This is a genomic window from Brevundimonas sp. SL130 (genome assembly GCF_026625805.1).
Taxonomy (GTDB): domain Bacteria; phylum Pseudomonadota; class Alphaproteobacteria; order Caulobacterales; family Caulobacteraceae; genus Brevundimonas.
Window position 1 is genome coordinate 2,693,385 of record NZ_CP113064.1, and the last position, 55,180, is coordinate 2,748,564.

A 55,180-nucleotide genomic window follows, 5' to 3' on the forward strand; every position below is an offset into this window, starting at 1 on the left:
TCGAAACGGGGAATACGGCGCCCCTCTCCCCCATCCTGTTCGTCATCCTCGCCCTTGTGGCGAGGATCCATACGCCCGGTGTGTCCGCAGGATGCGCCTTCGTCGGACACCGGGAGTATGGATCCTAGGGACAAGCCCTAGGATGACGGGAGTGAGGGGAAAAGGGAGGAGATCGGCGGCCTATTGCGACACGCCGGTCGCGGGCGCGGCGTCGTCCAGACCATTGGCGATCTTGCGCTCCACGTCGGCCTTGCGTTCGGCGTCGGGGTCCAGGCTCAGGACGCGGTTCCACAGCCAGACCGCCTCGCGCCGACGACCGACGCGCCAATAGGCGTCGCCCAGGTGGTCGTTGATTTCGGCGTTGGCGGGCTCCTTGTCGGCCGCCTCTTCCAGGGTGACGACGGCGCTATCGAAATAGCCCTGTTTGAACTGGGCCCAGCCCAGGGAGTCCTGGATGTTCCCGTTCTCGGGATCGGCGGCGTGGGCCTGGGCCAGCAGGCCCGCGCCTTGATCGACGCGCAGCCCCCGGTCCACCCACAGATAACCGAGATAGTTCAGGGTGTCGGCGTTGTTCGGATCGGCCTGGTGCGCGGCCCATAGTTCGGCCTCGGCCTCGGGGATGCGGTTCAGCGATTCCAGCGCCACGCCGCGCAGGAAGTGGATCTGGGCGCCCTGGTTGGCCGTGTTCAGCAGCGGGCCGTTCAGCAGGTCGAGCGCCGCCTGGTGCTGTTCCAGCTGAAGCAGCTGGCCGGCCATCACCAGGGCGATGCGCGCGTCGTTCGGCTGGGCCGCAGCGGCGGCGCGCAGTTCGGTCAGGGCCGCGTCGAGCTGCTCGTCCTCGGCCAGACTGAGGGCCAGCTGGGCGCGGGCGTTGGCGTAGAGGACCGGATCCTGTGGCCCGACACGCGAAAGCGCGGTGCGAGCGGCGGCCTTCAGCCCGACCCGGTCCAGCACCTGGGCCAGTTGGATCTGGGTGGCGGCGTCCTCGCGCAGGTTCAGGGCGAGCCGCAGATAGACCACCGCGAACTCATTGCCGCGTTCGGCCACGGCCTGGGCGGCGGCCGTGGTCAGGGCCTGAGCCGCGCCCTGGCGGAAGTCGGGCGCGGCGGGGGGACGACCGCCGGAGCGGGCCCGCACCAGGGCGCGGGTGGTGGCCAGATCGACGACCTGCCCCTCGACGGCGGCTTGATAGACGGCCAAGGCCTCGTCCCGCTTGCCGCGTCGCTCCAGGAACTCGCCATAGGACCGGTGGAACAGGGCGCCGATGGTCGGCATGTCGGACAGGGCCTTCAGCTCGGATTCGGCCTCAGCGAATTTCCGGCGCTTCTCCAGCAGCAGGGCGCGGTTCTGGCGAGCGAAGGCCAGGGTCAGGGCGTCGCCCTGGGCCGGGGGCGCGGCCAAGGCGCGGGTCCAGTCGCCGGCGGCCGCCGCGATCCACGGCGCGACCATCAGGCCGGCGCGGCTGTGCGGAGCGGCGATGGGGCGGCCGGCCAGGGCGGCGTTGGCGGCGCGGGGGTCGCCATGGACAAAGTTTTGAATGGCCGAGATCAGTCGACCGCCCTCGGTGAAGGCGGGCGAGGCGTCGGCGGTGGGGGCCAGACGCGCCGCGACATCAAGATCGCCGCTGAGCAGGGCGGAGGTGAAGGCCTGTTCGCGTATGCGCGGCTGTTCCGGAGTCAGGGCGTTGGCCTGGGCCAGCCAGTCGGCGCCCTTTTCTCCCTCGCCCGTCATCAGGGCCAGTTTCCCGGCGAGATAGAGGCCATAGGCGCTGCGGCCCTCGGCGTCGGTCGGGATCGGCGACCAGATTTCAGGGATGGGCGGGGCGGCCGGCGGGTCGTTGATGACGACGTCGATGACCGGGTCGCCGTTGGGCGTATCGACTTGAGGCGCGCCGTCCTCCGGTTCGTCCTCGGCGGGCGCGGCGCCGGGCACGGCGTCCTCGTGCGTCTGATCAGGACGCAGGATGATGGCGGGCGGGGATGGCTCGAACTTGGGCTGGATCAAGGGGCCGGGCTGCCCCGCCGGCTCCGGATCGGTCTGGAAGGATCCGGCGGGCAAATCCTGCGCCGCTGCGCCCTGAGCCATGGCCAGAGCGAGGACGGTCAGGGAGGCGGCGAACAGGCGCGAACGGGAGGCGATCATGCCGCGACCCTTCACGCTTTCACCCGCCCCCGCAAGAGGGCGGATGGTTGACGAAGGCCGATAAGGGCGTACCGTAAGGAAAATCCTTACCGAGGCGATGATGATCACCAGCCGCCTGACGTCCAAGGCCCAGACGACCATTCCCCAGCCGGTGCGGGCCGCCCTGAAATTGCAGGACGGCGACGAGCTGATCTATGAGATCGAGGGGGACCGGGTGCTGTTGAAAAAAGCGCGCAAACCGGCGGCCGACGATCCCTTTGCGACCTTCGAGGAATGGGACAGCGAGGCGGACCGTAAGGCCTATGCCGGACTTTGAGCGCGGCGACGTCGTCCGCATCCCCTTTCCCTATACCGACCGAAACACCCGCCAGCATCGGCCGGGATTGGTGGTGTCCGCAGGCGGGATCGGCGATCAGGCCGGTTTGATCTGGGTGGTGATGATCACCAGCGCCGCCAACCGACGCTGGCCCGACGATCTGGATCTGGGCGACCGCTATGGGGAAGCCGGCCTGCCCGCGCCATCGGTCGTGCGCCCCTCGAAGATCGCCACCATAGAAGCCTCGGCGGCGGAACGGATCGGCGCGTTGGACGCAGCGCGGCTGGCTGTCGTCATGGAGACGATCCGGCGCTGGCTATGACCCCAGCGCCGGTCATGCCTCACATGTTCGGATAGTTCGGACCGCCGCCGCCCTCGGGCGTGGTCCAGACGATGTTCTGCGACGGGTCCTTGATGTCGCAGGTTTTGCAGTGGACGCAGTTCTGGGCGTTGATGACGAAGCGCGGATCGGTCTTGGCGACCTCGTCCGCATAGACGACCTCGTAGACGCCCGCCGGGCAATACAGCCGCGCCGGCTCGCCGTATTTCGGCAGGTTGACCTGAATCGGCTTGGACGGGTCCAGCAGCTTCAGGTGGGCCGGCTGGTCCTCGGCGTGGTTGGTGTTGGAGATAAAGACCGACGACAGCTTGTCGAACGACAGCTTGCCGTCCGGCTTGGGATAGACGATCGGCTTGTGCTTAACCGCCAGTTCGGTCGAGGCGGCGTCGGTCTTGTCGTGTTGCAGCGTCGGGATCGGCGACCAGCCGCCCAGCAGGGTGCGGCACCACATGTCGACCATGCCCAGCGCCCCGCCCAAGGTGGTGCCGAACCTGGACAGCAGGGGCTTGGCGTTCTTGACGACCGACAGCTCCTTGAAGACCCAGCTCTTTTCAAAGGCGGCCTGGTATTCGACCAGTTCGTCCCCGCCACGCCCGGCCTGAACCGCCTCATAGGCGGCGTCGGCGGCCAGCATGCCGGTCTTCATCGCATTATGGCTGCCCTTGATCCGGGGCACGTTCACGAAGCCGGCCGAGCAACCAATCAGGACGCCGCCAGGGAAGCTGAGCTTCGGAATCGACTGCAAGCCGCCCTCGGTGATGGCCCGCGCGCCGTAGGAGATGCGCGTGCCGCCTTCCAGATGCAGGGCGATGGACGGGTGGTGCTTGAAGCGCTGGAACTCGTCGAACGGCGACAGGAAGGGGTTCTTGTAGTTCAGGTGAACGACATAGCCGACGGCCACATAGCGGTCGCCGAAATGGTACAGGAAGCTGCCGCCGCCGGTGTGCTCGTCCAGTGGCCAGCCGGTGGTGTGCTGGGCCAGGCCCGGCTGGTGCTGTTCGGCGGGCACCTGCCACAGCTCCTTCAGGCCGATGCCATATTTCTGGGGCGACTTGCCGTCCTGAAGCCTGTGCTTGGCGATGATGGTCTTGGCCAGGGAGCCGCGCACGCCCTCGGCGATGAAGACATATTTGCCGTGCAGTTCGAGGCCCGGCTGGAAGTCGCCGGTGGGCTTGCCCTCGCGGTCGATGCCGAAGACGCCCGCGACGACGCCCTTGACCCGTCCCGTCTCTTCTTCCCAGACCACATGGCTGGCGGCCATGCCGGGATAGACCTCGACGCCCAGGGCCTCGGCCTGTTCGCCCAGCCAGCGCGAGACATTGCCGAGCGAGGCGATGTAGCAGCCATGGTTGTGCATGAAGGGCGGCAGCAGGGGCATGGGCAGGGCGGCCGAACCTTGCGGGCCCAGAAGCAGGAACCTGTCCTTGGTGACCGGGGTCTCCAGCGGCGCGCCGCGGTCCTTCCAGTCGGGGAAGAGTTCGTTCAGCGCCTTGGGATCGATCACCGCGCCCGACAGGATATGGCCGCCGACCTCGGCGCCCTTTTCCAGCACCGCGACGGTGATTTCCTTGCCGTCCTTTTCCGCCCGCTGCTTCAGGCGGATGGCGGCCGACAGGCCGGCCGGGCCGCCGCCGACGATGACGACGTCGTATTCCATCACCTCGCGCTCGACGCCGGCCAGGGCCTCCAGCGGCGGCAGATTGTCGATGATCGCTTCCTGGCGGGCGTTCTCTGCGCCGCCCTCGATGGCTTCTTCGGCCATGTTCTTCCCCTGAAATCCAGCTTGTTCGTGTGGTTATGACGCTTATCGGAAGGTGACGCGAGGGCGGTCAAGGCCTATCGGTAGTCTGACATATGAACGCGCAACACCATGACATCGCTGCGGTGGAAGCCCTGCTCGCCTTCTGGCGGGATGCGGGGGTGGACGCCTGCTATGGCGACGCGCCGGTGGATCACACCCATCTGGCCCCGCCCCCGGCCCTGAAGGCGGTGCAGAAGGCCACCGCTTCAGTGGTCACGCCCCTGGTCGGCGCAAACATTGAAGACGCCATGGCCGAGGCGCGACGCCTGGCCGCAGGCGCCTCGACCTTGCAGGACCTGGCCGCTGCGGTGGCGGCGTTCGAGGGATGTCCCCTGCGCGGCATGGGCGCGACCCAGTCGGTCTTCGGTCGGGGCGACCCCAACGCGGCCGTGATGGTGATCGGCGAAGGGCCGGGGCCGGACGAGGACCGGCTGGGCCAGCCCTTCGTGGGCCGGGCCGGCAAGCTGCTGGACAGGATGCTGGCGGCGGCGGACCTGACCGACAGGGTCTTCATCACCAACACCGTCTTCTGGCGCCCGCCCGGCAACCGCACCCCGACCCCGCAGGAACAGGCCGTCTGCGCCCCCTTCGTCGAGCGCGCCTTCGCCCTGCTTCAGCCCAAGGCCGTGCTGCTGCTGGGCGCGGCCTCGGCCAAGTCGGTGCTGCAGACCGAGGACGGGATCATGAAGATGCGCGGCCAGTGGCGGGAGTGGCGGCTGGCCGAGGGCGGACTGTCCGCCCCTGCCCTGCCGACCCTGCATCCCGCCTTTCTGCTGCGTCAGCCCCAGGCCAAGCGCCAGGTGTGGGCCGATCTGCTGACGCTTTCGGCGCGTCTGGACGGCGCAGGTTGAGGTTACCGCGTCTTTAAGGCATGCTGGTCGTTTGACGACCAACGCCACACGATCCCCGCCTGACGAGAACGGGCAGGGCGACGCCAACGGGGCCGCCGCGTATGAATATATTCCGCCGGGCAAGTCTCGCCTCGACGCTGTTTTTTGCGATGACCGCCGCAGGTTCGGCACTGGCGGAGACGCCTTTTGACGGAATGTCCGGCGCCGCTTCCGCTTCCGTCAGACCCACGGCCCTGAGTTCAGCGGACCGCCTGTCCTACACCACCGCCTTCGACGCGCTGAGACGCGGCGACATCGAGGCGGCCCGCGCCTCGGCCCGTCAGGCCCAGGACAGGGTCCTGTTGGGTCAGGTCGAGTTCGAAAGCCTGTTCCACCCCGAGCATGTCGCCACCTATGAGGAGCTGACGGCCTGGCTCGAAACCTATTCCGACCTGCCCTGCGCCGACCGGGTCTATAGCTTGGCCCTGCGCCGCCGCCCTGACGGCGCGCCCGAGCCGGTCAAGCCCGGCGGTCTGCTGGGCCGGACCTGGAACAGCGTCGTCTCCGCCGTCTCGGGCGGGGCGACGATCGATCCGATGAAGGCGGCGCGCGTCGCCTATAACAACGACGACCTGACCGGCGCCTCGGCCCTGGGTCGCGAAATCGGCGACTGGTGGACGGTCGGGCTGGCGGAATGGCGGCTAGGTCAATTCCACGAGTCCTTCGCCGCCTTCGAACGGGTTGCCAATGATCCGACCGAGGACCCCTGGGTTCGCGCCGGCGCCGCCTATTGGACCGCGCGCGCCGCGTCGCAGTCGGGCCGTCAGGACCGAGTCGAGGACTATCTGCGCCTGTCGGCCCAGTAGCCGGCCACCTTCTACGGCCAGATCGCCCTGCGTCAGCTGGGCGAGGAACCGACCATAGAGAATATGGGCCCCCGCCCCTATCAGGCCGAGCCCCGCCGGCGTCGCGCCGTCTATGTGCCGCAAAACGCGCAAGTCGAGGCCGGCGAGTTGAACGCCTTCGTCCAGAGCGACGCCCGCGCCAAGCGCACCGTCGCCTTCTATGAGGTCGGGCGGCGGGCCGAGGCGGAAAGCGAGCTGCGCTCGGGCGTGCGCACCGCCGCCGGCGATGCAGCCCGGATGTGGACGGCCCTGGCGCGGGTGATGATGCCCGGCGAAGGCGAAAGCGCCACGCGGATCGACGCGACCCGCTTCCCCATGCCGGTGCTCGAGCCGGAAGGCGGCTTCGTCATCGAGAAGGCCCTGGTCTACGCCCTGGCGCGCAAGGAGACCGACTTCAACCCGGACGCCCGATCCAGCGCCGGCGCCTATGGGCTGATGCAGGTGATGCCGACGACAGCGGCCGAAATGACCGGGGACCGGACCTTCGTCAGCGACCCGTCCAAACTTCTGGTTCCCGCCACCAACATGCGGCTGGGCCAGGCCTATATCAATCGGATGCTACAGCTGCCGGCCTTCCAGGGCGACCTGCTGCGGGCCGTGGCCTCGTACAACGCCGGGCCGGGGCCGATGCTGACGGCGGTGCGCAAACTGGGACCGGACGCCGATCCCCTGCTGCTGATCGAGACGATCGACGTGCCCCAGGCGCGCGACTATGTGGAAAAGGTCGTGGCCGGCTACTGGATCTATCAACGGATGCTGGGCGGCCCGCTGAACACGCTGGACGCCGTGGCCTCGGGCGCCAAACTTGTGCCCGTGTCGCTGGACTATGTGCCGCCCGCGCCCGTCGCCGAACCCATCCTGGTCGCTCAAGAACCCAGCCTGGCGGGCGGGCGTTAAGACTTAGAAGATTGCGGTAAGCAGCAGCGCCCAGAAGGCGGCGCTGACGACGGCGGCGAGGGCGTAGCCCGTGACCGGATTGATCAGTCGCGTTGCGACAACCTGAGCCCGGGCTTTTTCGCCCTGGGCGGTCTCGATGGCCGGAGCCCGCATTGGTCTTCCTCCCGGCGGAACAGTCGGTTCCGTGTGTGATCCACGAATAACGACGGCAGCTTAATACAGGGTGCGCGGGAGTGGTTTCCGGGCCGTTAAAACCAGAACTTCTACGCTTGGGCTTCGGCCTCCCAGAGACGAAAATCGGGCTGGGCCAGCAGGGTCGCGGCATAGGCTCCGGCAGTCCCGTCGTCGCCATGGTCGGCCAGATCGATCTGGAAATGCCGCAGCCGGGCGGCGACCGGGGTGTAGAAGGCGTCGGCGATCGACCATTCTCCGAACAGCCAGGGCCCCGCCCCGCCGAACCGGCGACGCATCTGGCCGAACAGTAGGACGAGCCGCGACAGATCACGATCCAGCCCCGGATCTGACGGCGTCTCCGAGCGCGCGTCGCCGACCATGGGCTGATCGGCGCTCATGCCGCAGATGTTTCGCAAGGCTGAAAATCCCGAATGCATCTCGGCCGTCGCCGATCGGGCCAGAGCCCGTGCGAGCGGATCAGCCGGCCACATCCGCGCCTGCGGATAGTGTTCCGCCGCCCACTCGGCGATGGCCAAGGTGTCCCAGATCAGCTCACCGTCCACCTTGAGGACCGGCACGAAGCCGGACGGCGACACCGCCCGCAGCGCCGCCTTCTGCGCCTCGGTCTCATACCGGGCGTCGATCACGGTGAAGTCCGCGCCGGTGCGCTTCATCACCAACCAGCCTCGCAACGACCAGGTCGAATAGGTCCGGGGTCCGATGATCAGTTCCATGGGCTCACCTTGAACAGGCGATCCGCGAGACCGCCCCGATTTTATCGGCTCCCGCTTAGGGAACCGGCATGTTAACTGCAAGGCGAACAATGTTGTTCTGGTGACTGGTTCGTAATTGATCGTTTTCCACGACCGCTAGGCTGTTCTTGTGCAGTGCGGTATAGGAAGGTGTCGCTCGCTTCCCGATCGGAACGACCGTTGAAATCCGGCTACGGCCGAGCCCTCATGATGGTGCGATGACTGACACGAACGATTACCCGCCTTCCGCCGGCGAAGCTGGCGGGGAGACCATCGACCTTCATCGCCTGATTGCGGTCTTCCGCCGTCGGTTGAAGCTGTTTGCGGCCGTTGCGGCCCTGGTCTTCTTGATCGTCGCGATGTTCACGCTGAGCGAGACGCCGAAATACACCGCGACCGCCAATCTCCAGATCAACACCCGGACGCAGGAGGTCGTGGATTCCAAGGCGGTCCTGTCCGGACTGACGCCGGAGACCAGCGTGGTCGACACCGAAGTCGAAGCGTTGAAGTCGCCGGAACTGGCGGCGGCTGTGGTCGATGAGCTGCGCCTGATCGAGGACCCGGAGTTCAACGGCCGGCTACAGACGCCTGGTCTGGTCGAAACCGTCAAGGGCTGGTTCGGCCTCGCCCCGGACCGCAGCGCGCCGACGACAGAGGCGGGCCGCGAGGCGGAACGTCAAAGGGTCATCAACGGCGTAGGCCAACGGCTCAGCGCCCGCCGCGTGGGCCTGACCTATTCGATGAATCTGTCGTTCACGTCCGAGAGCCCGGTCAAGGCGTCCCGGATCGCCAATCTGTTGGCTGACAAATATCTTGAATCCCAACTGAACCGGAAACTGGACGCCACCGGCCAGGCCAATACGTTCCTGGGTTCGCGCCTGAACGAATTGCGCCAGCAGATGCAGTTGGCGGACGCTGCGGTGTCCAACTACCGGATCGCCAACAACCTGCTCAGCTCCGAAGGCTTCACCCTGACCGAGCAGGAAATCTCTGCCTATAATCAGCAGCTGGCTTCGGTCCGGGCCCAAGAAGCCGAACAGGTCGCCCGCCTTCGCACCGCACGCGCCCAGCTGGCTTCGGGCTCCAACGGCGACGACGTCGGCGAAGCCCTAACCTCCCAGGTTGTCCAGAACTTGAGAGCCCAGCGCGCCGCCATCAGCGCCCGCGTCGCGGACATGAGCAGCCGTTACGGCCCGCTTCACCCCGACATGGTGCGTTCGCAACGCGAACTGGCCGACATCGACGCGCAGATCCAGGCCGAAATCCGCCGCATCATCTCGAACCTGGAGGCCCAGGTCCGAGTCGCCCAGGAACGCACCGGCTCGGTTCAATCCAGCCTGTCGGCGGCGCGCGGCGCCCTGGCCAGCAATAGCGGCGCCTCTGTCCAACTGCGTGAACTGGAAGGCAACGCCGAGGCCGCCCGCGCGGTCTATCAGAGCTTCCTGGACCGCTATCGTCAGACTAGCGCCCAGGTCGGGACTGAACAGGCCGACGCCACCCTGGTGTCGCGCGCCTCTATCCCGACGTCGCAAAGCGCGCCCAATGTGATGCTGAACCTGGCGCTCAGCCTGGTCCTCGGTCTCGGCGCCGGCCTCGCGGCTGTCGTGCTGCTGGAGATGATGGAGGCCGGCGTCGGCACGACCGACGAGATCGAGCGCAAGCTGGGCCTGCCCTCCATCGGCTCCATTCCGTTGGTCTCGTCGATCGCGGAATCGGCGGATCGCGGGATCAGCCCCATCGACTTCGCAGTCAAGAAGCCGTTGTCAGTCTTCGCCGAATCCTTCAGGTCGCTGCGGACCTCGATCAACTATGCTGCGGGCAGCCAGGCCAGCAAGCTTGTGGTTATCACCTCGGCCCTGCCCGGCGAGGGCAAGACGACGACGGCGGTCGGCCTGGCTCAGGTGTCCGCCATCGCCGGGAGCCGGGTTCTTCTGCTGGACTGCGACCTGCGTCGCCGCGCCGTCACCCGCGCCATGGGCTTGAACACCGACGCCGGTCTGGTCGAACTGCTTCAGGGAACCACCACGCTTGAGGCCGTGCTGAAACGGGACGAGGCGTCGGGCGCCTATATCCTGCCGCTGTCCAACGTGGTGGCGACCCAGGACGTCTTCGGCACTCAGGCCATGGATGATCTGTTGGCCAAGCTGCGCGGATCGTTTGATCTGATCCTGATGGACACGGCTCCGGTTCTGGCCTTGGCCGACACCCGGATCCTGGCCGCAAAAGCCGATATGACCATTCTGCTGGTGCGTTGGCGCAAGACCCCCGCCCGCGCCACCAACGCAGCCGTCAAGATGCTGCAGCAGTCCGGCGCCTATATCCTGGGCGCCGCAATGACCCAGGTCGACGTCAACGCTCAGGCCAAGCAGGGCTACGGCGACGCCGGCTACTACTACAGCGAATACAAGAAATACTACTCGGCCTGAGGCAGGCCAGGACGGACGAACCGGGCGACGTGTCGCGCTGGTTCGTCCGTGCCCGCGACGAGCCACAGGATCGGCGCACTGATTTTCGATGATGCGGTCCATCGCCTCGACGCGGGATTGGCGCTAGACGCCATCCCAATGGTCGAGAGGGATGTTCAATGCGCGTCGTAGTGATCGGTACAGTCAGGCGGGCAGGATGAAGACCCCGATCCTCGTCACCGGCGCGGCCGGCTTCATCGGTATGCACACGGCCGAACGGCTGCTGGGTCGCGGCGAGACCGTGATCGGGGTCGATAATTTCAACGACTACTACGACCCGGCCTTAAAGGAGGCCCGCGCCGCGCGGCTGGAAGTGCGCGACGGCTTCACCATGGTGCGGGCCGACATCGCCGACCACGAACAGATGCTGGCCCTGGTGCGCGACAAGGGCGTGGAGCGGATCGTCCATCTCGCCGCCCAGGCCGGGGTTCGCTACTCGATCGAGAACCCCTTCGCCTATGAGCGGTCCAATCTGGCGGGGCATCTGTCGATGCTGGAGGCCGCGCGGCACAACGGCGTGACCCATCTGGTCTACGCCTCGTCCAGCTCGGTCTATGGCGACCGGCCGCTGGAGGGGGCGGGCTTCCGCGAGGACGATCCGACGGTGGAGCCGGTGTCGCTGTACGCGGCGACCAAACGGTCCTGCGAACTGCTGAGCCAGAGCTACGCCAAACTGTACGGCTTCCCCCAGTCGGGCCTGCGCTTCTTCACCGTCTATGGTCCCTGGGGCCGGCCCGACATGGCCTATTTCAGCTTCACGCGAAAGATCGCGCGGGGTGAGGCGATCGAGGTCTATGGCGAAGGCAAGATGGCGCGCGACTTCACCTATATCGACGACATCGTCGACGGGATCGTGGGCGTGCTGGACCATCCGCCCGCGCAGAGCGGGCACGAGGTCTACAACATCGGCGACAGCTCGCCCGTCGGCCTGATGGAGATGATCACCACCCTGGAAGGCGCACTGGGCGCAGAGGCGGAGAAGGTCATGCGGCCCATGCAGCCCGGCGACGTCACCGCCACCTATGCCGACGTCTCCAAGCTGAACGCCCTGACGGGATACAAGCCCAAGGTGACTCTGGCCGAGGGCCTGCCGCGCTTCGTCAAATGGTGGCGGGGATACGAGAACGGGTGAGCCCCTTCCCCGCCCTCGATCAGATACTGAAATCCTCGGTCGAGAACCGGCCGTCCAGCCAGGCGACGATGCGTTCGGCGGCGTCTTCGGGCGACATGGTGGTGGTGTCGACGACGATCTCAGGCGTTTCGGGGGCTTCGTAGGGGCTGTCGATGCCGGTGAAATTCTTCAGTTCGCCGGCGCGGGCCTTTTTGTAGAGGCCTTTGACGTCGCGCTGCTCGGCGACGGCCAGGGGGGTGTCGACATAGACCTCGACGAACTCGCCGGGCCCCAGCAGCTCGCGCGCGAGGCGGCGTTCGGCGCGGAAGGGTGAGATGAAACTGACCAGGACGATCAGCCCGGCGTCCACCATCAGTTTCGACACCTCGGCGACGCGGCGGATGTTCTCCACCCGGTCCTCTTCGGTAAAGCCCAGGTCGCGGTTCAGGCCGTGGCGGACATTGTCGCCGTCCAGCAGATAGGTGTGGCGGCCGTCGGCGTAGAGGCGCTTTTCGACCAGATCGGCGATGGTGGATTTGCCGGCGCCGGACAGGCCGGTCAGCCAGACCACGCGCCCCCTCTGGTTCTTGATCGTGGCGCGCGCCGCCTTGTCCACCGACAGGGCCTGCCAGTGGATGTTGTGCGCGCGCCGCAGGGCGAAGTTCAGCAGGCCCGCCCCGACCGTGCGGTTCGAGATCCGGTCGATCAGGATGAAGCCGCCCAGGTCCTTGTTCTCGACATAGGGGGCGAAGGCGACGGGAGCGTCCAGCGACAGGTTGCAGACGCCGATTTCGTTCAGCTCCAGCCGCTTGGCCGGCTGCTGTTCCAGGGTGTTGACGTTCACCTTGTGCTTGGGCTCGGTGATGGTGGCGCCCACCAGCTTGGCGCCGATCTTCAGCAGATAGGGCCGGCCCGGCAGCAGGGGCTCGTCGTCCATCCAGACCACCGTGGCCTCGAACTGATCCGCCGCCTCGGGCGGGGCGTCGGCGCTGGCCAGGACATCGCCGCGCGAGACGTCGATCTCGTCGGCCAGGGTCAGGGTGATCGACTGGCCGGCGACGGCTTGGGCCAAATCGCCGTCGGCGGTGACGATGCGGGCGACAGTCGAGGTCTTGCCCGACGGCAGGACGCGGACGGGATCGCCGTGGCGCACGGTCCCGGCGGCGATCTGGCCGGAGAAGCCGCGGAAGTCGAGATTGGGCCGGTTGACCCATTGCACCGGCAGGCGGAACGGGTCGGCCTGAAGATCGTCACCGACCTCCAGCGTCTCCAGCAGGCTCATCAACGGGGGGCCAGCGTACCAGGGCGAATGGGCGCTGGTCTCGGTGATATTGTCGCCGCGCAGGGCCGACATGGGGATGGCGTCAAAAGCCTGAAGCCCGATCTGGCCGGCGAAGGCGCGGAAATCGGCGACGATGGTGTCGAAGACGTCCTGGGACCAGCCCATCAGGTCCATCTTGTTCACAGCCAGGATGACGTGGCGGATGCCCAGCAGACTGACCAGATAGGCGTGACGCCGCGTCTGGGTCAGGACGCCGCGCCGGGCGTCGATCAGGATGACGGCGGCGTCGGCGGTCGAGGCGCCGGTGACCATGTTGCGGGTATATTGTTCGTGGCCCGGCGTGTCGGCGACGATGAATTTGCGCTTTTCGGTCGAGAAGAAACGATAGGCCACGTCGATGGTGATGCCCTGTTCACGCTCGGCGGCCAGGCCGTCGACCAGAAGGGCGAAGTCGATGTCGCCGCCTTGGGTGCCGACGCGGCGGCTGTCCGCCTCCAGCGCCGCCATCTGATCCTCGAAGATCATCTTGGAGTCGTAGAGCAGCCGGCCGATCAGGGTGGACTTGCCGTCGTCCACGCTGCCGCAAGTGATGAAGCGCAGCAGGCTCTTGTGCTGGTGGGCGTCGAGATAGGCGCCGATATCAGCGGCGATGAGATCCGATTGGTGAGCCATCAGAAATAGCCCTCCTGCTTCTTCTTCTCCATCGAGGCGGACTGGTCGTGGTCGATCATTCGGCCCTGGCGTTCGGAGGTGGTGGTCAGCAGCATTTCCTGAATGACCTCGGGCAGGGTCGCGGCCGTGCTCTCGACCGCACCGGTCAGGGGGTAGCAGCCCAGGGTGCGGAACCGGACCGACTTCATCTGGGGCGTCTCGCCGGGGCGCAGCCGGAAGCGATCATCATCGACCATGATCAGGGCGCCGTCGCGTTCGACCACCGGCCGTTCCGCCGCGAGATAGAGCGGCACGATGGGGATCTGCTCCAGGTGGATATATTGCCAGACGTCCAGCTCGGTCCAGTTGGAGATGGGGAAGACGCGGATGCTTTCGCCCGGCCGTTTGCGAGTGTTGTAGAGCCGCCAGAGCTCGGGGCGCTGGTTCTTGGGATCCCAGCGGTGTTCAGCGGTGCGGAAGGAGAAGATTCGCTCCTTGGCCCGCGACTTCTCTTCGTCGCGCCGGGCGCCGCCGAAAGCCGCGTCGAAGCCATAGTGCGACAGGGCCTGTTTCAGCCCCTCGGTCTTCCAGAGGTCGGTGTGCAGGGCCGAACCGTGATCGAAGGGATTGATCCCGCGCGCCACGGCGTCCGGGTTCTGGTGGACCAGCAGTTCGACGCCCAGATCAGCCGCCGCCTGTTCGCGCATCGCGTACATGGCGCGGAACTTCCACGTCGTATCGACGTGCAGCAGGGGGAAAGGCGGCTTGGACGGATAGAAGGCTTTGCGGGCCAGGTGCAGCATCACCGCCGAATCCTTGCCGATCGAATACAGCATGACCGGGCGCTCGGCCTCGGCCGCCACCTCGCGCATGATGTGGATGCTCTCGGCCTCCAGCCGCTGAAGATGGGTCAGCCGTGCGGGATCGGGCGCGGTCAGGCTGGATTTATTCAGGGCTTCGGTCAGGATAGCGGCGTCCACTAGGTCAGGCCTCCATAGAGGGCCGACGTAAAACGATACTGTGCAATGGGTCGCAAGCGATTGATACTGGTGGTCGCTGTGAGATTTTGGAGACGGTCCCGATCCTGCCGCACCTCGGTGACGGAACCTTGACCGCGTGTTGCGCCTTGATGGCGAGAACAGAAAGCTGATGTCCCCGATGAAATCCATGACCGCCGCCCTGGCCCTTTCGGCCGGACTGCTGATCTGCCTATCGGGGTGCGTCACCGCGCCCTCCCCCTCCGAATATCGGGCGCCCCAGCCGACCAAGGCCATCGACCTGAACCGGCTGTGGTCCGGACGGTGGCACGAAGTCGCCCGCCTGCCCGACCGGTTGACGGACGGGTGCGTGGCCGGGGCGTCAATCTACACGCCTGTCGGCGGCGACCGCATCAATGTGCGCGACACCTGCCAGGTCGGTTCGCCCGAAGGCAAGGAGAAGGCCATCGAGGGCGGCGGGCGAATCCTGGATCCGGGCATGAACGCCAAGCTGCGGGTGCGCTACCTGCACGGGCTGGTGACCTGGGACTATTGGGTGCTGGACCGGGCCGACGACTACAGCTGGTTCATATCGGCGGACCCGACCTTCGAGCGACTGTTCATCTATACGCGGGAAGCGCCGACGGCGGCCGAGGTGCGGGCCCTGACCGATAGGGCGCGGACGCTGGGTTATGACGTCAGCCGGCTGGAGTTCCCGGAACAGCCGCCACGCTAGATCCATTCAAGGCAAGGTCGGATCTTTCCCGCGCCTGAAAACACCGAGCAAATGGGAAAATCCGCTGGCCCGCTCTGGATTTCCCCGACGTCACCGGAACAAATGAGACACGGCCCTTCGATGATCGCGATTGTTTCCAAGGCGTTTGTTCGCCGCGCGGTTGACCGGACGGGCCGCCTTCGTTCATCACGAGGGCGGGTGGAACACGCATAGACCGGAGAATCGGCGAGCATGGGTTTGGTAGCGAATATCGGTAGGGACGTGCGGTTTGCACGCGGCCTGTTCCGCCTGCTCAAGCGCATCAAGCCGATCGAGCTGGATAGCGATGTCCTGCTGTGTGATGACATCGAGGAAGCCGTCGACAAGTTCCCCGACAATGTGGCGCTCGAAGACGAGCGCCGCAGCCTGACCTATCGCGACCTGGACGCCATGGCGAATCGCTATGGCCACTGGGCCAAGGGACGTGGCCTGAACCGGGGCGACACCATCGCCCTGATGATGACCAACCGGGTCGAGTATCTGGCGGCCTGGATCGGCTTCTCCAAGGTCGGGATCGCCACGGCCCTGATCAACACCAACCTCAGCGGAACGGGCCTGGCCCACTGCCTGACCATCTCCAACGCCTTCCAGGTGGTGGCGGACGAGGACTGCTGGCGCCAGATCGAGGCGACCCGCCCCCTGGTCGGCCACAGCCTGATGCTGTGGGTCCTGGGCCTGGGCGACGAGGACGAGACCAGCGACCGGCGCGGGCTGGACAAGCCCGTGCGCGGCGCATCGTCCGTCCGCCCCGCCCGTTCGGTCCGCGAAGGCCTGACCAACCGCGACACGGCGCTGTACATCTATACCTCGGGCACCACAGGCCTGCCGAAGGCGGCCCGCATCCCCCATTCGCGCGCCCGGACCTATATGCGCGCCTTCGCCGGGGCCACGCGTTCAACGCCGAAGGACCGAATCTTCAACGTCCTGCCGCTGTATCATTCGACCGGCGGCCTGGTCGGGGTCGGGGCGGCCCTGTTGAACGGCGCGCGCCTGGTCATCCGCAAACGGTTCTCGGCCTCCAGCTTCTGGCCCGACGTGGTGGCGTCCGGGGCGACCATGTTCGTCTATATCGGCGAACTGTGCCGTTATCTGGTGAACTGCCCGCCCCAGGCCTATGAGCAGAAGCACAAGCTGCGGCTGGCCTTCGGCAACGGCCTGCGCGCCGACGTCTGGCCCGAGTTCCAGAGCCGGTTCGCCATTCCCGACGTGCTGGAATTCTATGGCTCGACCGAGGGCAATGTCTCCCTGTTCAACTTCGACGGCAAACAGGGCGCCATCGGTCGCGTGCCCAGCTATCTGAAGAAGCAGATCAATATCCGGCTGGTCCAGTTCGACGTGGACAGCGAACAGCCGATCCGCGGCCCGGACGGCCTGTGCCGACTGGCCAAGTTCGGCGAGGTCGGCGAGGCGATCGGCGAGATCGGCAACGATATCCGCCACGACTTCTCGGGCTATGCCGACAAGGCCGCCTCGCAGAAGAAGATCCTGACCGACGTCTTCAAGAAGGGCGACCGCTGGTTCCGCACCGGCGACCTGATGAAGCAGGACGCCGAGGGCTATTTCTACTTCGTCGACCGCCTGGGCGACACCTTCCGCTGGAAGGGCGAAAACGTCTCCACCTCCGAAGTCGAACAGGCCCTGATGGAGGCGCCGGGCGTGTCGGAGGCCATCGTCTATGGCGTGCCCGTGCACGGTCAGGACGGCAAGGCCGGCATGGCCGCCCTGGTGACCGACGCCAAGTTCGATCCCAAGGCCTTCGCCGCCCACGTCGAAGAGCGCCTGCCCGCCTATGCCCAACCCGTCTTCGTGCGACTGATCGCAGCGGCCGAGACGACCGGCACCTTCAAATATCGCAAGGCCGACCTGGTGGCGGATGGCTTCGATCCCGAAAAGACCGGCGCAGGCCTTTATGTACGCGGCGGCAAGACCGGCTATCAGAAGCTGTCGGCGGCGGCGCGGACGGCCATTCTGAACGGCGAAGGCCGCCTCTGAAACAGGATAAGACGGCGTTCGCGAAACGCCGTCTTAATCAATAACGCGCATCAGTTGACGCCTCTCGCGTCAGGATCCCGCGTCCCCATGTTTCAGATCATCGGCATCGTACTGCTGTTCGGCCTCGTGTTCGGCAGCTACGCCATCTCCGGCGGCAAATTCGAAGTCATTATCCACGCCGCGCCCCACGAGCTGATGGCGATCGGCGGCGCCGGCATCGCGGCCTTCCTGATCTCCAACTCCATGACCGTGATCAAGGGGTCGATGGCGGGCCTGGGCAAGACCTTCGCCGGCCCCAAGTGGAAGAAGCAGGACTACAAGGACCTGCTGTCCCTGCTGTTCCAGCTGACCAAGACCATGAAGTCCAAGGGCGTCGTGGCGCTGGAAAGCCATATCGAAAAGCCCAAGGAATCCACCATTTTCCAGAAGTACCCCAAGGTGCTGAAGGACCATTTCGCCGTCGACTTCATCTGCGACACCCTGCGGATGATGACGATGAACCTGGAAGACCCGCACCAGGTCGAGGATGCGATGGAGAAACAGCTCGAAAAGCACCACCACGAGCATCTCGACAATGCCCACGCCTTGCAGAACCTGGCCGACGGCCTGCCCGCCCTGGGCATCGTCGCGGCCGTGCTGGGCGTCATCAAGACCATGGGTTCGATCACAGAGCCGCCGGAAGTCCTGGGGACCATGATCGGCGGCGCCCTGGTGGGCACCTTCATGGGCGTGTTCCTGGCCTATGGCCTGGTGGGCCCGTTCGCCGCACGCCTGACCTCGATCATCAATGAGGAAGCGGCCTACTACAAAATGATCCAGTCGGTGCTGATCGCTCACCTGCACGGCAATGCGGCCCAGATCTCGGTCGAGATCGGCCGTGGCGACATTCCGTCCGCCTGCCAACCTTCGTTCGCGGAGATGGAAGAAGTGCTGAACAGTATCGGCAGCGACTGAGGCTGAACGGACGAACTTGGGATTCGCCGGAGAAATTCAATCGGCTTATCGTTTCAGGTGAGGCTTCGGACCTCGCGAACAATTTTCGGAGGATCTTTCCATGAAAATCAACGCTGTAATCGCCGCTTCATTCGCCATGCTCGTCATCGCCGGATGCCAGAAGGCGCCGGAAGCCGAACCGCATGAAGCGCCGAGCGACGCCGCAGAGGCGGCGGGCGCGGCCGCCGAAGAAGTCCTGACCGCCGACCAGGCCGCAGCGGAAGCCGCCGCCGCCGCAAACGCACCCGCCCCAGACGCCGACGCGGCCACCGCCGAGAACGCCGCCGCTCAAACAGAGGGGCACGCCGCACCGAACACGACCCACGCCGCCGCTGCGCCAGCCGCCGCCCCAACGCCCGCTCACGGGGCCGATCACGGGGCTGCTCACGGGGCCGATCACGGCGAGGCCCACAGCGCAGGGCACTGAAGCCGCCTTCATCGGCAGGCCGCCACCGAATGGAGGCGGCCTTTTTTCGTAATACGGCCGGAGGTGCTAGAGCCGCGCCATGACGCGCGACGACACCTCTCCTCACCTGACCTGGACCGATGAAGACGAGCCCCGCTCGGGACGGTTCGGCGACGTCTATTTCTCGCGCGACGACGGACTGGCCGAGACCCGGGCTGTCTTTCTGCAAGGCTGCGGACTGCCAGAAGCCTGGGCCGGGCGGCGCCGGTTCACCGTGGCGGAGCTGGGGTTCGGCACCGGTCTGAACATCGTCGCCCTGCTGGACCTGTGGCGACGGACCCGGCCGGAAGGCGGACGGCTGCACATCTTCTCCATCGAAGGCTTTCCCCTGGCCGCCGAAGAGGCTCGACGCGCGCTGTCGAACTGGCCGGAACTCGCGGACGCCGCCCAGGACCTGACTGAGGCCTGGCCCGACCGGACGCCGGGCTTTCACCGCGTAGACCTGCCCCAGTTTCACGCCGTCCTCGATCTGGCCGTCGGCGACGCGGCCTGGGCGCTGGACCAATGGTCCGGACAGGCCGACGCCTGGTTCCTGGACGGATTTTCGCCGGCCCTGAACCCCGGCATGTGGTCGCCCGAGGTGATGGACGGGATCGCGGCCCGCTCGGCGTCCGGCGCGCGTCTGGCCACCTTCACCGTAGCCGGGGCGGTTCGCCGGGGCCTGTCGGAACGGGGCTTCATCGTCGAGAAGAAGCCCGGCCATGGTCGCAAACGTGAACGGCTGGAGGCCCGGCGCGCGGAGGCCCCCGACGGCGCGGTCTCGCCCCCCTGCCCCAACCGCGTCGCCGTCGTCGGGGCCGGGATCGCCGGCGCCGCCGTCGTGCGCGCCTTGATCGACGCCGGGATCGATCCCGTGGTCATCGAAGGCGACCGTCCCGGCGCGGGCGGATCGGGCTTTCCGGCCGGTCTGGCGACGCCGCGACTGGACGCCGGCGATCAGGCCATCGCCGGCCTCTACGCCCAGGCGCTGGAACGGGCGCGACATCTGTATGAGGCCACGCCCGGCGCCGTGCTGGACCGGGGCGTCCTGCAATTGCCACAGGCGCCGCGCGACGCCGCCCGTTTCGCCAAGATCGCGGCCCAGCCGATCTGGCGTGAGGACGCCATGACGGTCATCGACGCCGAGACGGCGGGGGCGCGGTTGGGCGAACCGACGGCTGAAGGCGGGCTCCTGATGGCCGACGCCCGCGTCATCAAGCCCGCCGCCGCCTTGACCGCCTGGCTCGACGGCGCGGAGATCGTCGAAGGCTTCGCCGCTCGGATTACACAGGACGCCGACGGCTGGATCATTCATGACGCCGAGGGCGGGGTTCTGGCCCAGGCCGACGCCGTCGTCGTGACGGCCGGCTGGGGGTCGGCGGAGCTGTCGCCGATGAACGGCCTGACGCCCGTGCGAGGCCAGGCCGACTGGTGCGAGGGACCGTCCCTACCCGCTGCGGCCTGGGGCGGCTATGTCGCGCCGACGGGGACCGGCTTCCTGTTCGGGGCGAGCCATGGACGCGGCGACATCTCTCTCGAACCCCGGGACGCCGAGACCGCACAAAACCTGGACACCCTGCGGGCCCGCCTGCCCCGCCTGGCGGATCAGGTGGAGGCGGGCGAGCGCCATCGCCGCGTGGCCATTCGCGCCACCACGCGCGATCGTCTGCCGCTGGCCGGCCGCAGGGCCGACGGGGTCTATGTGCTGACCGGTCTGGGATCGCGCGGCCTCTGCGCCGCTCCCCTGCTGGGCGAGCATGTCGCGGCGTTGATTATAGGCGCCCCCTCGCCGCTTCCCGCAGCTCTGGCGGCGCGGGTCGATCCGGATCGCCCGTCGGCGGCCTGAGCGCGGTTCAGCCTGTGTTCATCTGGATTAGAGTTGGTTTGAACTGACGCCAGTTGCAGGGGATGTTCGATGCGGAATCTGTCTTTGACCTTGGTCGCCTCCACCGCCGTCAGCCTCTGGCTTTCGGCCTGCGCGCCCGGTGCGACCACTGTGGCCGCAGCGGAAGGCCAGACCTCGACGGCACGCTGTTTCCGCACCGACGCCATCCGCAACTTCCGCGTCGACGGACAGACAGACCTCTATATCCGCTCGCTGCGCGACGATGTCTTCCTGATCAACACCGCCGGCGGGTGTTTCGATCTCGATTCCGCCAGCTCGATCGCCGTGACCCCGACAATCGGCGGATCGGACAACATCTGCGTCGGCGATTCTGTACGCGTCATCGTGCCGGGCTCTTCGTTCGGGTCGGGCGCATGCCGCGCCTTCGTGACCAAGTCGTTGAACGCCGACGAGATCACCGCCCTGCCGAGTCGCGCTCGCCCCTGACCCTGGTCGCGGCGCCGGAACCCGTGGTTGGAACCGACTTGAAATCCCGCGATCACAGGTATCAAATCCCTCCCCTAACGGGAGGATCATCATGCGCGGAATCGCCAAACTGACAGTCTTAAGCCTCGGCATCCTGGCGGCGGCCTCGCCGGTCGCGGCTGAGACCTGGACCCGGTTTTCTGCCAGCGACAGCATCATCTACATCGTCGATCAGGACACGCTTACCGCCACGGACGGCGTCACAAACGTCCGTTTCGCCCGCATCCCGGCCAAGGGCGACGCGACCGATCTGAGCCACGAGCTCGAGGAAGTCGCCATCCGCTGTTCGGACGGTCAGTCCCGCACGGTCTCGACGGTGACCCATGGCCCGGACGGCGCGGAAACGGACCGTTACGCCGATGAGAGCGACTGGGACGCCACCCCGTCGGGCGGCGTCTATGGCGGGCTGAAGGCGTTCGCTTGCGAGGACATGCGCCCACAGGGCAAGTCCTTTCAGACCATCGCCGCCTTTGTCGCGAACGGCCGGGGCGACTGATCAGCCCTTGGACGGCGCGGCCGGCGCCCGACCGGCGAATTCGGTGCGCCAACCGCCGGCCTGGACGGACAGGTCATAGGCCTGATTGGAGTCCATCCCGTCGATGCGAACCCTGTGTTCGCCATCGACGGTGAGGCTCTGTTCGCCTTGGCCGAGATCGACCCGCGCCGCGCCCTTGCCGGTCAGCACCAAGACAGGCGCCGGACCCGACCAATCCAGCCGTGCAGACATCGTGTGGGCGGCGCCTGACGCGACAAAGCGGCGATGGAAACCCTCCGGCCCCATGACCTGAAGATCCACGCCGCCCGATCCCGCCCATACGTCCTGAAGCCGCTTGCCGCCCTCGACCGTATAGCGCCGGGGTCCGGCCTCCAGGTCCAGACGGTCATAGACGTGGAAGACCGCCGCCCGCGCGCCGGTGTTGATGAAGGACAGCCGCACGCCGCCGTCGGACAGGATTTCACGCTCGCACTCCAGCGCATAGACGCTGGGACAGGCCGGTCTGAAACCGGCGACCTGTTCGGGCCGTGACGACGTTGCGGGGATCGGCGGTGTGGTGCGTCCGGCCAGGGCGGCGGCGCGCACGGCCTCGTCCTGGGTCTCGGGCAAGGCGACAGGCCGGGCGTCAGATCCGCTGAAGTCCAGGCAAGACGTCAGGTCGCCACAGACAGCGCGCCGCCAGGGCGAGATATTGGGCTCCATCACCCCGAACCGCGCCTCAAGGAAGCGGATCACCGAAGTGTGGTCGAACACCTCGGAATTGACCTTCCCGCCCCGGCTCCAGGGCGACAGCACATACATGGGCACGCGTGGGCCCAAGCCGTAGGGACGCCCACGATACTGGGGCAGGTCCAGTTGTTTGTCGGCGCGGGCGGGCTGAAGATGGTGCTCGCCCGCCAGATCGACGGTCGAGCCGCCCCGCAGGCCGCCCTGGGCGTCGCGCGACGGCGGCGCCGGCGGCGGCACATGATCGAAGAAGCCGTCGTTCTCGTCGAAATTGACCAGCAGTACCGTGCGCGCCCAGACGTCCGGGTCGGCGGTCAGGGCGTCGATCACCTGGGCCGTATAATCGGCGCCCTGGGCCGGGCTGGACGGGCCAGGGTGTTCCGAGCCGCTGGCGGTGGCGATGACATAGGAGACCTGGGGCAGTCGCCCGGCCAGGACATCGGCCTTCAAGCCGTCCAGCGCCCGCGTGGTCAGCCCGCGCTCGACCAGGGCCGGATCGGACCCCGGCGCGCCGGCCACGGCCTTCTGGAAGGCCTCGAAGCCGACCAGGGGATTGTCGGTGAAGTTGTCGGCCATGTCCTGATAGACGCGCCAGTCGACGCCCGCCGCCTGCAACCGCTCGACATAGGTAGTCCAGCGATAGGGCTCAGCGTCGCCGCCGTCGCGCGGCAGACTGTCGTGCGAATTGCCGATACAGGGTCCGCCCCGCTCGCCCGAGCCGTCATTCGTGCCCGACCACAGCATGACCCGGTTGGGATTGGTGCCGGTCTGAAGCGCGCAGAAATAGGCGTCGCACAGGGTGAAGGCGTCGGCCATGGCGTACTGGAAGGGAATGTCCGCCCGCTCGTAATAGCCCATGGAATGGGCGTGCTTGGCCTCGGGCCAGCGTCCCATCCGCCCCTCGTCCCAGGCCGCCTGGGCGTCGGACCAGCTGTGCGGCGTCCCCTCGACCCGCATATGGGCGAAGGTCTGGCGGGTGTTCAGCGGAAAGGGCGCCAGCCAGGCCGGCCCCTCGCCGCCGCCGTCGTGCTGAAGCAGGACGTCACGGGCCTTGCCGTCGACGCCCGGCGCCGGGGCCGGATGTGGATCCGAGAATCCCCGCACGCCGTTCATCGTGCCGAAATAATGATCGAAGGACCGGTTCTCCTGCATCAGGATCACCACATGTTCGACGTCCTGGATCGTGCCGGTGCGCACCTTAGGGGCGATGCTCAGGGCCCGCGCCAGAGAGGGAAAAGCGGCGGCGGCGGCGAAACCGGCCAACAGGCCGCGGCGGTCGATCTGGGGCATGGCGGGTCCGTGCTGAGGGCGCTGGACGACGACGCCCAGACCTGAGCTCGGCATCGTCGCGCCGCCCTCTTAGGCGCCGGATGTGACAGAAAATCTTCAGCCGGAGTCTTCCGTCGGGTTTTTAGGACTGACGGGCTGACGCTCCCTCCATGGCCGGGGGCCAATAACGAGAGGGGGGCGAGGTCAAGACCTCGCCCCCCCCCAAGTCGTTCGATCTGCAAGTCAGAAGTAGAAGCGCACAGCCGCCGTGACAGTCCGGCCCGGCAAGGCCTGAGCCGTGACAATGCCGCTTGCGGGCAAAGAGCCTGCCGACACAGAGGTGATCGCCATTTCATCAAACAGGTTGTTGGCGTTCAGGGACAGTACGACGCGATCAACCGGGCGAACCTGCAAGAAGGCGTTGACGGTGGCGTAGCCCGGGATTTTCAGCTGGTTCGTGTCCTGGGCATAGCTTTCGGTCGTACCCACAATACTGGCGCCCACGGTGAAGAGGTCGGTGTCGTACTGCGGCATCAGTTGGTAGAGCACATCCGCCTGGCGGCGCGGCGTATTGCCGACCAAGGTCGAATCTTCGGCCTCAGTGATCTCGGCGCTCGTGATCGTCGCCCCTGCCGAGAGGCTGAACGGTCCACGCCGTACGCCGCCCTCGAACTCGGCGCCGATGGCCTTGTAGCCGCGCTTAACGAGCGCAGGCCGGGCGATTCCGTCAGTACCCGTCAGGATCTGCTGGTTCGTCTCATTGATCTCGGCCCAGAAGCCGGTGACGTTGGCGAACAGACCATCGGTACGGAACTTGGCCCCAATCTCAGCCTGTTTGACCGGGTCATAGGCCGCATCGGCATCAAGCAGACTTCCATCGACTGTGCTGATCGCGGGAGAATACAGAATCGCCGACGCCGCTGCCCGCGCCCCTTTACTGTATCGGGTGAAGCCCGAGAAATTCTGGGAGAAGCGATAGTTCGCGCTGACGGAATAGGACGTATAGTCGTAACTATAATCTACCGGGGTTGCATTCGTAGAGGGAATGAAGGCGAACGTCCGTTCCGCTTCAGAAAGAACACCGTCATTGTCCACATCGATGGTCTGGACGTCGGTGGCGCGGTTACTGGCGGTCGTGCCACTGACGTCACCACTATCAAAGCGCAACGAGCCACCGACCGCCAGTTTCCCCAAACGATAGTTCAACGAACCGTAGGGCGCGAAGACGCTATAGGTCACGTCAGTGCGCGATTTGCCGCCGGCGGCCGCTGGACCGGTGAAGTTCACAACGCCGTCCTGTGTGCGGGGCGTGCCGTTCAGATTGAAGATATTCACCATGGCCGACCGACCACCGCCCGTGACGTCCTGCAAGAACGGGATCAAGGTGCGGTTCATCTTCAGGTCTTGTTCGGCGTTATAGACGCCCAGGGTCGTCGTCAGTTCACCGGCGCCGATGGTCCAGGCACGGCTGGCGCGCAGATCGTTGGTGAAGTTGTTAAAGCTATCGAGTTCATTGCGAACCAGCATCGAATAGGAGAGCAACCCGTTCCCGTTCACCGTTGCTGGGTTGATCGCCTGCCCGGCTTGCGGCCCGCTGGCGTAGGACAGCGTGCCCGGACGCCCGCCCAGAGCAAAGGGCGCTGCGGCGGCCGGGAAGGCTGCGAGTCCGAAATGTATGTTGCCTGTGCCTGACTGGTCGGAATACCGCATATGCTCGGATATGGTCCAACCATGGAGCTTAAAGCGTGTCTTGAACCCGACGGCGCGCACGACCGCGCGGTTTCCATCGTTCAGATTGGCCTCACTCAGCACGTTGTCGCCATTGATCAGCGGGAAGACGTTCGTGTTGCGCGCCGTCAGCGTATCGCTCTTGATCGAAAAACCCGCGACGCTGGTATAGTCAGGATCATCGTTGGTTCCGGACACCAAAAGTGGAGCCGGACCGTAGGAGGTGACCGCATCGTCAAGGAATTTGGCTTCTAGACGAACGAATCCGCCGTCGAACTCCTTAGTGACATTCGCCTTGATCTGACCGCCTTGGTTGCCCTTGAAACCGGACTCGCGTGGCCCCTCGCCCTCGCGATAGAAGCCGCCGATATGATACCGGAGTGTATCGCTCAGGTGACCGCCATAGCTGAAGTCGCCGCGGTAGGTGTCGTAGTCCAGACCGGCGGAGGCCTGGAAGGACCCGCCTTCAACCTCCCCCGTGTTTGAAATGAGGTTGATGACGCCTCCAGGCGCATTGGAGGCGAAGGTGGAGGCGGACCCGCCGCGGATCGACTCGATCTGAGCGACGCTCAGGTCATATCTGAGGAAATAATCCGGGATCACCCCCATGATATCCCCGAACTCCATGACGGGGAGGCCGTCTTCCTGGAACTGGAGATATTTGGCCCCCGAGCCGACCATGGGCAGCCCCCGGATGGTGTAGTTGCCGTTGACGTCGCCGCCCCCCGCTTCAGCACGAATGCCCGGGATGGTGCGGAACAAGTCAGTGATGGAATAGGCGCCGATCTTCGAGATTTCGACGTCGTCGATCGAACTGGTGGATGTCGCGCTGTCGAGGCGATCCCGCGCCTTGGCGACCCCCGTGACGACAACGTCGTCATTCGCCCGGGCGCGACTGGCCTCCCAGGCGGTCTGGCGCGGCGGCGGCTCTTCCGTCTGCGCAAATGATGGCGCGGCCAGCAACAGTGGAGCGAGCGCAACGGTCAGGTATAAGGATCTCAAGAACGCCTCCGAATATTTATGTGGTCGCCCATTCGATATGAAACATATCTGCCCACAAGAGCTTCGCCTGACCACTTGACGCCAGTCGAATACATTAACGGGGGCTTCGCATTTCATAACGCGTCACTACGCGCTTCTACGGACCAGATTTGGCCATGAATGAGACAATATCGAAACGAAGCGAGCGCTCCTGGCGAGCGTCAGCGGCAAACGTCTGGGCAACCGAAAATCTGGCGCGGACGTCGCCGCCCTCGACCTCGATCCGAGCTGCGTCGGCCCATGTCGCCGGGGCTCAGAAGAATGTATTCGCGCGGGCGTCTCTCGCCGCCTGAACGGTTAAGATTATACGTTTTTATTTAGGGACTTACGCACCTTAAGCCGGCGCCGAAGTACAATCGAACAGCCGGTGACGCAGCCCCGCGGCGCATCGCTATAGGGCTGGTTTCCAAGACGCTTCGTTGAAGAATCTTGCTGTAAAAGCAGCCGGCCTAACGGTTGTTTCGAGCGAGCCACCGCGATTCAGAGCGGCGACCAGCAAATCATCTTCGCTTGCTGGACAAGCCTGGTGCGGGCGGCCGGGGTCGAACCGGCAAGGACTTTCGTCCGGCAGATTTTAAGTCTGCTGCGTCTACCAGTTTCGCCACGCCCGCGAGCCGGTCCGGCTCTATAGCCAGACCGGCGCACGGGGCCAAGCGGATCAGTGCGTCGGCGTCGCGGCGGCGGGCCGCATAGCACGGAAGTCCACATCGGAATCGGCGATCAGCCAGACCAGGCCGGCCCAGGCGGCGACGTTTTGGGTCAGCTGCGCCGGATCAATCTTATCCAGGGTGTCGTTGGCGGTGTGGTGCAGGTCGAAATAGCGGGTTCCGTCCTGGGCCAGACCGAAGAAGGGCACGCCGAGCGGGCCGAGCGGGCCGATATCGACGCCGCCGTCGGTCTCGACGCGATCCGAGGCCAGAACCCCGATCGGGTAGAGCACCCGCGTCGCCGCCTTCTGGAAGTCAGACCCTTGCGCGCCGGCGGGCAGTCGCAGGGCGTAGACGCGATCGGCGCCGAAATCGCTTTCGCCGGCGATGATGTGTTTCTCCGCCGCCGCGCCCAGGGCGCGGGCGTAAACGCCGCCGCCGTTGCCGGTCTCGGGCGTCGGCTGGGCCACTTCTTCGGAGCCATAGAAGATCACCCGGATCGTGCGGGCGGGGCGGCGGCCGCTGTCGGCGATGGCCTTGGCCGCTGCGACCGTGATGGCCCCGCCCGCGCCGTCGTCGATGGCGCCAGTGCCCAGGTCCCAGCTGTCCATATGCGAGCCCAGAACGATGACCTCGTCCGGCCGGGTGGCGCCCGGCAGGTCGCCGATGACGTTCTGGCTGTGGGTCACATAGGTGTGGGCGGTCGAGGTCAGGCGCATCCGCATCGGTTCGCCCAGGGCGATCAGACGGCTGACCTGATCGGCGTCCGGCGCCGACAGGGCGAAGGACGGAATAGTGGGCTTGCCGTCGACATAGCGGGTGGTGCCGGTGTGGGGCATGCGGTCCTCGTCCGAGCCGACCGACCGCATGACGAAGGCCGCCGCGCCCTTGGCCGCCGCCACGCCCGGCCCGGCGCCGCGCACGCGGGTCTGGGGCCCATAGCCTGAGCCGTCCTGCATAGCGTGCATCTGGCCCAGGTCGACATAGACGATCTTGCCGCGCACGGCGGCGTCAGGCGCCGCCTGTAGGTCTTCAAAACTGGAGAAGCGCACGACGTCCGCCTCGATCCCGCCGCGCGGCGTGGCCGGCGAGTGGCCCAGGGCGGCGGCGACCAGGGCCTGGGCGTTCTTGCCGACGATGGCGGCGGAGCCTTCGCCCCGCTCCCAGCCGACCAGAGGAAATTGTTCGACACGGACGTTCTGGAAGCCGTGCGCGCGCAGATAGTCTGCGGCCCAGGCGGCGGCGTCCTGTTCAGATTTCGACCCGGCAGGCCGGGCGCCGAAGCGGGTGGTCAGCTGGGTGACGTAGTCCAGAGCGATGTTGGACGTCAGGGCCGCGTCGCGGATCGCGACGGCCCGCTCTACGGTCGCGGCGTCCTGGGCCGACGCCTGGGGCGCGAGAGCGACAAGGCCGAGCGCAAAGGCGCTGACGGACAACAGGCGAAGGGACATCGGCAGACTCCAGACTGGGGAAGACTGCGACCCTAGAAAGACTTAGTCGTTCTGGAAATAGGGTTCGACCGGACCCTGCAATTTGACCGTAAGAGCCTTGCCCTTGCGGTCCACACGGTTGCCCAGGGCCAGGCGCACCCAGCCCTCGGAGACGCAATATTCCTCGACGTTGGTCTTTTCCTCGCCCTTGAAGCGGATGCCGACGCCGCGTTGCAGCACGTCCGCATCGTGGAAGGGGCTGGACGGATCGACAGAAAGGCGGTCGGGGGGCGTGTCGGACATGATCGTTCGGCGGCTCGAATATCGGGAAGGCGCGGTGATAGCCGCGCCCGGCCCGTATGCCAACCGAAACCGCCGATCAGCGGCCTATGACCATCTGGGTGGCCAAAGCCACAAACCAGTAGACAGCGCCGAACAGCCCCATGATCAGGGGCCGCCTCAGGCGGTGAGCAATGTAGAGAAGTTCGCCGATCATGTCGCACCATCCACCATGAATCCGCCCTCTTACGGGGCGTGAAAGGATGATCCGCTAGAATGGTTAGCTTGTCGGTTCAGTTGGACTAGGGATGAGTCCGGATGCGGCCTACTGCACCGTCTGGCGCGGCTGGGCGTTGTCTCCGCCGGACGGCTGGTAGGCCTGGGGCCCGGCGGCGGGAGGCGTGGCGGCGGGGGTCGCGGCCGGACGCGCTGCGCGACGCGCCGCAGGACGGGGCGCCTGGCGGGCCGGAGTGGCGGGAGCGACGACCGGCGTGGCGGCTGGAGTCGCCGCTGGGCCTGTTGGAGCCTGGGCGACGCCCGGCGCGGCGGGCGGCGGGGTCGCGGATTCGGCGGCGGCGGCGCGGGCGGCCATCTGCTGGGCCTGGAAGCGGGCGGCCAGTTTCTCCGTCAGTTCCTTGGCCTGGGCCGGCGTCATCTGGGCCATGATGGCGGCCAGGGTGCGCGGGCGCATGGCGGCGGCGACCGGCAGGCGCACACGATCGTCCAGCGTCGCCAGCACCGGGGCGGCTTCCTTGGGCCGCATGGCGGAATAGACCTGGACCAGGCGGTCGATCTCGGCCTTCTCGCGCTCGTCGACCTGACCCAGCATCTGTTTCATCTCGGCCTTCAGCGCCTCCAGCGCCTTGACCTTCGCATCCAGCTTCTGTTCGGCGGCGACCATCAGCGGCAGGGTGGTGGCGAAGTCCTGATCGCGGGCGTCCAGTTCGGTGCGGCGCGCCGACAGCGACTGGATGATCTTCAGTTCGGCCGGAGATATGCCGGCCTGCTGGGCCAGTTGTTCCGGCGACAGGGCGCAGGTGCCCGGCAGGGCCGGCTTGGGCGGCGCGCCCGCAGCGGCCGGCGCGGCTTCCTCGGCCCAGGCCTTGGCGCCCTCGAACAGGCCCGGCGCGACGCCGATGGCGCGCACCGCAACGACGCCGCCGATGGCGACGGCGATCAGGGGCAGAAGGCGGGGGATACGGGCCATGGACTAGGGTTCCGGACTCAGGCGGCGAACAGATCGTCGTCGAGATTACGACGCGCGGCGTTGAGGCTTTGTTTTGCAGTGTGGTTAGCGGAGCCGGCGGCCGTCAGGGCCTGAACGATGGCGGCGACATTATCGCGCCCGCCCGGAGCGGGGCTCCGACGGCCTCCATCCTGGGCCTTCGCAGGCTTGGACATGCCCTGGATCCGATCGGCGAGCGCAGCCATGCGGCGGGCGCGTTCCTCGTCGTCATTGACCAAAGCAACCGAGGCGCCGACGTTGGACACCAGTTCCAGGTCTCGCTCACGCGCGGCGACCGGCGCTTCGGCCGGGGCCGAAACCGGCGCGCGGGCGATCAGGCTTTCAAGCTGTTGCTTGACCTCGCGCGCCTTGATGATGCGGTCATGAAGAAGATCCGTCTCCTGGCCCGAAGCGCGCAGGGTCGCCAGCGCCGCCTCGGCGCGCCCGGCGGCCATGTTCAACTCGCTGACCGCCTGGGCGAAGGCGACCTGGCCGGCGCGCAGGGTCGCCAGCTTGCGTTCCAGCTTGATCCCGTAGCCCACCGCCGCGACCAGCAGCAGCATCAGCACGGCGTCCATGATCATGCCGGCCATCAGCGAGCCCCTTTAATTCGGGCGGCGTTTTCGGGATTGACCGGCGCCTCGATGCGGACCGCGATATGCTGGCCCTTTCGGCCCATGCGCCCGGTGGTCAGCGGAATCGAGCCGGCGCGAATGGAGACTTCCGAATCCGGCGTCGCATTCAACATCATCGTGTCGCCGACCTTCAGGTTCAGCACGGAGGACAGGGACATCATCTGTTCGTCCAGCACGACGCGCACCTCGGTCTCGGTCGTCCAGAGCTCGGTGGCCAAGTGGCCTTCCCAGATGTTGTCGCGGCCGAACTTCTCGCCCATGAACTGCTGCAGCAGCATTTTCCGGATCGGTTCCAACGTCGCATAGGGCAAAAGAAGCTCGATTCGGCCGCCGCGGTCTTCCATGTCGATGCGAAGCTTGATCAGAATCGCGGCGTTGGCCGGCCGTGCGATGGCGGCGAACCGAGGGTTTGTCTCCAACCGATCGAGATTGAAGGTGACCGGCGTCAGGGGCTCGAAGGCCTGACGGGCGTCGTTCAGCACGACCTCGACCATCCGCTGCACCAAAACGCGTTCGATGGTCGTATAGGGCCGCCCTTCGATCCGCAGGGCGGCCGTGCCCCGACGCCCCCCTAGCAGCACGTCGACGATCGAATAGATCAGGTTGGAATCCACCGTCAGCAGACCGTAGTTGTCCAACTCCTCGGCCCGGAACACCGCCAGAATGGCCGGCAGCGGGATCGAGTTCAGATAATCGCCGAACCGGATCGATGAGATGTTATCCAGCGACACCTCGACGTTGTCGGACGTGAAATTCCGCAGCGACGTCGTCATCAACCGCACCAGCCGGTCGAACACGATCTCGAGCATCGGCAGACGCTCGTACGAGACCAGCGCCGAGTTGATGATGGCGCGGATGCCGGATCTCTCACTGCCGTCGTCATCGCCCAGGTCGAAGCCCAGCAGGCTGTCGATCTCGTCCTGATTCAGAACGCGTTCGGCGAGGGTGTCCACGGGATCACCCATAGCGCCGAAGGACTCGAGCGGAGCGTCGGTCATGCCTAGTTGACCAGCATTTCTTCGATCAACACGGCGTCGACCTTGCCGGGCGCGGCGACCAGGTTGATGCGGCGCAGCAGTTCGGCGCGCAGCTGATAGGTGCCCGCCGAACCGCTCAGATCCTCTGGCCGAAGTTCGCGCACGAATCCCGTGAACATGTCCTGTAGGCGCGGGAGTTCGGACTGGAGCTGGGTCGCCACTTCGGCGTCATGCATTTCCAGGGTCAGTTTCAGCTTCAGGAAGGTCGCCTTCCCGTCGGGCGACTGAATATTCATCACCATGTCCGGCAGGGTGTAGAAGGTGACGCCGTCAGGCCCTTCGGCGATCTTGCCCAAGGCCGGGTCGGCCTCGCCCCCCTCTGCGGGTGCGCCGTGCCCCCCGCCCTCTTCTTTCTTCGCGTCCTTGCCGTGCCCGCCCTCTTCGGCCTTTTTCTCACCTTCGCCGGCGGCGGCTTCCTCGCCATGACCTGCCGCAGCCTCTTCGCCATGGGCTTCAGCGGCCGGCTTGGGCTTCATCATGAAGAAGGCCGCAGCACCGCCCCCTCCCAGGACCAACAAGGCGACCGGCGCGATGATGAACAGGATGGGCAGCTTCTTTTTCTTCGGCGCGCCCTCTTCGCCCTCGGCGCCGTCCGCAGCGGCGGGTGCGTCGGCTTCAGCGTTCGGGTCGCCCTTTTTCTTGCCAAACTTCATTGTGCGCTCGCCCCGGAGAATCTCATGGGGAGGATCGACCGGGCTTGGTTAACGCCACGTTTACAAACGGCAGATTTTGCCGGGCTAGGGAGTGGCCCTTAGGGCGCAAACCCGCATTCCGCCTTGATTAACCCTGTTGGCACGGCTGTTGCGAGGCGGTTTTCCGAAGGAGCACGCCTCTCGTGGAAAACGCCGCCTATATCGGATTGTCTCGTCAGATGACGCTGCGCCGCGAACTCGACATCGTGGCCAACAACGTCGCCAACGCGAACACCACCGGATTCAAGGTCGAACAGCTGATGGTCGGCACGGAAGTGGGCCAGCGCGCCCGCAACGACTCCATCCGCCCCTCGGCCAGCTTCGTGCTGGACAACGGCGTCGGCCGCGACTTCGGTCAGGGCTCGATGTCCGAGACCGGCCGTCCGCTCGACTTCGCCATCGCCGGCGAAGGGGCTTTCTTCACGGTCCGCGACGGCGCAGCCGGCGAGGCCTACACCCGTGACGGCGCCTTCACCCTGGATGCCGAAGGCCGTTTGACCACCAAACAGGGTCAGGCCGTACTGGGCGGCGGCGCGGAAATCGTGCTCGACCCGGCGCTGGGCGAGCCTTCAGTCGGCGCGGATGGAACCATCACCCAGGACGGGCAGATCACGGGCCGCCTGTCCGTCGTCCGCTTCGACACGCTCGGCGTGCTCGAGAAGGGCGGCGACGGCCTCTATCGCAACGGGTCCAATACTCAGCCGGTCGAGGCCAACGACGCCCAGATCCACCAGGGAGCGCTCGAGGCGTCGAACGTCAACTCGCTGACCGAAATCACCAACCTCATCGAGATCAGCCGGGCTTACGAAAGCATCACGCGGATGATCGAAAACACCACGGACCTCAGCCGTCGCGCCGTAGAGCGCCTCGGCAAGGCCGCTTAAGGGAGAGCCGGACAATGCGCGCGCTCAGAACCGCAGCCTCGGGCATGGCCGCCCAACAGCTAAACGTGGAGGTCATCTCCAACAACATCGCCAACATGAACACGGTGGGCTTCAAGAAGCAGCGCGCCGAGTTCCAGGACCTGCTCTACCAGAACGTCGAACGGATGGGCGCTCAGTCGTCCAGCCAGGGCACCGTCGTCCCGACCGGCATCCAGATCGGCGCGGGCGTCAAGGCCGGCGCCGTCTATCGCGTGACCGAACAGGGCACGCCGGCCCAAACCGGCAACGACTATGACATGGCCATCGACGGCGAGGGCTATTTCCAGATCACCCTGCCTTCGGGCGAGATCGCCTACACTCGCGCCGGCAATCTGCAGGTCAACCAGGAAGGCCAGATCGTCACCGACGACGGCTATGCGCTGGAGCCGGCGGTCACCATCCCCCAGGACGCGGTCGATGTCACCATCTCCAAGTCGGGTCTGGTCCAGGTCACCCAGGACGGCCAGACCGCGCCGACCACCGTGGGCCAGATAGAACTGGCTACCTTCTTCAACGAGGCGGGGCTTGAAGCCGTCGGCGACAATCTGCTGCTGGAGACCGCCGCATCGGGCGCCGCCAACATCGGCACCCCGGGCGACGCCGGCTTCGGCAGCATCCTGCACGGCTACACCGAGGCGTCGAACGTCGATTCCGTGGTGGAGATCAGCGCGTTGATCATCGCCCAGCGCGCCTATGAGATGAACTCCAAGGTCATCTCCACAGCCGACGAAATGTTGTCGGTCACCGCTCAGGTGAAGGGCTAAGCCATGATCGCGATCCGCCGCTCCCTGGTTCTCGCCCTCGCCTTCAGCGGCGCACTCTCCGGCGCCGCCTGGGCTGGAGCCGTGTCGCTGAAGTCGAACCCGGTGGACGACGACGGCCGCGTCACCCTGGGCGACATTTTCGAAAACGCCGGGGCCGCCGGCGATGTCATGGTCGCGCAACGGGTGGGCCCCTCGGTCGTGCTGGAAGCCAGTCAGGTCCAGGCTCTGGCGCGTCAGGCCGGATTGCTCTGGGACAATCCCACCGGCCTGCGTCGGATCGCCGTTCGGCAATCCTCCGGCGCGGTCCAGCCCACCAGCGCCGCAGCCGCCGGCCAGACGTCCACGGGCTCAGGTCGGACCGCCTCCGTTTTCGCCGGCCAGCCGGTCATCGCCCGCAACGACATGGTGCGCGTCACCTATCAGGTCGGCGGCGTGAACCTCAGCGTCATGGGCAAGGCCATGCGCAACGCCGCCGTGGGCGAGCCTGTCGCCGTTCTGAACACCAGCTCCAACCGCGTCATCGACGCCGTCGCCTCCGGCCCCGGACAGGCCGTCGCTGGTCCTGCCGCCCTCGCGGCCCAGGTCCACACCCAACAACTCGCCGCACGCTAGGGAACCCTCGTCATGCGCAACCTCCTGATCGTCGCCTCCGTCGCCGCCTCGCTGGGCGCCTGCTCCACCGCCGTCGAGGCCGTTCGCGGGCCGCAACTGGCGCCCATCGGCTATCCCGCCGCCCTGATGCCGGCTCAACAAGCCTATATGGCCGCTCCCGGAATGCGGACCGAAGCCACGCCCGCCAGCGCCAACAGCCTGTGGCGGGTCGGCGCCCGCACCTTCTTCGGCGATCAGCGGGCGCGACGCGTCGGCGACATCCTGACCGTCAACATCGACATCGACGACAGCGCCCAGACCCAGAACTCGACCACGCGGGCGCGCTCCAACGACTCCTCCGCAGGGGTATCGAACCTGTTCGGCCTGGAGAGCAGCCTGGGCCGCCTGCTTCCCGGCGGTTTCGACCCCGCCAGCATGGTGAGCATGGAGGGCGAGACCAACGCGTCGGGCTCGGGCTCGGTGTCCCGCTCCGAAAAGGTCTCCCTGACCGTTGCGGCCGTGGTGACCGAGGTCATGGCCAACGGCAATATGGTGATCCAAGGTCGGCAAGAAGTGCGCACCAACCGCGAGGTCCGCGAACTGACCGTCGCCGGCATCGTGCGGCCGGAAGACATTTCGTCGGCCAATGCGATCAACCACACCCAGATCGCCGAAGCCCGGATCTCCTACGGCGGCCGCGGCGACATCAGCCGGATGCAGGCCACCCCGGCGGCCCAGAGCCTGGTGGAGCGGTTCAGCCCGTTCTGACCGGCCCTGGTGATGCTGCGGTGCCACGGACGGCGATTCGTTCAAGCAGAGCCGTGAACTCTTGATGCGTAACCGCGTTTGCTCGTCAGACGCGAGTACTGACAATGTTCAAGGTTCTGATCCCCGCCGCCGCCGCTATCGCCCTGGTCGCCTTCGCCGCCGGGGCGCCGTCCTCTGAATCCTTCGCCGCCCAGCCGGCCGCCGCCTCCGCAATGCGCTGGCATCTCAGCCACGAGGGCGCGATGGCCAAGCTGGCGTACGGCGTCGAGAACTCTGACCAGCTGGCCCTGATGGTCACCTGCTCGCCGGGCGACTCGACCGCCGTCGTCTATGGCGATGTCCAGCCGGACACGCCGCGCCCGGGCGACTCGACCGCCGTCGTCTATGGCGATGTCCAGCCGGACACGCCGCGCCTGATCGCCGCCTCGCAGGGGCCGTCGCCGATCGATCCCCTCAGCGACGGCGACGCCGCCGAGACGCGGCTGTCCCTGCACGACGCCAGCCTTACGGGCCTGGTCTCGACAGGCCTCATGCAAGTTCGGGGCGAGGCCGGCGCATTCGCCTTGCGCGCCGGCGCTGACGAACGTCGAATGATCGCAGGTTTTCTTACCTATTGCGGATCATCCCGCGCTTGACGACATGATGGAGTGCGCCGCTTTGCGCCTGACCATCAGCGGGGGCTGATTGATGAGCTTCATCCTATCGGCCGTTCTGGCGCTCGCCTTGCAGACGCCGCCGCCCCAGGCGCAGGCCGCGTCCGCCTGGACCTGGACGCTTTACGAGGGCGAGGGCCCCATGGTCCTCGCCAACGAGCTTCCTGACACGCCGGCCCTGAAGGCCACCCTTCAATGCGCGCCCGGATCCGGCGTCGTGGACTTGGCCCTGTACGACGGCGGTGGTCGCCGCCTCCAGGTCCAGCCCGGCTTCGCCCGACTGACCTCCGGCGAGGTCACGACCACCAGCGAGGTGCGAGCGGGCCGGGGCGGCCGGGTGGAGACCACTGTGCGCACAGATCACCCCCTGTTCGCGGCCTTCGTCCGTTCGGGCGACATGGCCCTCATGACCGGAGATCAGACCCTGGCCGTCAAGGTGGATCGGCCCCACCTTGCCAAGCTGCGCCGCTTCGCAGATCGTTGCGCGGGATAAGGGAACCCGATCATGCGCCTGTTGAAAACTCTGACGCCGGCGCTTGCCTTGGCCGGATTGGCCGCCTGCGCCACATCCCCGCAAGCGCCGAACCCTAAGCCTATGGCGGACGCCGGCGCGCCCGCGCCCATAGCCAACTACGACTGGCATATCAGTCTTGAACCGCAGGAAGCGGGCCTGGCCTATGGCGTGGCCAACAGCGACGAAGTGAAGCTTCAGCTGCGCTGCGCGACCGGGTCGGGAGCGCTCGACCTGGCCGCCCTGTTGGACAAGCCGGCCCGCCAGCTTCATCTCGAGTCCGGCGGCGACACCGAACGCTATCCGGCCGTGTCCGAAGACGCCGGCATCACCGACGGCGCCTATGCCGAGGCGGCCGCCAAGACCAGGGATCCTGTCTTCCAGCGCTTCCGCCGTTTGGGCTGGATCGCCGTCTGGGACGGTGAAACCCGGCGAACCTACGCCGCCCATCCGCAGTCGCTGGCCGATATCGAACGGTTCTTCGTCGCCTGTAAATGAACCAGGCGGCTTGACGCCCCCCTCCCGCTCGGCTTGCCTGCGCCCTCTGTTTCGGAGGGGTGTCATGAAGTTCCATTCTCTGGCCGTCGCGGCCGTCATCGCCGCTACGCCACAGGCGGCGGCCTTGGCGCAATCTCGTCCCGCGACGCCCCCCGCCGCCGTCTCCGCCAGCCCGGCCGAGCGCGCACTGGACGCCGTGATCGCGGACTACGAGACCTATCTGAAATCGATCGACCCGATGGCCGCCTCCAGCGAGGGCGATGTCGAGGCCATGGCGCGCGTCCCAGACCTGTCGCGGTCGTTCGAACTGGCCCAGCGCGCGCCTTTGCAAGCCTTCGTCGATCGGCTCAAGGCCATTGATCCGGCGGGTCTTTCCCATGGCGCAGCCATCAACCACGCCTTCCTGCTCTACACCCTGAACCGCAGCATCGAGGGGCTGGACTATGACACCTCGCGGCTGGCCTTCGACAGCGAGGGCGGTCCGGGAACCTGGGCCCTCTATGTCGGCGGAAGCACGCGCCTGAACTCGGTCGCCGAGGCTGAGGCCTATGTCCGACGGATCCGAGGCTTCGGCAGCCTTTACGCCCAGACCACCGACAACGCCCGGCGCGGTCTGGCGACCGGCATGGTCCAGGCCAAGTCCGTCACCGAAAGCGCCTTGACCATAGCGCGCAACGACGTGGCGATCACGCCGGACGCCGAGCCCCTGCTGAAGCCCCTGACCACCCTGCCCCCGACCGTGCCTCAGTCGGACCGCGATCGGCTGACGGCCCAGGCCGCATCGACTGTAGCCGACGTCATCGTCCCGGCCCGGCGGGCCTGGTTGACCTTCCTCGAGACCGAATATCTGCCCAAGGCCCCGGTCGAACCCGGTCTGGGGAACCGCCCCGGCGGCAAGGCCATGTACGCCTATCTGGTGCGCGGCCACACGACCACCGACCTGACGCCGGACCAGATCCATCAGATCGGCCTGTCCGAGGTCGCCCGCATCCGCGCCCGGATGGATGTGGAGATGAAGGCCGCCGGCTGGACCGGCGACTTCGCCGGCTTCCTGGCCTTCCTGCGGAGCGATCCCCAGTTCTACGCCCCGACGCGCGAGGCCCTGATCGAGAAGGCGTCCGAAATGGCCAAGCGTGCGGACGGCGGCCTGCCGGCCCTGTTCGCCACCCTGCCCCGCCTGCCCTACGACGTGCAGCCGGTGCCGCCCCAGATCGAGGAAAACTACACCACCGGCCGCTACAACGGCGGCTCGATGCAGAACGGCGTCGCCGGCCATTATGTGGTCAATACGTCGAAGCTGAACCAGCGGCCGCTGTACGAATTGCCGGCCCTGACCCTGCATGAGGCGGTGCCGGGCCACCATCTCCAGATCGCCCTGCAACAAGAGGCCGAGGGCCAACCCTATTTCCGGCGCCAGGCCAATGTGACCGCCTACACCGAGGGCTGGGGGCTGTACGCCGAATATCTGGGCGAGGAGATGGGCTTCTACCGCACCCCGTATGAGCGGTTCGGCCGTCTGTCCTACGAAATGTGGCGCGCCTGCCGTCTGGTCGCCGACACCGGCCTGCACTGGATGGGCTGGTCAGAGGAACAGGCCCGCGCCTGTTTCCGCGACAACTCCGCCCTGGCGCCCCACAATATCGAGACCGAGCTCCAGCGCTATATCGGCTGGCCGGGCCAAGCCACGGCCTACAAGATCGGCGAGATCCGCCTGCGCGAGATCCGCGCCCGGGCTGAACGCGAACTGGGGCCGAAGTTCAACATCCGCACCTTCCACGACGCGCTGCTGACCGAAGGCCCGCTGCCCCTGGCGCTGCTGGACCAGCGGATGAACGCCTGGATCGCGGCGGAGAAATAGCCGTCACCTCCCCGTTCGCGAAGGCGAACGGGGAGGACAGGTCGCGCAGCGACCAGGAGGGGGCGACTCCGGCGGTGGTGATGACCACGGCAGCTTCTGACACCGAGTCGCCCCCTCCTGGCGCTCGCTGACGCTCCCGCCTGTCCTCCCCGCCGGCATTCGCCGACAGGGAGGTGAGTTTTTAACCCCACGCCGGAACCGGCAATCCCTTCGACGTCAAGAATTCCGGATTGAACAGCTTGGACGCATAGCGCGAACCCGGATCGCACAGGCAGGTGACGATGGTCTTGCCCGGACCGATCTCGCGCGCCAGCCGCACGGCGCCGGCGATATTGACCCCCGCCGATCCGCCCAGCGACAGGCCTTCGTACTTCACCAGATCGAACAGGATCGGCAGGAACTCGGCGTCTTCGATCCGGTAGGCGTGGTCAGGCTTGAAGCCTTCCAGATTGCCGGTGATCCGCGCCACCCCGATCCCCTCGGTGATCGACGAGCCTTCGCCCGTCATTTCCCCCTTGGTGAACCAGTTGAACATGGCCGCGCCGGCTGGATCGGCCAGGGCGATGGTCACCTCGGGCTTCTTCTCGCGCAGATAGGCGGCGACGCCCGAGATGGTGCCCCCCGAGCCGACGGCCGAAACGAAGGCGTCGATCCGGCCGCCGGTCTGTTCCCAGATCTCCGGCGCCGTGGTCGTGTAGTGGGCGTCGCGGTTGGCGGTGTTGTCGAACTGATTGGCCCAGATGGCGCCCGCTTCTTCGCTCTCGTTCAGCTCGGTCGCCAGACGTCCCGAATAGTGGACGAAATGGTTGGGGCTGGAGAAGGGGGCGGCGTCCACCTCGACCAGGCGCGCGCCCAGCGAACGGATGGCCGACTTCTTCTCTTCCGACTGGGTGCGCGGAATGACGATGACCACCGGATGCCCCAGGGCCGCCCCGACCAGGGCCAGGCCGATGCCGGTATTGCCCGCCGTGCCCTCAACAATGGTCCCGCCGGGCTTGAGCGCGCCGGACGCGCGTGCGCCCTGGACGATCGACAGGGCCGCGCGGTCCTTGATCGAGCCGCCGGGGTTCATGAACTCGGCCTTGCCCAGGATTTCGCAGCCCGTCTCATCGGACAGGCGGTTCAGGCGGACCAGCGGCGTATGGCCAATCAGGTCGATGACAGACGTTGTGACGGACACGGTTCAGCTTTCAGGCGAGGTCGAACGAAAGGGGGAGATCAGGCCGCGACCTGACGTCGTCCTAGGTGGATGCCGCACTCGACCTTGTCCATCCCCGACCAGCGTCCGGCGCGCGCCTCTTCGTCGTCTTCGACGGCGCGGGTGCAGGGCCAGCAGCCGATGGAGCGATAGCCCTGCTCAACCAACGGGTGACGCGGCAGGTCGTGCGCCTCCAGCCAGGCCTCGACGTCGTCGGCGTCCCAGTCCGCCAGCGGATTGATCCGCAGCACCCCGTCCAGCACCTCGAACGGCTTCAGCTGGGCGCGCGTCGCGGCCTGATAGCGTTTGCGCCCGGTGATGACGGCGTTGAAACCCACCGTAGCGCGGGCCAACGGCCGCACCTTCCTCAGATCGCAGCAGGCGTCGGCGTCGGTCCGCCACAGGTCGTCGCGGACGTCCAGGGTCGCTTTTTCGTTCGCGTCGGGCGTCACCAGCCGCACATCGGTCAAGCCCAGGGCCTTGGTCAGCTGGGTACGATAGGACAGGGTCTGGAGGAAATGCTGACCCGTCTCCAGAAACACCACCGGCACGTCCCGGTCCGTCTCGGCGACGATGTGCAGCAGGGCCGCCGATTCCGCCCCGAACGAGGATATGGCCCCGACGCGCAGGCCCAGGGCCGGGTCCAGGGCCGCCTTCAAGATTTCCGAAGCGTCCTTGCCCTCGGTCTCGCGGTTCAGCCAGTCGGCCAGGCCTTGCAGATCAGGGTCGTTCGACGCCGCCCGGCGCCTCTGCCAGATGGTGGGCGCCGGATCGACCGCCGGCTGATAGGAACCGCTGAAGGCCTGATCCATCCGCGCCCAGGCCGCCGTGTCCGCGCCCGGCGCCAGCTCGACCGCGTCGAAGCCCGAGCGCCGCAGATGCCGCGCCTGATCGGGCAAGACCTTGCCCGCCGCGATCAGCCGTCCGGCATAGCCCCGCTCGCGCAGCACCGCCGCCAGCGAGAACCCACGCCCGTCGCGAAAGGCGTCGAATTCCAGCACCAGGACGTCGGTCGCGGCGGCGGCCGCCTCGACCTCGTCCAGCGGGGTCGTGACCGACAGACGCGGTCCGTTCTGAACCCCTTCAAGCGTTTGCAGCATCGAGCGTCTCATAGATGGCGTCGCGGAAGGGATCGGGACCGACACGGCGCACCGTGTCGATAAACCGCTCGCCCTCGGCGCGGATTTCAAGATAGCGGTCCAGGGTCCGCTGGATCGCGGGCGCGACCTCGTCGGCGGGCAGGCTCTTACCGACGATGTCGCCCAGGGCCGCCTGTTCGTCAGGCGAACCGCCGACGGTGATCTGGTAGTATTCCTCGCCCTTGCGATCCACGCCCAGCACGCCGATGTGGCCGACATGGTGGTGGCCGCAGGCGTTGATGCACCCGCTCATATTGATCCGGACCGGCCCCAGCCGTTCCTGATAGTCCATATCGGCCAGCCGCTTCGACAGGGCCTGGGCGACCGGGATCGACCGGGCGTTGGCCAGGCTGCAGTAATCCAGTCCCGGACATGCGATGACATCCGTCGCCAGATCGGCGTTGGCCGTGGCCAGCCCCGCCTCCAGCAGCGCCCGCCACAGCGCCGGCACATCGTCCAGCTTCACATGCGGCAGGACCAGGTTCTGCTCATAGGCGGCGCGCAGTTCGTCGAAGGCATAGCGCTCAGCCAGATCCGCCACCGCGTCCATCTGGTCCGCCGTGATGTCGCCCGGCACCCCGCCGACCGGCTTCAGCGACACCACCACCGAGGCATAGCCCGGCTGGCGGTGACGCCGCACATTGTTCCTCGCAAACCGGGCAAAGTCCGGATCGGCCAGCAGGGCGCGGTCAAACGGCGCGCTGGCCTTGGGCAGGTCCTCAAACGGCGGCGGGGCGAAATAGGCCTTGATCCGCTCGGCCTCGTCTTCCGGAATCCGCAGGTCTTCGAGGCGCAGGGAGGCATAGTGCTTCTCCACCTCCTCGCGGAAGGCCTCCAGCCCGACCGAGGCGACCAGGATCTTGATCCGCGCCTTATGGATATTGTCGCGCCGCCCCAGCAGGTTCCACGCCCGCAGGATGGCGGTCAGATAGGCCAGCAGGTCCGCCGCCGGCACGGCCGAAGCGATCTCCTGGCCGATATGGGGCAGACGCCCCTGCCCTCCGCCGACGAAGACGCGGAAGGCGGTCCCGCCGTCCGCGCCGCGCACGATCTGAAGGCCCACGTCATGGGTGCGGATCGCCGCCCGGTCCTTCTCGGCCCCGATCACCGCGATCTTGAACTTGCGCGGCAGGAAGCTGAACTCCGGGTGGATGGTCGACCACTGGCGGATGATCTCGCACCAGGGGCGTGGATCCTCGATCTCGTCGTCGGCGGCGCCGGCGAAGACGTCGGTCGTGGTGTTGCGGATGCAGTTCCCCGAGGTCTGGATGGCGTGCATCTCGACATCGGCCAGATCGCTCAGGATCGCCGGCAGGTCGGTCAGGGCCGGCCAGTTGTACTGGATGTTCGTCCGCGTGGTGAAATGGCCGTAGCCCTTGTCATAGGTGCGGGCGATATGGGCCAGCTGGCGCATCTGCCGGCTGTTGAAGGTCCCATAGGGAATGGCGACCCGCAGCATATAGGCGTGCAATTGCAGATAGACCCCGTTCATCAGCCGCAACGGCTTGAACTCGTCCTCGGTCAGGGCGCCGGACGCGCGGCGCGCCACCTGGTCGGAGAATTCCTCGACCCGTTCACGCACCAGGGCGTGGTCGAACTCGTCATAGCGATACATCAGCCCACGCCTCCCGCGACACTGTGGCCGACGGTCGGTCCGGCGGAGCGAATCCGCTCCTTCAGCCGGTCACGGCCCGAGGGCGTGCGGTCCTGAACCTCGACCAGATAGGGATTGACGAAGATGTCCGGTCGCCCGGCGACCTCGGCCAGCACGATCTCGGCCGTGGCGTCATCCAGGGTCGAGGCCTGGCCAATGCCCTCGACCGGCTGATTGTCCACGCCGGCATAGATGACGCGGCCATCCGACAGACGGTTTGCGGTGACGATCTTCACGCCGCAACCTCCGCCCGCACATCCAGTTGGGCCGCGGAAAACGCCGCCGTCTCGCCGACGAACAACAGGGCGGGACCGTTCAGGTCGGCGCCCCGCACCAGTGCGCCCAGCCCGTCCAGACGGCCCGTCAGCACCCGCTCGTCCGGCCGGCTGCCGTTCTCGACAATGGCCACCGGGGTCGAACCCAGACGTCCCGCCGCCATCAGCTTGGCCGCCGTCTCCTCGGCGCGGTCCACGCCCATATAGATGGCCAGGGTATGATTGGGCGCGGCCAGCCTGGCCCAGTCGGCGTCGCCCCCGCCGGGCTTGGCCTGGGCGGTCACAAAGGTCACCGCCTGGGCGTGGTCGCGGTGGGTCAGCGGAATCCCCGCCGAGGCCGCGCAGGCCAGGGCCGCCGTCACGCCCGGCACGACGAAGACCGGCACGCCCGCCGCCCGCATGGCCTCCAGTTCCTCGCCGCCGCGACCGAAGACGAAGGGATCGCCGCCCTTCAGCCGCACGACCCGGTGGCCGGCCTTGGCTTCCTCGATCATCAGGGCCTCGATCTGATCCTGGGGCACCGAATGTTCGCCGCGCGCCTTGCCGACGTACAGACGTTTGGCGTCGCGCCGCGCCCGCTCCAGCACCGCATCGGGCACCAGACGGTCGTGGATGATGACGTCGGCGTCCTGAAGCACCCGCAGCGCCTTTAGGGTCAGCAGCTCCGGATCGCCCGGCCCCGCCCCGACGATGTGGACCACGCCCTGTTCCGGCGCCGCCGAGTTCAGCAGCCGCAACATCTCGCGCCGCGCCTCAGCCGTGCGGCCTGCCGCCGCCAGATCGGCCGCCGGTCCCCGGAAGGCCTTCTCCCAGAACCGACGCCGGGCCATGAAGTCGGGCACATTCGCCTTGACCGTGTCGCGCAGCTCGCGCGCCAGCCGGGCCACATTGGCCAGTCCGGCCGGCAGCACGCCCTCGATCCGCGAACGCACGTCGCGCGCCAGTATGGGGGCCGATCCGCCGGTGGCGACCCCGATCACCACCTCATCGCGGTCGATCAGGGCCGGGGTCTGGAAGTCGCTCAGATGGGGCTTGTCGACCACATTGACCTGAGCCCCCGCCGCCCGCGCCAGGGCGCCCAGCCGCGTCAGCTCATCCGCGTCGTCCAGCGCCATGAACACCAGTCGCGCCCCCGCTAGATCGCCAGCGTCCGGCGACCGCAGCAGCGGCGTCGGCGCGGTCAGGGGCGTCTCCATCCGGGGCGGCGCCCCGTCTGGCGTGAACCACAGCAGCTCGGCTGGCGTGTTCAGAAACAGTCGCAGCTTCGCCAGCGCCGGCTCGCCGCCGCCGATGATCACGATCTTTGCGGCCTCCAGCGGGATGGCGGCGAGAAATACACGCATGGGTCTTGCTTTCAGGGTCGCCAGGAGAGGAAGAAGGGACGACGGCAGGACGCGAACCATCGGCTTCCCCGCCCAGACCCGCAAACCAGATTGCCTTTGGCTCGCTGATAGGATTTCTAACGGCGATGGCCCGTTCCCTGCTCCCGCTCAACGCTCTGCGCGCCTTCGAGGCCGCCGCGCGTCACCTGAACTTCTCGCGCGCCGCCGACGAACTGGCCGTGACGCCGGGCGCCGTCAGCCAGCAGATCCGCCTGCTGGAAGACATCGTCGGCGGCCCCCTGTTCGTGCGCGAGGCGCGCGGCCTGCAACTGACCGACCTGGGCCGATCCTCGGTGCCCCTGCTGCGCGAAGGGTTCGAACGGCTGATGGACGCCTCGGCCCTGCTGCGCGAACCACCGCGCCGCCGCCAGGTGTCGATCAGCGTCGCGCCCGGCTTCGCCTCAAAATGGCTGATGCCCCGCATGGACGACTTCCACGCGGCCCATCCCGAGATCGAGCTGTGGATCTCCGCCGACATGGAGCCGGCCGACCTGACCGAGGGCAAGGTCGATCTCGCCGTCCGCTACGGCCCTGGCGACTATCCCGGCCTGACCGTGGACCGGCTGATGACCGAGACGGTTCTGCCTGTCTGCGCCCCGTCGCTGATGGACGGCGAAAACGCCATCCGCAAACCCGCCGACCTGATGCGCCACATCCTGCTGCACGACATGTCCAACGACGGCGACCCCAGCCGCCCGGACTGGGCCATGTGGCTGAAGGCGCGCGGGGTGCGCCACCCCGACCCGCGCCGGGGCTCGCGCTTCAATCAGTCGGGCCTGTTGATCGAGGCCGCCATCGCCGGGCGCGGCGTCGCCCTGGCCAAACGCACCCTGGCCCAGGCCGACCTCGCCTCGGGCCGCCTGGTCGCCCCCTTCCCCGATGGCTCCGAAGCGGTCGGTTTCGCCTATTCCGTCGTCCAGCCCCGCGACCGCCCCCCCTCGCCCAGCGCCACGGCCTTCGTCGCCTGGCTGAAGCGCCAGGCGGTCGATCACGACAATACGATGGGGCAGCTCTAAGGGAACCGCCGTCCCGCCTCACCAGGCGGAAGGCCAAATCTGGTTGCTGCGCCCGCCATCCTGATCGCTGTTTTCACCGACGCGCCAACCCTTGGGACAGGGTCCGAGCCGCACGTATCGCCTCTGCTGGACGAAGACCTCGGGCGGACGCGCATTCAGCCGTTCCGTGCGGAAATCGACACTGAACCTGTCCGCGGAGCCTGTTTTGCGCGTTCGCACCAGGAATCTCTGGCCGGACAGGGTGCAGGTCTGGATTTTTCCGCCCTCGATCTCGACCGGCGCCCGCGTGATTTCACAGGCCTGCCCCTGAACCGAAGGCATCAACTCGGCAAAACCGTCGCTGAGTTTCCGGTCGGCGCAGATCCGCACCGGCCGAGCGCCCCCGTCCGACGTCTCGACCTGCCACAGCGCCGGCGGATCCACCGCCGCCTGCCGGTCCAGCCAACGGTTGGTGTCGGCCTCGCAAGCGGTCAGCATCAAGACCGCGACCAGGCCGACCACCGCCCGCCCGCCCTCATTCACCGCCCAGTTCCTTGCCCAAGCGACGGTCGTGAACCGCCTGTAGATGGGCCAGGCTGAACACCGCGACAGCAGAGGCGAGCGTACCCGCGACAGCGATCAGCGCCAGTTCCGCATTGCCCTGGGCCAATTGCAGGGGCGACGGCGGTCGGTTGAACCAGGCCTGGGCGACATTCCAGCAGAGGAGATTGTGGAACACGGCGGTTAGGGCGATCAATGGACCGCCGACGCGCAATCCGGACACAAGGCCCGCTCCGGCAGACGCCCGCCCCAATCGTCCCCTCACCCCGATCACCAGGGCTGCGATCGCACAGGCCAACAGACCCAGAACAATCAGCTTGTTCGTCGGCCCCGCATCATTGAAGGCCACGAGAATTTTCACGCCGTGCCCGCCCGGCTCCACGCTTTGCGCCTGGGCGCTCCACGCGGCCAGACTCGCCGCCACGATTAGACAGGACGCCTTGAGGCGCATGACATCTCTCCCGGTGAGTTACAAATGTAGTCTGATTTACATTTGTAGATCGGTCAAGTCCGCCCTTTGCGCTTTCAATGCGCCTGCACCGGCGGCAACAGTCGAAGATTGAGAACTATTCCCGGCCGCACGCGCTGGACCTCGGGCGTGGGCGGTTGAAGCCGCCAGGCCGCGCACGCCGCAACCGCCAGAACCGCGACGGTGAAAAGCAGTCCGGCGCTGGACGGCGACCAGCAACTGAGCCGCAACGCCTGGAGTCGCGCCTCCAGCGCCGCGACGCCGCCCTGTGTCCACCCGCACCCGATCGGGCCGGCCGACGCCGATCCCGCCTTCAACAAGGCTTCCGCATAGAGCCGCCGTCGGCCGGGCCGTCCCGCCATCACCGTGGCGTCGCAGGCCAGTTCCTGGTCGAACCGCAGCAACCCGGCGCCGACATGGGCGAACGGATTGAACCAGAACAGACACACAAGCCCCGTGACGACGGCATTGACCCTCAAATCCCCCCGATCACGGTGCGCCCGTTCGTGTGCGCGGATCAGGGCGACTTCGTCCTGCGACCATCGACGGTCGGCGTCGGCCGGCATGACCAGCCGCCCGACCAGCACGCCGACAAGGGCGGGGCCCGCCTCACCTCGTCGCTCAAGCGCGGCGAACCGGCGCTGAGCGCTGACCATCGCCAAGGCGCTGACCAGAACGCCGGCGAACCAGATCGACGCCAGGCCGATCTGGACCTCCCGTTCAGCAAACAGACCCAGACCCGCCGCCCCCGCAAGCCCGCCTTCCCGCGGAACACAGACCGCGACCAAGGCGGCGGGAACCGCCCACCACAGCCCATAGGCGGCGCGGGGGCCGAACCGCCGGCGGAAAACCCCTCGAAGACAGACAACCAGCCCGACCGCGCCCGCCAGGGCCAGGTTCATCTCCGCCAACAGGCCGATCAGGTCACGCATCGTCGTCCAACCGGTCGATCAGCGCCTTCAGCCGCCGACGATCCTCGCCGCTCAGCGTCTTGCGATCCGCAAACTGCGCCACGAGCGGGGCGAGCTGTCCCCCGAACAACCGGTCCAGCAGGGTCTCGCTCTCGGCCTGCACATAGTCCGCCCGTTCCAGCACCGCTTGATAGCTGTGCCGGCCATTGGCCCGCGCCGACCGAATGGCGCCCTTGCGCAGCAAGCGGTTGATCAGGGTCTTCACCGTCGCCTCGCCCCAGCTCGCCTTCGACAAGACAGCGGCGATCAGATCCTCCGCGGACATAGGCTGGCCCCGCCACAAGGCCTCCATGACGGTGAACTCGGCATCCGTGATTTTCATGCTCATAGGCCCCATGTGGATGGACGCGTGTAATATGAACATTCTCGAGCCGTCATTGAAACAGGAAAACACCCGAGATCTGCGCGGCCATATCGGGACGGCTTTGTGGCGCAAATCTTGATGGAGCCATTGGCGCAACCCCGCGTCGCCGCTTAGAACGCCCCACAATGCTACAACCGTCGCGCAGAAGACTGAAGAGCAAGGCCGCCCCCAGGGGGGATCGCTGGGTCGCGCCGGCGATGCTGATCTTTGGCGCCGCCACGGCGATATGGGCCGCCGTTCTGGCCTCAAGCCTGACCTGGCCCGCCATTCCTTTCCCGTCAGGCTTGGCGGCTCACCACGAGAAGCGCGCCGATCTGGCCTTGAGCGCTCCGAAGCCGTCTCCGGCGACTCTCCAAGCCGCCGCCATCGAAAACGAACGGACGCTGACGTCCTCGCCGACCACAGCTACCGCCTGGCTGCGCGCCGCCTATATTCGTCAACAACAGTCCGGCGCGCTGGATGCGGAAAGCTTGCGCTACATTGAGACCTCCTACCGCGTCGCCCCCCTGGGCCCCGGCGTCAGTCCTTGGCGAATTCTCTTCGTCTTCGAAAACTGGCCGACAGTAACGCCGACGATCCGATCTGCAGCCGTGACAGAACTCCGCGCTTTCGCCGGGTCAAACAAGGGGGCGCGCGCTTTGGTGGATACGATCAGGAACCCGACCGGACGCCTAGCCGCCAAGCTTGCAATCCGCAAACCGCGATGAACCCACGCCTGAACCCGTCTCGCTGGACGCCAACCTCTACGCTTACGCCCGCCACAACATAACGTCGCTCATTGTGAGTAGCTTTTCGTCTCAGTAAACGTTATATTCACCAACATCAGACGCGCAAAATGCCCTTGGGCTTGCGCGCGAAGGGGATAGTCATGAAGAAGTTCACGCTTGGGAAAGCCTTGGCTGCTGCCGCAGTCGCGGCCGTGGTTGGCGGCCCGGTAACCGCCGCCGTGTGGAACGCGGCCGCCCAGGACGCCCCGCCGGCGGCGGCGTCGTCCGCTCAGCTAACGGTTCAACTGAAGGCCGCGATTACGCAGACGACGGCGTCTCTCTCGGGCCGCTCCATCACCGACGCGGAGGCGCAAGCGGTCTACTCCACCGCGCTGCAAAACGTGATCGTCGCTAGCGGCGCGAGCCCGGAAGTGGTTGCTGCCGCCCTCGAGGCTGCACTGGCAGAATTGCGCGCAGAGGGCACGCTTCCTGCGGCTGCTGCGGCGGCGATACAATCAACCTTGGCTGCCGTTATTGCCGAAAACCAAGGCGGCCCCGCCGCTACGGGGGCGACGCCGGCCTGCCCGCGTTCGGCGCGCCCCCGACGTCCAGCGCCGGCGGCGGCGGCCCGGACTACGGAACGACTACCTAACCAAACGACTTCGGTTAAGGCCGACCCTCCCCGGTCGGCGACTTCAGGGATCTGAACACCATGCGCTTCATGAGCAGCAACGCCCTTCTGCGCGCCGGCGCGGCCTCGATCGTGGCCGTGGGCGCCGTCGCCACCGCGGGCGAAACAGCCGCTCAGTCGTCGATTGCTTCGGCCCAGCGCCAGTCCGTGGACATGTTCGCTCGTGATCGTGGCGTCGGCGTTCGCGAGCGCGCTCGTCCGGAATATGAAGCCTTGGGCCTGGGTGCGGGCGCCTTTACAATCTTCCCCAAGCTCCAGCTCGACGCCGAGTACAATGACAATGTCTTCGCCTCGGAGACGGACGAACAGGACGACTTCATCTTCCGAATCCGTCCTGAAGTCTTGGCGGAGTCGGACTGGTCGCGCCACTCGCTACAGGCCTATGCGCGCAGTGTGATCAGCCGCAATGCTGACTTTGATAGTGAAGACACCACCGACTGGACTGTCGGCACCCGGGGCCGGCTCGACGTCGTCCGCGGCTCGTCCGTCAGCGGCGGCGCTGAATACGGGCATCTGACAGAGCCGCGCTCCTCGACCAATACCGCCCAGTCTTCGGTCGACCCGATCGAATACGACCTCGCCTCGGCCTATGTCGGCGCGGTGCGCGCAAAGGGCCGTGTCCGCGTGTCGGGCCGCGCGGATTTGAAGTCCTGGGATTACGAGGACGGCGAGACCGCTGCAGGCGACGTGATCGACCAAAGCGCGCGTAACCGGACCAACTTCGCCCTCGCGGGCCGCGTCGATTACGCCCTCAGCCCCGCCACCGCCCTCTTCGGCATGGTGACGGGTAACGAGCGAGATTACGACAGCAACACGTCGACAACGACCCCGGCGCGGGATTCTTCGGGTGTCGAAGCCCTGGTCGGGGTCAATTTCGAACTGGGCGCCGTCAGCCGAGGCGAAGTCGCGGCCGGCTACATCAGCCAGAGCTATGATAACGCCGCCTACACCGACATCGACGGTTTTGGCGGTCGCGCCCAACTGGAATGGTTCCCGACCGAACTGACCACTGTGACCGCCAACGTCTCGCGCACTATCGAGGACGCGGGCATCATCGGCTCTGCCGGCTATCTCAGCTCTGAAGTCGGCGGCAAGGTTGACCATGAACTGCTGCGCAATCTGATCCTCACAGGCCAGCTGACCTACAGCAAGGACGATTACAACGCGATCGACCGTGACGATCAGCGGGTGAACGCCTCCATGGCCGCCACCTACCTGCTGAACCGCAACTATGGCGTCACCACCACCCTGTCCTATCTGGACCTGAGCTCAGACGGCGTTCAAGCTGGTCCCAGCTATGCCGTGACCCGCCTGTTCGTCGCGCTGGTCGCCCAGTTCTGACGCCCAGGAGTCCCGCGACCATGGAGGGCGACGTCGTCGCTTCTGACGTCCCCTCTTCGTCCGGCCGCAAACGGCGGCGGCGCAGTCAGGTCTCTTCCGCCACGAGCGGAACTCGCGCTGCGGACCTGAAGCTCTCGGATTACGCCGCACTCAGTGCGCCGGTCCTGGCCTTCACTCTGGCCCATTTCTTCGGCGGTGCGGCCGAGCCGACGGCGGCCCTTTGGTTCACCGCCCTGATCGCCCTGCTGATGCCCGCCATGATCATCCTCGGCGACCGGCGGGACGAATTGGGGCTGATCTGGCCGGGCCGGATCGTGGCCGGTCTGTTCGCCCTGGTTCTGCTTGTCGCGGTCTGGACCCTGGTGGCGCCTGCGCGCGGAACCTCGACGCCCTGGGCGAACTTGAACGGTCCCGGAGCCATCACCTGGGACAAGTCCTCCACCCTGATCGAAATCGCCAAACTCTGCGGCCTGGCGGGCTTGTTCAGCCTTGGATGTCTGGCAGGGGGGCGAAAACGGCGCGTCGCAGGCGCGGTCCGCATCATCCTGACCTTGGGGGCTGTCTGGGCCGCTGTAGGACTTCTCCTGATAATCGGCGGCGCCTCCCAAGGCTTGGAGGGGCTGCATCTCACGACAGGCGGCCGTCTGACCAGCGGCTTCCAGAGCGCAAACAGCGGTGCGACGGTGTACGGTATCCTGGCCGTACTGTCGGTCGCCAGCCTGGCCCGGGCGATCCGGAACCTGCGCCTGGGTCGCACGCCGAAGCGCAGCCTCGCGGTCGGCGCCGCCCTCGCCTGCGTCCTGTTGTTCACGACCTGCCTGATGTTGACCGCTTCGCGCATGGGGGTTGCGGCGACCGCCTTCGCCATCGTCGCACTCCTCGTCTGGGAAACCTTCAGCCGCAAGGAAAGACCGTCGCGACGCCTGATCCTCCTGGCTCTTGCCGGCGCCACCGCCGCAGTGTTCAGCATAGGGGGGGCCGACCTCCTGTGGTCCCGTCTCGAGAATGTGGATTCCGATGCGGCGACCCGCGGCGTCATCTTCTCGGTTCACTGGAACGCCTTCCTCCAGTCTCCCCTGTTCGGCCACGGCCTGGGCAGTTTCAGCGCGGTCAACGCCCAGCAGATGACGCCCGAGAACTACGGCGCCCTGCGCATCATCGGTGCGGCGCACAACGTCTATATCCAGTGGCTGGAAGAAACGGGCGTCCTGGGCGCCCTGCCGATGTTCGCCCTGATCGTCCTGATCATCGCCACCGCCATTCGACGGTCCGCCTTGCTGGACACGGGCGCCACGCTTCAGCGTGGACTGATCGCGGCCAATCTGGTGCTCTTGATCCACGGCGCCACCGACTATGCGATCCAGGTTCCCTCTATCGCGGCCTTTTGGGCCTATTTGCTGGGTCTGCAGTTCGCCTATGGAAAGGCGCGCACAGGCAAGCCGTCGGCCTGACGTAAACTGGCCTAGCCCCATTCGGCTTGAAACCCGGGTTTTTGCGAGCGCCCTCCCCACAAACCTTGACTCCCGGCCGCCCCGGACCGACACGACCGCCCCATGATCACCCGCTATTCCCGCCCCGCCGCCGCCGCCATCTGGTCGCAAGAGACCAAATACAAGATCTGGTTCGAGATCGAGGCCCATGCGGCGACCAAGATGGCCGAGCTCGGCGTCATCCCCCAGGATGCGGCCGACGCCATCTGGGCCAAGGGCAAGGACGCGAGCTTTGACGCCGACCGCATCGACGAGATCGAACGCACCACCAAGCACGACGTCATCGCCTTCCTGACCCATGTGGCCGAGATCGTCGGCGACGAGGCCCGCTTCCTGCACCAGGGCATGACCTCGTCGGACGTGCTGGACACCTGTTTCGCAGTCCAGCTGGCCCGGTCGTCGGACCTGCTGATTGACGGCGTCGATCGTGTCCTGGCGGCGCTGGAGACCCGCGCCAAGGAGCATAAATACACCCCGACCGTCGGGCGTTCGCACGGCATCCACGCCGAGCCCGTCACCTTCGGCCTGAAGCTGGCCGGCTCTCACGCCGAGTTCCAGCGCGCCAAACGCCGCCTGATCACCGCCAAGGAAGAAATCGCCACCTGCGCCATCTCGGGCGCCGTCGGCACCTTCGCCAACGTCGATCCGGCCGTCGAACAATATGTGGCCGACAAGATGGGGCTTCAGGTCGAGCCGGTCTCGACCCAGGTCATCCCGCGCGACCGCCACGCCGCCTTCTTCGCCGCCCTGGGCGTCGTCGCCAGCTCGGTCGAGCGCCTGGCCGTCGAGATCCGCCACCTGCAACGCACCGAGGTGCTGGAAGCGGAAGAGTTCTTCGACAAGGGCCAGAAGGGCTCGTCGGCCATGCCGCACAAGCGCAACCCGATCCTGACCGAGAACCTGACCGGCCTGGCCCGTCTGGTCCGTTCGGCCGTCACCCCGGCGATGGAAAACGTCGCCCTGTGGCATGAGCGGGACATCAGCCATTCGTCGGTCGAGCGCGGCATCGGCCCCGACGCCACCATCCACCTGGACTTCGCCCTGCACCGCCTGGCCAACGTCGTCGAGCGGCTGAACGTCTATCCCGAGAACATGCAGGCCAACATCGACCGCCTGGGCGGTCTGGTGCATTCGCAGCGCGTCATGCTGGCCCTGACCCAGGCGGGCATCTCGCGCGAGGCCGCCTATGCCGCCGTGCAGGAGAACGCCATGAAGGTCTGGCGCGGCGAAGGCGTGTTCCTGGACTTCCTCAAGGCCGACGAGCGCGTCACCCTGCCCCACGAACAGCTCGAGGCCCTGTTCGACCTCGGCTATCACACCAAGAACGTGGACGTGGTGTTCAAACGGGTGTTCGGAGACTGATATTCAGGATTGAAAATCGCACCGATTTTCGTACTGTATCGCCATGCAACGGGTCGAAGCCTCGGTCGCGGTCAGCGTGTCTGACCTGAAGAAGAGCCCCAGCGCCGTCATGGACGACGCGGCGGGCCAGACCGTGGCCGTGCTGAACCACAATCGGGTCATGGCCTATATGGTCCCCGCCGCCGCCTATGAGGCGATGGTCGAACGTCTGGACGACCTTTCGCTGATCGAGACCATCCGCCAGCGGCAGGACGAGACGCCGGTGCGCGTCTCGCTCGATGCCCTTTGATCTTCAGTTCCTCCCCTCCGCACTGAAGGAGTGGGAGAAACTGGGCGCGCCCGTCCGCAGCCAGTTCAAGAAGAAGTTGGCCGAGAGGCTGGAACATCCGCGTGTTCCGAAGGATGCGCTTCACGGCATGCGCGACCATTACAAGATCAAGCTGCGGGACGCGGGATTTCGGCTCGTCTACAAGGTCGAAGACGCCAAAATAACAGTGACGGTCGTCGCCGTGGGCAAGCGAGAGCACAGCCGCGTCTATAGGGACGCCGCAAGACGGGAATGACCAAGAGCGCCTTCCCCCCCGTTATCAACGCCGCCACCCGCCTGCTGATCCTCGGCAGCCTGCCCGGCGACGCCTCGCTGAAGGCGGCGCAGTATTACGCCCATCCGCGCAACGGCTTCTGGCCCCTGATCGGCGGCGTGCTGGACGAAGCCCTGACCGCCCTGCCCTATGCGGATCGGCTGGAACGGTTGAAGGCGCGCGGCGTCGGCCTGTGGGACGTGATCGCCTCGGCCGAACGGTCCGGCAGTCTGGACGCCGCCATCCGCTCACCCGAGGCCGCCGACCTGCGCGGCCTGATCAAAGGCCTGCCCCAACTGCGCGCGGTCGCCTTCAACGGCAAGCTGGCGGCCGGGCTGGGTCGGCGCATCCTGTCCGACCTCGACGGCCTTGCCTTGGTCGACCTGCCGTCCTCCAGCCCCGCCCATGCAATATCCTTGTCGGCAAAGGCGGCGAGCTGGGCCATACTCGGGAAGTTTCTCCTGGATAAGCCTGCCGCCTGATGATCCTGACCCTTTCCTGCCCCGACCGCCACGGCATAGTGGCGGCCGTGTCCGCCTTCCTGCTGGAGCGGGACGCCAATATCTCGGACGCCCAACAGTTCGGCGACGCCTCCAGCGCCACCTTCTTCATGCGCGTGGTGTTCGAGCCGGCCGACGGCGATCCACAAGGCGCGATCCATGACGCCTTCGCCCCTCTGGCCGACCAGTTCGCAATGGACTGGACCTTGCGTGGGCCCGAGCCGCGCAAGGTGATGATCCTGACGTCAAAATTCGATCACTGTCTGGCGGACCTGCTTTACCGCTGGCGGATCGACGAACTGCCCATGGACGTCACGGCCGTCGTCTCCAACCATCCGCGAGACATGATCGGCCATGTCGATCTGGGCGACCTGCCCTTCCATCATCTGCCCGTCAGCGCCGCCGACAAGCCGGCGCAGGAGGCCGAACTGCTGCGCCTGATCGAATCCACAGGCACCGAACTGGTCGTGCTGGCGCGCTATATGCAGATCCTGTCCGACGACCTCAGCC

55 protein-coding genes and 1 tRNA gene (1 of these 56 running past the window's edge) are annotated in these 55,180 nt (G+C 66.7%); 32 read left to right on the top strand and 24 right to left on the bottom strand.

Annotation, left to right across the window (positions count from 1 at the left end; all coding sequences use genetic code 11):
- Positions 1 to 180 precede the first annotated feature (180 nt).
- Positions 181 to 2,142 carry a tetratricopeptide repeat protein gene (locus OU998_RS13185; protein WP_267514081.1) on the bottom strand — a complete coding sequence of 654 codons (1,962 nt, stop codon included), beginning with the start codon at positions 2,140 to 2,142 and terminating at the stop codon, positions 181 to 183.
- 100 nt (positions 2,143 to 2,242) lie between these two features.
- Between OU998_RS13185 and OU998_RS13190 the strand changes: the two genes are divergently transcribed.
- Positions 2,243 to 2,458: an AbrB/MazE/SpoVT family DNA-binding domain-containing protein gene (locus OU998_RS13190; protein WP_267514083.1), complete on the top strand. Its 216-nt coding sequence runs from the start codon at positions 2,243 to 2,245 to the stop codon at positions 2,456 to 2,458.
- Positions 2,445 to 2,780: a type II toxin-antitoxin system PemK/MazF family toxin gene (locus OU998_RS13195; RefSeq protein ID WP_267514085.1), complete on the top strand. Its 336-nt coding sequence runs from the start codon at positions 2,445 to 2,447 to the stop codon at positions 2,778 to 2,780. Before OU998_RS13190 ends, OU998_RS13195 begins: the two co-directional genes overlap by 14 nt.
- Before the next feature lie 19 nt (positions 2,781 to 2,799).
- Here the strand turns inward: OU998_RS13195 and OU998_RS13200 are convergent, their stop codons facing one another.
- The gene (locus OU998_RS13200; protein ID WP_267516797.1) at positions 2,800 to 4,455 is read right to left on the bottom strand and encodes an electron transfer flavoprotein-ubiquinone oxidoreductase; all 1,656 of its coding nucleotides are present in this window, start codon (positions 4,453 to 4,455) and stop codon (positions 2,800 to 2,802) included.
- A gap of 197 nt (positions 4,456 to 4,652) precedes the next feature.
- On the opposite strand from OU998_RS13200, the gene OU998_RS13205 reads away from it, so the two are divergent.
- The 3 genes from OU998_RS13205 (at position 4,653) to OU998_RS13215 (ending at position 7,231) form a co-directional block, all read left to right on the top strand.
- On the top strand, positions 4,653 to 5,450 hold the full coding sequence (locus tag OU998_RS13205) for a uracil-DNA glycosylase (RefSeq protein ID WP_267514086.1): 798 nt from the start codon (positions 4,653 to 4,655) through the stop codon (positions 5,448 to 5,450).
- Between the two features lie 194 nt (positions 5,451 to 5,644).
- Complete coding sequence (locus OU998_RS13210) at positions 5,645 to 6,295, top strand: hypothetical protein (RefSeq protein WP_267514088.1); 651 nt, start codon at positions 5,645 to 5,647, stop codon at positions 6,293 to 6,295.
- Between the two features lie 63 nt (positions 6,296 to 6,358).
- The gene (locus OU998_RS13215; RefSeq protein WP_267514090.1) at positions 6,359 to 7,231 is read left to right on the top strand and encodes a lytic transglycosylase domain-containing protein; all 873 of its coding nucleotides are present in this window, start codon (positions 6,359 to 6,361) and stop codon (positions 7,229 to 7,231) included.
- A 3-nt stretch (positions 7,232 to 7,234) separates the two neighbouring features.
- Here the strand turns inward: OU998_RS13215 and OU998_RS13220 are convergent, their stop codons facing one another.
- Together OU998_RS13220 and OU998_RS13225 are read right to left on the bottom strand one after the other, a co-directional pair.
- Entirely contained in the window at positions 7,235 to 7,384 is a 150-nt protein-coding gene (locus OU998_RS13220) for a hypothetical protein (RefSeq protein WP_267514091.1), read from the bottom strand.
- 110 nt (positions 7,385 to 7,494) lie between these two features.
- A complete protein-coding gene (locus OU998_RS13225) occupies positions 7,495 to 8,139 on the bottom strand; it encodes a glutathione S-transferase (RefSeq protein WP_267514092.1) in 645 nt (214 codons plus the stop codon).
- Between the two features lie 236 nt (positions 8,140 to 8,375).
- On the opposite strand from OU998_RS13225, the gene OU998_RS13230 reads away from it, so the two are divergent.
- Both OU998_RS13230 and OU998_RS13235 read left to right on the top strand, forming a co-directional pair.
- On the top strand, positions 8,376 to 10,583 hold the full coding sequence (locus OU998_RS13230) for a GumC family protein (RefSeq protein ID WP_267514094.1): 2,208 nt from the start codon (positions 8,376 to 8,378) through the stop codon (positions 10,581 to 10,583).
- A 196-nt stretch (positions 10,584 to 10,779) separates the two neighbouring features.
- Entirely contained in the window at positions 10,780 to 11,754 is a 975-nt protein-coding gene (locus OU998_RS13235; protein ID WP_267514096.1) for an SDR family NAD(P)-dependent oxidoreductase, read from the top strand.
- Between the two features lie 19 nt (positions 11,755 to 11,773).
- On the opposite strand, the gene cysN is transcribed toward OU998_RS13235, so the two are convergent.
- Together cysN and cysD are read right to left on the bottom strand one after the other, a co-directional pair.
- Entirely contained in the window at positions 11,774 to 13,687 is a 1,914-nt protein-coding gene (cysN, locus tag OU998_RS13240) for a sulfate adenylyltransferase subunit CysN (protein WP_267514099.1), read from the bottom strand.
- Complete coding sequence (cysD, locus tag OU998_RS13245) at positions 13,687 to 14,646, bottom strand: sulfate adenylyltransferase subunit CysD (protein WP_267514101.1); 960 nt, start codon at positions 14,644 to 14,646, stop codon at positions 13,687 to 13,689. The genes cysN and cysD overlap by 1 nt, the downstream gene beginning before the upstream one ends.
- Before the next feature lie 169 nt (positions 14,647 to 14,815).
- Here cysD and OU998_RS13250 point away from each other — a divergent pair, with 169 nt between their 5' ends.
- From OU998_RS13250 to OU998_RS13280, 7 genes are all read left to right on the top strand, one after another.
- The gene (locus tag OU998_RS13250; RefSeq protein WP_267514102.1) at positions 14,816 to 15,379 is read left to right on the top strand and encodes a lipocalin family protein; all 564 of its coding nucleotides are present in this window, start codon (positions 14,816 to 14,818) and stop codon (positions 15,377 to 15,379) included.
- 231 nt (positions 15,380 to 15,610) lie between these two features.
- Complete coding sequence (locus tag OU998_RS13255; protein WP_267514103.1) at positions 15,611 to 17,410, top strand: long-chain-acyl-CoA synthetase; 1,800 nt, start codon at positions 15,611 to 15,613, stop codon at positions 17,408 to 17,410.
- Between the two features lie 87 nt (positions 17,411 to 17,497).
- Positions 17,498 to 18,364 (top strand): flagellar motor stator protein MotA, encoded by an 867-nt coding sequence (gene motA, locus OU998_RS13260; protein WP_267514104.1) that lies wholly within the window; start codon positions 17,498 to 17,500, stop codon positions 18,362 to 18,364.
- Positions 18,365 to 18,464: 100 nt separating this feature from the next.
- Entirely contained in the window at positions 18,465 to 18,830 is a 366-nt protein-coding gene (locus OU998_RS13265; RefSeq protein ID WP_267514105.1) for a hypothetical protein, read from the top strand.
- 79 nt (positions 18,831 to 18,909) lie between these two features.
- Complete coding sequence (gene mnmC, locus OU998_RS13270; protein ID WP_267514106.1) at positions 18,910 to 20,694, top strand: FAD-dependent 5-carboxymethylaminomethyl-2-thiouridine(34) oxidoreductase MnmC; 1,785 nt, start codon at positions 18,910 to 18,912, stop codon at positions 20,692 to 20,694.
- Positions 20,695 to 20,763: 69 nt separating this feature from the next.
- Entirely contained in the window at positions 20,764 to 21,180 is a 417-nt protein-coding gene (locus tag OU998_RS13275) for a DUF6491 family protein (RefSeq protein ID WP_267514107.1), read from the top strand.
- A 91-nt stretch (positions 21,181 to 21,271) separates the two neighbouring features.
- Complete coding sequence (locus OU998_RS13280) at positions 21,272 to 21,715, top strand: hypothetical protein (protein WP_267514108.1); 444 nt, start codon at positions 21,272 to 21,274, stop codon at positions 21,713 to 21,715.
- Here OU998_RS13280 and OU998_RS13285 read toward each other — a convergent pair whose 3' ends face one another.
- From OU998_RS13285 to OU998_RS13325, 9 genes are all read right to left on the bottom strand, one after another.
- Entirely contained in the window at positions 21,716 to 23,731 is a 2,016-nt protein-coding gene (locus OU998_RS13285; RefSeq protein ID WP_267514109.1) for a phosphocholine-specific phospholipase C, read from the bottom strand.
- Between the two features lie 222 nt (positions 23,732 to 23,953).
- Entirely contained in the window at positions 23,954 to 26,440 is a 2,487-nt protein-coding gene (locus OU998_RS13290; RefSeq protein WP_267514110.1) for a TonB-dependent receptor domain-containing protein, read from the bottom strand.
- A 563-nt stretch (positions 26,441 to 27,003) separates the two neighbouring features.
- Positions 27,004 to 27,090 (bottom strand) — tRNA-Leu (locus tag OU998_RS13295).
- A gap of 47 nt (positions 27,091 to 27,137) precedes the next feature.
- Entirely contained in the window at positions 27,138 to 28,577 is a 1,440-nt protein-coding gene (locus tag OU998_RS13300; RefSeq protein WP_267514111.1) for a M20/M25/M40 family metallo-hydrolase, read from the bottom strand.
- A gap of 42 nt (positions 28,578 to 28,619) precedes the next feature.
- Positions 28,620 to 28,859: a DUF3297 family protein gene (locus OU998_RS13305; RefSeq protein WP_267514112.1), complete on the bottom strand. Its 240-nt coding sequence runs from the start codon at positions 28,857 to 28,859 to the stop codon at positions 28,620 to 28,622.
- A gap of 301 nt (positions 28,860 to 29,160) precedes the next feature.
- The gene (locus tag OU998_RS13310; protein WP_267514113.1) at positions 29,161 to 30,042 is read right to left on the bottom strand and encodes a MotE family protein; all 882 of its coding nucleotides are present in this window, start codon (positions 30,040 to 30,042) and stop codon (positions 29,161 to 29,163) included.
- A gap of 17 nt (positions 30,043 to 30,059) precedes the next feature.
- On the bottom strand, positions 30,060 to 30,653 hold the full coding sequence (locus OU998_RS13315; RefSeq protein ID WP_267514115.1) for a DUF6468 domain-containing protein: 594 nt from the start codon (positions 30,651 to 30,653) through the stop codon (positions 30,060 to 30,062).
- Positions 30,653 to 31,693 carry a flagellar motor switch protein FliM gene (gene fliM / locus OU998_RS13320; RefSeq protein ID WP_267514116.1) on the bottom strand — a complete coding sequence of 347 codons (1,041 nt, stop codon included), beginning with the start codon at positions 31,691 to 31,693 and terminating at the stop codon, positions 30,653 to 30,655. The genes OU998_RS13315 and fliM overlap by 1 nt, the downstream gene beginning before the upstream one ends.
- 2 nt (positions 31,694 to 31,695) lie before the next feature.
- Positions 31,696 to 32,385, bottom strand: coding sequence for a flagellar basal body-associated FliL family protein (locus tag OU998_RS13325; protein WP_267514118.1), 690 nt, complete (start codon positions 32,383 to 32,385; stop codon positions 31,696 to 31,698).
- Between the two features lie 182 nt (positions 32,386 to 32,567).
- On the opposite strand from OU998_RS13325, the gene flgF reads away from it, so the two are divergent.
- The 8 genes from flgF to OU998_RS13365 all read left to right on the top strand — a co-directional run bounded on the left by flgF (position 32,568) and on the right by OU998_RS13365 (position 38,990).
- A complete protein-coding gene (flgF, locus tag OU998_RS13330; protein WP_267514120.1) occupies positions 32,568 to 33,308 on the top strand; it encodes a flagellar basal-body rod protein FlgF in 741 nt (246 codons plus the stop codon).
- 14 nt (positions 33,309 to 33,322) lie between these two features.
- On the top strand, positions 33,323 to 34,111 hold the full coding sequence (flgG, locus tag OU998_RS13335) for a flagellar basal-body rod protein FlgG (protein WP_267514121.1): 789 nt from the start codon (positions 33,323 to 33,325) through the stop codon (positions 34,109 to 34,111).
- A gap of 3 nt (positions 34,112 to 34,114) precedes the next feature.
- A complete protein-coding gene (locus OU998_RS13340) occupies positions 34,115 to 34,723 on the top strand; it encodes a flagella basal body P-ring formation protein FlgA (protein ID WP_267514123.1) in 609 nt (202 codons plus the stop codon).
- A 12-nt stretch (positions 34,724 to 34,735) separates the two neighbouring features.
- On the top strand, positions 34,736 to 35,470 hold the full coding sequence (flgH, locus tag OU998_RS13345) for a flagellar basal body L-ring protein FlgH (RefSeq protein ID WP_267514124.1): 735 nt from the start codon (positions 34,736 to 34,738) through the stop codon (positions 35,468 to 35,470).
- A gap of 104 nt (positions 35,471 to 35,574) precedes the next feature.
- Positions 35,575 to 36,105, top strand: coding sequence for a hypothetical protein (locus OU998_RS13350; protein ID WP_267514125.1), 531 nt, complete (start codon positions 35,575 to 35,577; stop codon positions 36,103 to 36,105).
- 52 nt (positions 36,106 to 36,157) lie between these two features.
- Positions 36,158 to 36,616, top strand: coding sequence for a hypothetical protein (locus OU998_RS13355; RefSeq protein ID WP_267514126.1), 459 nt, complete (start codon positions 36,158 to 36,160; stop codon positions 36,614 to 36,616).
- 12 nt (positions 36,617 to 36,628) lie between these two features.
- Positions 36,629 to 37,132, top strand: coding sequence for a hypothetical protein (locus tag OU998_RS13360; RefSeq protein WP_267514128.1), 504 nt, complete (start codon positions 36,629 to 36,631; stop codon positions 37,130 to 37,132).
- Positions 37,133 to 37,196: 64 nt separating this feature from the next.
- Positions 37,197 to 38,990, top strand: a complete 1,794-nt coding sequence (locus tag OU998_RS13365) for a DUF885 domain-containing protein (RefSeq protein WP_267514130.1) — start codon at positions 37,197 to 37,199, stop codon at positions 38,988 to 38,990.
- A gap of 181 nt (positions 38,991 to 39,171) precedes the next feature.
- Here OU998_RS13365 and OU998_RS13370 read toward each other — a convergent pair whose 3' ends face one another.
- The 5 genes from OU998_RS13370 to cysG are packed head-to-tail and all read right to left on the bottom strand — an operon-like array spanning position 39,172 to position 44,599.
- Positions 39,172 to 40,170, bottom strand: coding sequence for a cysteine synthase A (locus OU998_RS13370; RefSeq protein ID WP_267514132.1), 999 nt, complete (start codon positions 40,168 to 40,170; stop codon positions 39,172 to 39,174).
- A gap of 38 nt (positions 40,171 to 40,208) precedes the next feature.
- Positions 40,209 to 41,288, bottom strand: coding sequence for a phosphoadenylyl-sulfate reductase (locus OU998_RS13375; protein WP_267514133.1), 1,080 nt, complete (start codon positions 41,286 to 41,288; stop codon positions 40,209 to 40,211).
- Positions 41,272 to 42,942 (bottom strand): nitrite/sulfite reductase, encoded by a 1,671-nt coding sequence (locus OU998_RS13380; RefSeq protein WP_267514135.1) that lies wholly within the window; start codon positions 42,940 to 42,942, stop codon positions 41,272 to 41,274. Before OU998_RS13380 ends, OU998_RS13375 begins: the two co-directional genes overlap by 17 nt.
- Positions 42,942 to 43,217 (bottom strand): DUF2849 domain-containing protein, encoded by a 276-nt coding sequence (locus tag OU998_RS13385; protein ID WP_267514137.1) that lies wholly within the window; start codon positions 43,215 to 43,217, stop codon positions 42,942 to 42,944. The genes OU998_RS13380 and OU998_RS13385 overlap by 1 nt, the downstream gene beginning before the upstream one ends.
- Complete coding sequence (cysG, locus tag OU998_RS13390) at positions 43,214 to 44,599, bottom strand: siroheme synthase CysG (protein WP_267514138.1); 1,386 nt, start codon at positions 44,597 to 44,599, stop codon at positions 43,214 to 43,216. The genes OU998_RS13385 and cysG overlap by 4 nt, the downstream gene beginning before the upstream one ends.
- A 125-nt stretch (positions 44,600 to 44,724) precedes the next feature.
- On the opposite strand from cysG, the gene gcvA reads away from it, so the two are divergent.
- The gene (gcvA, locus tag OU998_RS13395) at positions 44,725 to 45,654 is read left to right on the top strand and encodes a transcriptional regulator GcvA (RefSeq protein WP_267514140.1); all 930 of its coding nucleotides are present in this window, start codon (positions 44,725 to 44,727) and stop codon (positions 45,652 to 45,654) included.
- An 18-nt stretch (positions 45,655 to 45,672) separates the two neighbouring features.
- Here the strand turns inward: gcvA and OU998_RS13400 are convergent, their stop codons facing one another.
- The 4 genes from OU998_RS13400 to OU998_RS13415 all read right to left on the bottom strand — a co-directional run bounded on the left by OU998_RS13400 (position 45,673) and on the right by OU998_RS13415 (position 47,956).
- Complete coding sequence (locus tag OU998_RS13400; protein ID WP_267514141.1) at positions 45,673 to 46,176, bottom strand: hypothetical protein; 504 nt, start codon at positions 46,174 to 46,176, stop codon at positions 45,673 to 45,675.
- Complete coding sequence (locus OU998_RS13405; protein WP_267514142.1) at positions 46,169 to 46,645, bottom strand: hypothetical protein; 477 nt, start codon at positions 46,643 to 46,645, stop codon at positions 46,169 to 46,171. The genes OU998_RS13400 and OU998_RS13405 overlap by 8 nt, the downstream gene beginning before the upstream one ends.
- A 74-nt stretch (positions 46,646 to 46,719) precedes the next feature.
- The gene (locus OU998_RS13410; RefSeq protein WP_267514143.1) at positions 46,720 to 47,595 is read right to left on the bottom strand and encodes a M56 family metallopeptidase; all 876 of its coding nucleotides are present in this window, start codon (positions 47,593 to 47,595) and stop codon (positions 46,720 to 46,722) included.
- A complete protein-coding gene (locus OU998_RS13415) occupies positions 47,588 to 47,956 on the bottom strand; it encodes a BlaI/MecI/CopY family transcriptional regulator (protein ID WP_267514144.1) in 369 nt (122 codons plus the stop codon). The genes OU998_RS13410 and OU998_RS13415 overlap by 8 nt, the downstream gene beginning before the upstream one ends.
- 239 nt (positions 47,957 to 48,195) lie before the next feature.
- On the opposite strand from OU998_RS13415, the gene OU998_RS13420 reads away from it, so the two are divergent.
- From OU998_RS13420 to purU, 9 genes are all read left to right on the top strand, one after another.
- Positions 48,196 to 48,705, top strand: coding sequence for a hypothetical protein (locus OU998_RS13420; RefSeq protein ID WP_267514145.1), 510 nt, complete (start codon positions 48,196 to 48,198; stop codon positions 48,703 to 48,705).
- Positions 48,706 to 48,866: 161 nt separating this feature from the next.
- On the top strand, positions 48,867 to 49,412 hold the full coding sequence (locus OU998_RS13425) for a hypothetical protein (RefSeq protein ID WP_267514146.1): 546 nt from the start codon (positions 48,867 to 48,869) through the stop codon (positions 49,410 to 49,412).
- A gap of 5 nt (positions 49,413 to 49,417) precedes the next feature.
- Positions 49,418 to 50,737 carry an outer membrane beta-barrel protein gene (locus tag OU998_RS13430; RefSeq protein ID WP_267514148.1) on the top strand — a complete coding sequence of 440 codons (1,320 nt, stop codon included), beginning with the start codon at positions 49,418 to 49,420 and terminating at the stop codon, positions 50,735 to 50,737.
- A gap of 20 nt (positions 50,738 to 50,757) precedes the next feature.
- Positions 50,758 to 52,188, top strand: coding sequence for an O-antigen ligase family protein (locus OU998_RS13435; RefSeq protein WP_267514149.1), 1,431 nt, complete (start codon positions 50,758 to 50,760; stop codon positions 52,186 to 52,188).
- A gap of 102 nt (positions 52,189 to 52,290) precedes the next feature.
- Positions 52,291 to 53,589 carry an adenylosuccinate lyase gene (gene purB / locus OU998_RS13440; RefSeq protein ID WP_267514150.1) on the top strand — a complete coding sequence of 433 codons (1,299 nt, stop codon included), beginning with the start codon at positions 52,291 to 52,293 and terminating at the stop codon, positions 53,587 to 53,589.
- 43 nt (positions 53,590 to 53,632) lie between these two features.
- Positions 53,633 to 53,878, top strand: coding sequence for a type II toxin-antitoxin system Phd/YefM family antitoxin (locus OU998_RS13445; protein WP_267514151.1), 246 nt, complete (start codon positions 53,633 to 53,635; stop codon positions 53,876 to 53,878).
- On the top strand, positions 53,868 to 54,152 hold the full coding sequence (locus tag OU998_RS13450) for a type II toxin-antitoxin system RelE family toxin (protein WP_267514153.1): 285 nt from the start codon (positions 53,868 to 53,870) through the stop codon (positions 54,150 to 54,152). The genes OU998_RS13445 and OU998_RS13450 overlap by 11 nt, the downstream gene beginning before the upstream one ends.
- A complete protein-coding gene (locus OU998_RS13455; RefSeq protein ID WP_267514154.1) occupies positions 54,149 to 54,652 on the top strand; it encodes a DNA-deoxyinosine glycosylase in 504 nt (167 codons plus the stop codon). The genes OU998_RS13450 and OU998_RS13455 overlap by 4 nt, the downstream gene beginning before the upstream one ends.
- Positions 54,652 to 55,180: the 5' portion of a formyltetrahydrofolate deformylase gene (gene purU / locus OU998_RS13460; RefSeq protein ID WP_267514155.1), read on the top strand. The gene runs 314 nt beyond the window's last position; 529 of the gene's 843 nt are visible here — the first part of the coding sequence; it begins with the start codon at positions 54,652 to 54,654; its stop codon lies beyond the right edge, outside the window. The genes OU998_RS13455 and purU overlap by 1 nt, the downstream gene beginning before the upstream one ends.

Bases quoted from the DNA above. Each gene is read 5' to 3' on its own strand.
- OU998_RS13360 (WP_267514128.1), top strand. From the start codon at position 36,629: ATGCGCCTGTTGAAAACTCTGACGCCGGCGCTTGCCTTGGCCGGATTG.
- cysN (WP_267514099.1), bottom strand. From the start codon at position 13,687: ATGGCTCACCAATCGGATCTCATCGCCGCTGATATCGGCGCCTATCTC.
- OU998_RS13285 (WP_267514109.1), bottom strand. From the start codon at position 23,731: ATGCCCCAGATCGACCGCCGCGGCCTGTTGGCCGGTTTCGCCGCCGCC.
- OU998_RS13205 (WP_267514086.1), top strand. From the start codon at position 4,653: ATGAACGCGCAACACCATGACATCGCTGCGGTGGAAGCCCTGCTCGCC.
- OU998_RS13255 (WP_267514103.1), top strand. From the start codon at position 15,611: ATGGGTTTGGTAGCGAATATCGGTAGGGACGTGCGGTTTGCACGCGGC.
- OU998_RS13350 (WP_267514125.1), top strand. From the start codon at position 35,575: ATGTTCAAGGTTCTGATCCCCGCCGCCGCCGCTATCGCCCTGGTCGCC.
- OU998_RS13375 (WP_267514133.1), bottom strand. From the start codon at position 41,288: ATGCTGCAAACGCTTGAAGGGGTTCAGAACGGACCGCGTCTGTCGGTC.
- OU998_RS13275 (WP_267514107.1), top strand. From the start codon at position 20,764: ATGCGGAATCTGTCTTTGACCTTGGTCGCCTCCACCGCCGTCAGCCTC.
- OU998_RS13225 (WP_267514092.1), bottom strand. From the start codon at position 8,139: ATGGAACTGATCATCGGACCCCGGACCTATTCGACCTGGTCGTTGCGA.
- OU998_RS13300 (WP_267514111.1), bottom strand. From the start codon at position 28,577: ATGTCCCTTCGCCTGTTGTCCGTCAGCGCCTTTGCGCTCGGCCTTGTC.
- purB (WP_267514150.1), top strand. From the start codon at position 52,291: ATGATCACCCGCTATTCCCGCCCCGCCGCCGCCGCCATCTGGTCGCAA.
- fliM (WP_267514116.1), bottom strand. From the start codon at position 31,693: ATGACCGACGCTCCGCTCGAGTCCTTCGGCGCTATGGGTGATCCCGTG.
- OU998_RS13310 (WP_267514113.1), bottom strand. From the start codon at position 30,042: ATGGCCCGTATCCCCCGCCTTCTGCCCCTGATCGCCGTCGCCATCGGC.
- mnmC (WP_267514106.1), top strand. From the start codon at position 18,910: ATGACGCGCGACGACACCTCTCCTCACCTGACCTGGACCGATGAAGAC.
- OU998_RS13315 (WP_267514115.1), bottom strand. From the start codon at position 30,653: ATGGCCGGCATGATCATGGACGCCGTGCTGATGCTGCTGCTGGTCGCG.
- OU998_RS13410 (WP_267514143.1), bottom strand. From the start codon at position 47,595: ATGCGTGACCTGATCGGCCTGTTGGCGGAGATGAACCTGGCCCTGGCG.
- OU998_RS13425 (WP_267514146.1), top strand. From the start codon at position 48,867: ATGAAGAAGTTCACGCTTGGGAAAGCCTTGGCTGCTGCCGCAGTCGCG.
- OU998_RS13325 (WP_267514118.1), bottom strand. From the start codon at position 32,385: ATGAAGTTTGGCAAGAAAAAGGGCGACCCGAACGCTGAAGCCGACGCA.
- OU998_RS13220 (WP_267514091.1), bottom strand. From the start codon at position 7,384: ATGCGGGCTCCGGCCATCGAGACCGCCCAGGGCGAAAAAGCCCGGGCT.
- OU998_RS13365 (WP_267514130.1), top strand. From the start codon at position 37,197: ATGAAGTTCCATTCTCTGGCCGTCGCGGCCGTCATCGCCGCTACGCCA.
- motA (WP_267514104.1), top strand. From the start codon at position 17,498: ATGTTTCAGATCATCGGCATCGTACTGCTGTTCGGCCTCGTGTTCGGC.
- OU998_RS13305 (WP_267514112.1), bottom strand. From the start codon at position 28,859: ATGTCCGACACGCCCCCCGACCGCCTTTCTGTCGATCCGTCCAGCCCC.
- OU998_RS13280 (WP_267514108.1), top strand. From the start codon at position 21,272: ATGCGCGGAATCGCCAAACTGACAGTCTTAAGCCTCGGCATCCTGGCG.
- OU998_RS13210 (WP_267514088.1), top strand. From the start codon at position 5,645: ATGTCCGGCGCCGCTTCCGCTTCCGTCAGACCCACGGCCCTGAGTTCA.
- OU998_RS13455 (WP_267514154.1), top strand. From the start codon at position 54,149: ATGACCAAGAGCGCCTTCCCCCCCGTTATCAACGCCGCCACCCGCCTG.
- OU998_RS13435 (WP_267514149.1), top strand. From the start codon at position 50,758: ATGGAGGGCGACGTCGTCGCTTCTGACGTCCCCTCTTCGTCCGGCCGC.
- OU998_RS13445 (WP_267514151.1), top strand. From the start codon at position 53,633: ATGCAACGGGTCGAAGCCTCGGTCGCGGTCAGCGTGTCTGACCTGAAG.
- flgG (WP_267514121.1), top strand. From the start codon at position 33,323: ATGCGCGCGCTCAGAACCGCAGCCTCGGGCATGGCCGCCCAACAGCTA.
- OU998_RS13355 (WP_267514126.1), top strand. From the start codon at position 36,158: ATGAGCTTCATCCTATCGGCCGTTCTGGCGCTCGCCTTGCAGACGCCG.
- flgH (WP_267514124.1), top strand. From the start codon at position 34,736: ATGCGCAACCTCCTGATCGTCGCCTCCGTCGCCGCCTCGCTGGGCGCC.
- OU998_RS13195 (WP_267514085.1), top strand. From the start codon at position 2,445: ATGCCGGACTTTGAGCGCGGCGACGTCGTCCGCATCCCCTTTCCCTAT.
- OU998_RS13250 (WP_267514102.1), top strand. From the start codon at position 14,816: ATGTCCCCGATGAAATCCATGACCGCCGCCCTGGCCCTTTCGGCCGGA.
- cysG (WP_267514138.1), bottom strand. From the start codon at position 44,599: ATGCGTGTATTTCTCGCCGCCATCCCGCTGGAGGCCGCAAAGATCGTG.
- OU998_RS13190 (WP_267514083.1), top strand. From the start codon at position 2,243: ATGATCACCAGCCGCCTGACGTCCAAGGCCCAGACGACCATTCCCCAG.
- OU998_RS13185 (WP_267514081.1), bottom strand. From the start codon at position 2,142: ATGATCGCCTCCCGTTCGCGCCTGTTCGCCGCCTCCCTGACCGTCCTC.
- OU998_RS13265 (WP_267514105.1), top strand. From the start codon at position 18,465: ATGAAAATCAACGCTGTAATCGCCGCTTCATTCGCCATGCTCGTCATC.
- OU998_RS13340 (WP_267514123.1), top strand. From the start codon at position 34,115: ATGATCGCGATCCGCCGCTCCCTGGTTCTCGCCCTCGCCTTCAGCGGC.
- OU998_RS13380 (WP_267514135.1), bottom strand. From the start codon at position 42,942: ATGTATCGCTATGACGAGTTCGACCACGCCCTGGTGCGTGAACGGGTC.
- gcvA (WP_267514140.1), top strand. From the start codon at position 44,725: ATGGCCCGTTCCCTGCTCCCGCTCAACGCTCTGCGCGCCTTCGAGGCC.
- OU998_RS13405 (WP_267514142.1), bottom strand. From the start codon at position 46,645: ATGCGCCTCAAGGCGTCCTGTCTAATCGTGGCGGCGAGTCTGGCCGCG.
- OU998_RS13420 (WP_267514145.1), top strand. From the start codon at position 48,196: ATGCTGATCTTTGGCGCCGCCACGGCGATATGGGCCGCCGTTCTGGCC.
- OU998_RS13450 (WP_267514153.1), top strand. From the start codon at position 53,868: ATGCCCTTTGATCTTCAGTTCCTCCCCTCCGCACTGAAGGAGTGGGAG.
- OU998_RS13215 (WP_267514090.1), top strand. From the start codon at position 6,359: ATGGGCCCCCGCCCCTATCAGGCCGAGCCCCGCCGGCGTCGCGCCGTC.
- OU998_RS13415 (WP_267514144.1), bottom strand. From the start codon at position 47,956: ATGAAAATCACGGATGCCGAGTTCACCGTCATGGAGGCCTTGTGGCGG.
- OU998_RS13230 (WP_267514094.1), top strand. From the start codon at position 8,376: ATGACTGACACGAACGATTACCCGCCTTCCGCCGGCGAAGCTGGCGGG.
- OU998_RS13235 (WP_267514096.1), top strand. From the start codon at position 10,780: ATGAAGACCCCGATCCTCGTCACCGGCGCGGCCGGCTTCATCGGTATG.
- OU998_RS13430 (WP_267514148.1), top strand. From the start codon at position 49,418: ATGCGCTTCATGAGCAGCAACGCCCTTCTGCGCGCCGGCGCGGCCTCG.
- OU998_RS13200 (WP_267516797.1), bottom strand. From the start codon at position 4,455: ATGGAATACGACGTCGTCATCGTCGGCGGCGGCCCGGCCGGCCTGTCG.